This is a genomic window from Streptomyces sp. NPDC020884, assembly GCF_044333935.1.
Lineage (GTDB): Bacteria > Actinomycetota > Actinomycetes > Streptomycetales > Streptomycetaceae > Streptomyces.
Map to the genome: position 1 here is coordinate 399,348 of NZ_JBIRRY010000005.1, position 57,671 is coordinate 457,018.

At 71.9% G+C, this 57,671-nt stretch carries 45 protein-coding genes and 1 pseudogene (2 of these 46 cut by a window edge); 22 read left to right on the forward strand and 24 right to left on the reverse strand.

Annotated elements, in window-relative coordinates:
• The 3 genes from ACH4UK_RS18695 to ACH4UK_RS18705 form a co-directional block, all read right to left on the reverse strand.
• Positions 1–168, reverse strand: partial view of a D-alanyl-D-alanine carboxypeptidase family protein gene (locus ACH4UK_RS18695; protein ID WP_398357533.1) — the 5' portion only. 732 nt of this gene lie to the left of the window's left edge; the window shows 168 of its 900 coding nt (coding positions 1–168); the start codon lies at positions 166–168; its stop codon lies beyond the left edge, outside the window.
• Positions 169–252: 84 nt separating this feature from the next.
• On the reverse strand, positions 253–927 hold the full coding sequence (locus ACH4UK_RS18700) for a cation transporter (RefSeq protein ID WP_398357535.1): 675 nt from the start codon (positions 925–927) through the stop codon (positions 253–255).
• The gene (locus tag ACH4UK_RS18705) at positions 927–1,262 is read right to left on the reverse strand and encodes an ArsR/SmtB family transcription factor (RefSeq protein WP_398357537.1); all 336 of its coding nucleotides are present in this window, start codon (positions 1,260–1,262) and stop codon (positions 927–929) included. The genes ACH4UK_RS18700 and ACH4UK_RS18705 overlap by 1 nt, the downstream gene beginning before the upstream one ends.
• A 161-nt stretch (positions 1,263–1,423) precedes the next feature.
• On the opposite strand from ACH4UK_RS18705, the gene ACH4UK_RS18710 reads away from it, so the two are divergent.
• Together ACH4UK_RS18710 and ACH4UK_RS18715 are read left to right on the forward strand one after the other, a co-directional pair.
• Positions 1,424–2,107: a GntR family transcriptional regulator gene (locus tag ACH4UK_RS18710; protein ID WP_398357539.1), complete on the forward strand. Its 684-nt coding sequence runs from the start codon at positions 1,424–1,426 to the stop codon at positions 2,105–2,107.
• Positions 2,104–3,414 carry a nitrate/nitrite transporter gene (locus ACH4UK_RS18715; protein WP_398357540.1) on the forward strand — a complete coding sequence of 437 codons (1,311 nt, stop codon included), beginning with the start codon at positions 2,104–2,106 and terminating at the stop codon, positions 3,412–3,414. Before ACH4UK_RS18710 ends, ACH4UK_RS18715 begins: the two co-directional genes overlap by 4 nt.
• Before the next feature lie 86 nt (positions 3,415–3,500).
• On the opposite strand, the gene ACH4UK_RS18720 is transcribed toward ACH4UK_RS18715, so the two are convergent.
• Positions 3,501–4,325 carry a maleylpyruvate isomerase family mycothiol-dependent enzyme gene (locus ACH4UK_RS18720; RefSeq protein ID WP_398357542.1) on the reverse strand — a complete coding sequence of 275 codons (825 nt, stop codon included), beginning with the start codon at positions 4,323–4,325 and terminating at the stop codon, positions 3,501–3,503.
• A 199-nt stretch (positions 4,326–4,524) separates the two neighbouring features.
• On the opposite strand from ACH4UK_RS18720, the gene ACH4UK_RS18725 reads away from it, so the two are divergent.
• Positions 4,525–5,319, forward strand: coding sequence for a carbon-nitrogen family hydrolase (locus ACH4UK_RS18725; protein ID WP_398357544.1), 795 nt, complete (start codon positions 4,525–4,527; stop codon positions 5,317–5,319).
• Positions 5,320–5,370: 51 nt separating this feature from the next.
• Here the strand turns inward: ACH4UK_RS18725 and ACH4UK_RS18730 are convergent, their stop codons facing one another.
• A complete protein-coding gene (locus ACH4UK_RS18730) occupies positions 5,371–5,862 on the reverse strand; it encodes an LURP-one-related/scramblase family protein (protein WP_398357546.1) in 492 nt (163 codons plus the stop codon).
• 64 nt (positions 5,863–5,926) lie between these two features.
• On the opposite strand from ACH4UK_RS18730, the gene ACH4UK_RS18735 reads away from it, so the two are divergent.
• Positions 5,927–7,744: an NHL domain-containing thioredoxin family protein gene (locus tag ACH4UK_RS18735; protein WP_398357547.1), complete on the forward strand. Its 1,818-nt coding sequence runs from the start codon at positions 5,927–5,929 to the stop codon at positions 7,742–7,744.
• 51 nt (positions 7,745–7,795) lie between these two features.
• Here the strand turns inward: ACH4UK_RS18735 and ACH4UK_RS18740 are convergent, their stop codons facing one another.
• From ACH4UK_RS18740 to ACH4UK_RS18750, 3 genes are all read right to left on the reverse strand, one after another.
• Positions 7,796–8,017 (reverse strand): DUF6458 family protein, encoded by a 222-nt coding sequence (locus tag ACH4UK_RS18740; protein ID WP_398357549.1) that lies wholly within the window; start codon positions 8,015–8,017, stop codon positions 7,796–7,798.
• Between the two features lie 105 nt (positions 8,018–8,122).
• Positions 8,123–9,421 carry a M18 family aminopeptidase gene (locus ACH4UK_RS18745; protein ID WP_398357551.1) on the reverse strand — a complete coding sequence of 433 codons (1,299 nt, stop codon included), beginning with the start codon at positions 9,419–9,421 and terminating at the stop codon, positions 8,123–8,125.
• Positions 9,422–9,601: 180 nt separating this feature from the next.
• Positions 9,602–11,428, reverse strand: a complete 1,827-nt coding sequence (locus ACH4UK_RS18750; protein WP_398357553.1) for an acyl-CoA dehydrogenase — start codon at positions 11,426–11,428, stop codon at positions 9,602–9,604.
• Positions 11,429–11,595: 167 nt separating this feature from the next.
• Between ACH4UK_RS18750 and ACH4UK_RS18755 the strand changes: the two genes are divergently transcribed.
• The 3 genes from ACH4UK_RS18755 to ACH4UK_RS18765 all read left to right on the forward strand — a co-directional run bounded on the left by ACH4UK_RS18755 (position 11,596) and on the right by ACH4UK_RS18765 (position 14,454).
• Positions 11,596–12,054 (forward strand): SseB family protein, encoded by a 459-nt coding sequence (locus ACH4UK_RS18755; RefSeq protein ID WP_073822341.1) that lies wholly within the window; start codon positions 11,596–11,598, stop codon positions 12,052–12,054.
• 222 nt (positions 12,055–12,276) lie between these two features.
• Positions 12,277–13,233: a pirin family protein gene (locus tag ACH4UK_RS18760; protein ID WP_398357555.1), complete on the forward strand. Its 957-nt coding sequence runs from the start codon at positions 12,277–12,279 to the stop codon at positions 13,231–13,233.
• 138 nt (positions 13,234–13,371) lie between these two features.
• Positions 13,372–14,454 (forward strand): AI-2E family transporter, encoded by a 1,083-nt coding sequence (locus ACH4UK_RS18765; protein ID WP_398357557.1) that lies wholly within the window; start codon positions 13,372–13,374, stop codon positions 14,452–14,454.
• A 10-nt stretch (positions 14,455–14,464) separates the two neighbouring features.
• Here the strand turns inward: ACH4UK_RS18765 and ACH4UK_RS18770 are convergent, their stop codons facing one another.
• The gene (locus ACH4UK_RS18770) at positions 14,465–16,594 is read right to left on the reverse strand and encodes a SpoIIE family protein phosphatase (protein ID WP_398357559.1); all 2,130 of its coding nucleotides are present in this window, start codon (positions 16,592–16,594) and stop codon (positions 14,465–14,467) included.
• Positions 16,595–16,762: 168 nt separating this feature from the next.
• Here ACH4UK_RS18770 and aspS point away from each other — a divergent pair, with 168 nt between their 5' ends.
• Both aspS and ACH4UK_RS18780 read left to right on the forward strand, forming a co-directional pair.
• On the forward strand, positions 16,763–18,556 hold the full coding sequence (aspS, locus tag ACH4UK_RS18775; RefSeq protein ID WP_398357560.1) for an aspartate--tRNA ligase: 1,794 nt from the start codon (positions 16,763–16,765) through the stop codon (positions 18,554–18,556).
• A 298-nt stretch (positions 18,557–18,854) separates the two neighbouring features.
• Entirely contained in the window at positions 18,855–19,685 is an 831-nt protein-coding gene (locus ACH4UK_RS18780) for a L,D-transpeptidase family protein (RefSeq protein WP_398357561.1), read from the forward strand.
• A 72-nt stretch (positions 19,686–19,757) separates the two neighbouring features.
• Here the strand turns inward: ACH4UK_RS18780 and metG are convergent, their stop codons facing one another.
• Complete coding sequence (gene metG / locus ACH4UK_RS18785; RefSeq protein ID WP_398357563.1) at positions 19,758–21,371, reverse strand: methionine--tRNA ligase; 1,614 nt, start codon at positions 21,369–21,371, stop codon at positions 19,758–19,760.
• Positions 21,372–21,553: 182 nt separating this feature from the next.
• Between metG and ACH4UK_RS18790 the strand changes: the two genes are divergently transcribed.
• Complete coding sequence (locus ACH4UK_RS18790) at positions 21,554–22,207, forward strand: response regulator transcription factor (RefSeq protein ID WP_024263690.1); 654 nt, start codon at positions 21,554–21,556, stop codon at positions 22,205–22,207.
• Entirely contained in the window at positions 22,204–23,490 is a 1,287-nt protein-coding gene (locus ACH4UK_RS18795) for a sensor histidine kinase (protein ID WP_398357565.1), read from the forward strand. Before ACH4UK_RS18790 ends, ACH4UK_RS18795 begins: the two co-directional genes overlap by 4 nt.
• On the opposite strand, the gene ACH4UK_RS18800 is transcribed toward ACH4UK_RS18795, so the two are convergent.
• On the reverse strand, positions 23,424–24,896 hold the full coding sequence (locus ACH4UK_RS18800; RefSeq protein WP_398357566.1) for a VWA domain-containing protein: 1,473 nt from the start codon (positions 24,894–24,896) through the stop codon (positions 23,424–23,426). The genes ACH4UK_RS18795 and ACH4UK_RS18800 overlap by 67 nt on opposite strands.
• 293 nt (positions 24,897–25,189) lie before the next feature.
• On the opposite strand from ACH4UK_RS18800, the gene ACH4UK_RS18805 reads away from it, so the two are divergent.
• Both ACH4UK_RS18805 and ACH4UK_RS18810 read left to right on the forward strand, forming a co-directional pair.
• Positions 25,190–27,259 (forward strand): PhoX family protein, encoded by a 2,070-nt coding sequence (locus ACH4UK_RS18805; protein WP_398357568.1) that lies wholly within the window; start codon positions 25,190–25,192, stop codon positions 27,257–27,259.
• Positions 27,260–27,324: 65 nt separating this feature from the next.
• A complete protein-coding gene (locus ACH4UK_RS18810) occupies positions 27,325–27,726 on the forward strand; it encodes an RNA-binding S4 domain-containing protein (RefSeq protein ID WP_398357569.1) in 402 nt (133 codons plus the stop codon).
• A 206-nt stretch (positions 27,727–27,932) separates the two neighbouring features.
• Here the strand turns inward: ACH4UK_RS18810 and ACH4UK_RS18815 are convergent, their stop codons facing one another.
• Complete coding sequence (locus ACH4UK_RS18815; RefSeq protein WP_398357571.1) at positions 27,933–28,826, reverse strand: hypothetical protein; 894 nt, start codon at positions 28,824–28,826, stop codon at positions 27,933–27,935.
• A gap of 129 nt (positions 28,827–28,955) precedes the next feature.
• Here ACH4UK_RS18815 and ACH4UK_RS18820 point away from each other — a divergent pair, with 129 nt between their 5' ends.
• The 5 genes from ACH4UK_RS18820 (at position 28,956) to ACH4UK_RS18840 (ending at position 33,327) form a co-directional block, all read left to right on the forward strand.
• On the forward strand, positions 28,956–29,363 hold the full coding sequence (locus ACH4UK_RS18820) for a hypothetical protein (RefSeq protein ID WP_398357573.1): 408 nt from the start codon (positions 28,956–28,958) through the stop codon (positions 29,361–29,363).
• 156 nt (positions 29,364–29,519) lie between these two features.
• Positions 29,520–30,089, forward strand: a complete 570-nt coding sequence (locus ACH4UK_RS18825) for an NADPH-dependent FMN reductase (protein ID WP_398357575.1) — start codon at positions 29,520–29,522, stop codon at positions 30,087–30,089.
• Between the two features lie 58 nt (positions 30,090–30,147).
• Positions 30,148–31,119: an ATP-binding cassette domain-containing protein gene (locus ACH4UK_RS18830; RefSeq protein WP_398357576.1), complete on the forward strand. Its 972-nt coding sequence runs from the start codon at positions 30,148–30,150 to the stop codon at positions 31,117–31,119.
• On the forward strand, positions 31,116–31,973 hold the full coding sequence (locus ACH4UK_RS18835; RefSeq protein WP_398357578.1) for an ABC transporter permease: 858 nt from the start codon (positions 31,116–31,118) through the stop codon (positions 31,971–31,973). The genes ACH4UK_RS18830 and ACH4UK_RS18835 overlap by 4 nt, the downstream gene beginning before the upstream one ends.
• 109 nt (positions 31,974–32,082) lie before the next feature.
• Positions 32,083–33,327, forward strand: a complete 1,245-nt coding sequence (locus ACH4UK_RS18840; protein WP_398357580.1) for a MerR family DNA-binding transcriptional regulator — start codon at positions 32,083–32,085, stop codon at positions 33,325–33,327.
• 289 nt (positions 33,328–33,616) lie between these two features.
• Here ACH4UK_RS18840 and ACH4UK_RS18845 read toward each other — a convergent pair whose 3' ends face one another.
• From ACH4UK_RS18845 to ACH4UK_RS18860, 4 genes and pseudogenes are all read right to left on the reverse strand, one after another.
• Positions 33,617–37,408, reverse strand: coding sequence for an ATP-binding protein (locus tag ACH4UK_RS18845; protein ID WP_398357582.1), 3,792 nt, complete (start codon positions 37,406–37,408; stop codon positions 33,617–33,619).
• Between the two features lie 76 nt (positions 37,409–37,484).
• Positions 37,485–37,907 (reverse strand): universal stress protein, encoded by a 423-nt coding sequence (locus tag ACH4UK_RS18850; RefSeq protein ID WP_398357584.1) that lies wholly within the window; start codon positions 37,905–37,907, stop codon positions 37,485–37,487.
• Positions 37,908–38,007: 100 nt separating this feature from the next.
• Positions 38,008–38,653, reverse strand: a pseudogene (locus ACH4UK_RS18855) (FMN reductase).
• Between the two features lie 5 nt (positions 38,654–38,658).
• Positions 38,659–39,747 (reverse strand): LLM class flavin-dependent oxidoreductase, encoded by a 1,089-nt coding sequence (locus ACH4UK_RS18860; protein ID WP_398357586.1) that lies wholly within the window; start codon positions 39,745–39,747, stop codon positions 38,659–38,661.
• A gap of 145 nt (positions 39,748–39,892) precedes the next feature.
• Here ACH4UK_RS18860 and ACH4UK_RS18865 point away from each other — a divergent pair, with 145 nt between their 5' ends.
• The gene (locus ACH4UK_RS18865; protein WP_398357588.1) at positions 39,893–40,033 is read left to right on the forward strand and encodes a DUF6126 family protein; all 141 of its coding nucleotides are present in this window, start codon (positions 39,893–39,895) and stop codon (positions 40,031–40,033) included.
• 261 nt (positions 40,034–40,294) lie between these two features.
• Positions 40,295–41,401, forward strand: coding sequence for a tryptophan--tRNA ligase (gene trpS, locus ACH4UK_RS18870; protein ID WP_398357589.1), 1,107 nt, complete (start codon positions 40,295–40,297; stop codon positions 41,399–41,401).
• 129 nt (positions 41,402–41,530) lie between these two features.
• Here trpS and ACH4UK_RS18875 read toward each other — a convergent pair whose 3' ends face one another.
• The 4 genes from ACH4UK_RS18875 to ACH4UK_RS18890 all read right to left on the reverse strand — a co-directional run bounded on the left by ACH4UK_RS18875 (position 41,531) and on the right by ACH4UK_RS18890 (position 52,015).
• On the reverse strand, positions 41,531–43,531 hold the full coding sequence (locus tag ACH4UK_RS18875) for an NAD-binding protein (protein ID WP_398357591.1): 2,001 nt from the start codon (positions 43,529–43,531) through the stop codon (positions 41,531–41,533).
• Between the two features lie 30 nt (positions 43,532–43,561).
• On the reverse strand, positions 43,562–48,628 hold the full coding sequence (locus ACH4UK_RS18880) for a DNA repair ATPase (RefSeq protein ID WP_398357592.1): 5,067 nt from the start codon (positions 48,626–48,628) through the stop codon (positions 43,562–43,564).
• 344 nt (positions 48,629–48,972) lie between these two features.
• Entirely contained in the window at positions 48,973–51,129 is a 2,157-nt protein-coding gene (locus tag ACH4UK_RS18885; protein ID WP_398357594.1) for a flotillin family protein, read from the reverse strand.
• Between the two features lie 199 nt (positions 51,130–51,328).
• Positions 51,329–52,015, reverse strand: a complete 687-nt coding sequence (locus tag ACH4UK_RS18890) for a hypothetical protein (protein ID WP_398357595.1) — start codon at positions 52,013–52,015, stop codon at positions 51,329–51,331.
• A 388-nt stretch (positions 52,016–52,403) separates the two neighbouring features.
• Between ACH4UK_RS18890 and ACH4UK_RS18895 the strand changes: the two genes are divergently transcribed.
• Positions 52,404–53,477: a PucR family transcriptional regulator gene (locus ACH4UK_RS18895; protein WP_398357597.1), complete on the forward strand. Its 1,074-nt coding sequence runs from the start codon at positions 52,404–52,406 to the stop codon at positions 53,475–53,477.
• A gap of 66 nt (positions 53,478–53,543) precedes the next feature.
• Here the strand turns inward: ACH4UK_RS18895 and ACH4UK_RS18900 are convergent, their stop codons facing one another.
• Positions 53,544–53,999: a tellurite resistance TerB family protein gene (locus ACH4UK_RS18900; RefSeq protein WP_398357598.1), complete on the reverse strand. Its 456-nt coding sequence runs from the start codon at positions 53,997–53,999 to the stop codon at positions 53,544–53,546.
• Between the two features lie 209 nt (positions 54,000–54,208).
• On the opposite strand from ACH4UK_RS18900, the gene hemC reads away from it, so the two are divergent.
• Positions 54,209–55,141, forward strand: coding sequence for a hydroxymethylbilane synthase (hemC, locus tag ACH4UK_RS18905; protein WP_398357599.1), 933 nt, complete (start codon positions 54,209–54,211; stop codon positions 55,139–55,141).
• Between the two features lie 164 nt (positions 55,142–55,305).
• On the opposite strand, the gene ACH4UK_RS18910 is transcribed toward hemC, so the two are convergent.
• The 3 genes from ACH4UK_RS18910 to ACH4UK_RS18920 all read right to left on the reverse strand — a co-directional run.
• Positions 55,306–56,577 (reverse strand): cation:proton antiporter, encoded by a 1,272-nt coding sequence (locus ACH4UK_RS18910; RefSeq protein WP_398357600.1) that lies wholly within the window; start codon positions 56,575–56,577, stop codon positions 55,306–55,308.
• A 2-nt stretch (positions 56,578–56,579) separates the two neighbouring features.
• On the reverse strand, positions 56,580–57,050 hold the full coding sequence (locus ACH4UK_RS18915; protein WP_164619755.1) for a cation:proton antiporter regulatory subunit: 471 nt from the start codon (positions 57,048–57,050) through the stop codon (positions 56,580–56,582).
• Positions 57,051–57,301: 251 nt separating this feature from the next.
• A protein-coding gene (locus ACH4UK_RS18920; RefSeq protein WP_398357601.1) for a hypothetical protein crosses the window boundary here: on the reverse strand, positions 57,302–57,671 show its 3' portion. 14 nt of this gene lie beyond the right edge of the window; the window shows 370 of its 384 coding nt (coding positions 15–384); the start codon falls outside the window, past its right edge — the gene reads right to left on this strand; the stop codon is at positions 57,302–57,304.

The window sequence follows — 57,671 nt, forward strand, 5'->3', positions numbered from 1 at the left end:
CGTGCCGTTGTTCATCACGAAGCCGCCCTTGGCGACGATCTTCGGAGTCGGCGGCGTGGCGGCGTGCGCGGTGGAGGCGAAGGCGCTGCCCGCGAGCACCGCACCGGCGGTGAGGGTCACGGTGGCCGTGACGGTGACGCGATTGATGCGCTTGATGCCGATTTTCAACTGAACGCTCCAAATGCCCCTGATATGCGGCTACATAAGGGTGCCGCTCGGAGGGAAGACTCCTGGGGCGGGGCAATGGATGTGTTACCGAACGGGTGAATTTGCGCAGGCTTGACCTTGGGCAGTAGGGGCGCAGCAACCCTTGCCCCGCCAGGCCTCGCGGCCCTCCTTGACCGCGATGACGGCGATGGCGAGGGCGGCGACCGGGTCGGCCCAGGACCAGCCGAGGGTGGCGTTGAGGGCCAGTCCGACCAGCAGGACGGCGGACAGGTAGGTGCACAGCAGGGTCTGCTTCGAGTCCGCGACGGCGGAGGCGGACCCGATCTCGCGTCCCGCCCGTCGCTGGGCGGCCGACAGGAACGGCATGACCGCCAGGGAGAGCGCGGCGATGACGATGCCGAGGGGGGACGGTTCCGCCTCGCCGGTCCCGGCCAGCGCTCGGACGGCGTCGATCGCGACGTACGCGGCGAGCGCGAGGAACGACACCGCGATGATCCGCAGGGCGGTTCTCTCCCGGCTCTCGCGCACCGCGTGCTCGCGGGCGGAGAACTGCCAGGCGACCGCGGCGGCGGAGGAGACCTCGATGACGGAGTCCAGGCCGAAGCCGATCAGGGCGCTGGAGGAGGCGAGCGTTCCGGCGGTGAGGGCGACCGCCGCCTCGATGACGTTGTAGGCGATGGTGGCCGCGACCAGCAGTCGTATCCGGCGGGCGAGCGCATCCCGGCGGGCCGGGGAGGGGCCGATGCTGAGCGCGGTCATCAGCAGCAGCCCTTCGTCTCCGCGTCCGGGCAGGTGCGGTCGGTCTCGACGGCCACCACCGCGGAACGCAGGTCGTCCAGTGCGTTGCCGAGACGTTCGTCGGCCAGCTCGTAGCGCGTCCGGCGGCCGTCCGGCACCGTGACGACGAGGCCGCAGTCGCGCAGACAGGCCAGGTGGTTGGAGAGCCGGGTGCGCGAGATGCCGAGGGCCTCGGCGAGGTCGGAGGGGTACGCCGGAGCCTCGCGGAGCGCGAGCAGCAGGCGGCAGCGGATCGGGTCGGCGAGTGCGCGGCCGAACCGCGCGAGCACCTCGATGTCGGAAGCGACGGTCAGCATGGGGTGACAGTACAGAGATTCCTGAATTCAGGGAAGCCTGAATTGTTGGCGGAGTCCGATCGATCTGCGGACTCCGATCGATCCCTGGACTCCGGTCGATCCGGAGGTCCAGAATCCGGACGGCTGCCGACATGCGTGCATGTTGTATCTATGCTGTGCGCATGCCTGCCGCATCCTCCGCGTCCGTTCGGTCCGCGCCCTCCTCCCTCAAGCGCCCGCCCGCCGCCGAACGCGTCTACACGCACATCAAGGAAGCCGTCCTGGACCGCCGCTACGAGGGCGGGACGCTGCTCACCGAAGGGGACCTCGCGGACGCGGTCGGCGTCTCCCGGACGCCCGTGCGCGAGGCACTGCTGCGGCTGGAGGTCGAGGGGCTGATCAAGCTCTACCCGAAGAAGGGCGCGCTCGTCCTCGCCGTCTCCGCGCAGGAGATCAAGGACGTGGTGGAGACCCGGCTGCTGGTCGAGGAGTTCGCGGCCCGCAAGGCGGTGCCCGCCTCCGCGCAGTTGATCGCCCGGCTGGAACAGCTCCTGGAGGAGCAGCGGCAGTTGGCGGAGGACGGCGACCTGGCGGCGGTGGCCGTGAAGGACCGCTGTTTCCACGCCGAGATCGTCAAGCACGCGGGCAACGAGATCCTCTCGCGCCTCTACGACCAGCTGCGCGACCGTCAGCTGCGGATGGGCGTCGCGGTGATGGAGGCTCACCCGGGCAGGATCGAGGCCAACATCACCGAGCACGGTGAGCTGCTGGAGGCGATCCGGGCCGGGGATGCCGAGGGGGCCGCGCAGGTCGTGCGCCGCCATGTCGGCCGGGTGCGGGTGCTGGTGCGGGGTGAGGACCGGTGAGCTCGGCCGCCGCGTCCACCCTGTCGCTGCCCGGTGACCCGCCCGGCGGCCGGCGCGCCGCCTGGATCTGGGGCATCGGCGTCGCCGTCTACTTCGTCGCGATCATCTTCCGTACGAGCCTGGGCGTCGCCGGACTCGACGCCGCCGACCGGTTCGAGGTCAACGCCTCGGCGCTCTCCACCTTCTCCATCCTCCAGCTCCTGGTCTACGCGGGCATGCAGATACCCGTCGGGCTGATGGTCGACCGGCTCGGCACCAAGAAGGTCCTCACCATCGGGGTCGTCCTGTTCACCGTCGGGCAGCTCGGCTTCGCGCTCTCCCCCTCGTACGGGATGGCGCTGGCGGCCCGTGCGCTGCTCGGCTGCGGCGACGCGATGACGTTCATCAGCGTGCTGCGGCTCGGCAGCCGCTGGTTCCCGGCCCGGCGCGGACCGCTGATCGGCCAGGTCGCGGCGCTGTTCGGGATGGCGGGCAACCTCGTCTCGACGCTGTTCATCGCTCGGGCGCTGCACAGCTACGGCTGGACCACGACGTTCGTCGGGAGCGCGCTGGCGGGTGTCGTGGTGCTGGTGCCGCTCCTGCTGTTCCTCAAGGACCACCCCGAGGGCCACGAGCCGCCGCCCGCCGAGCACGCCGGCGCCGCATACGTCCGCCGGCAGATCGCCGCCGCCTGGCGGGAGCCCGGGACCCGGCTGGGGATGTGGGTGCACTTCACCACCCAGTTCCCGGCGATGGTGTTCCTGCTGCTGTGGGGGATGCCGTTCCTGGTCGAGGCGCAGGAGCTGAGTCCGGGCACGGCGGGCACGCTGCTGACGCTGGTGGTGCTGTCCAACATGGTGGTGGGGCTCGTCTACGGGCAGATCGTCGCCCGGCACCACGAGGCACGGGTGCCGATCGCGCTGGGCACGGTGGCGGCGACGGCCCTGCTCTGGGCGTCCGCGATCTTCTATCCGGCCGACCACACGCCGATGTGGCTGCTGGTCGTCCTGTGCGCGGTGCTCGGCACCTGCGGGCCGGCCTCGATGGTCGGCTTCGACTTCGCCCGGCCGGCCAATCCGCCCGAGCGCCAGGGCACCGCCTCGGGAATCGTCAACATGGGCGGGTTCGTCGCCTCGATGACCACGCTGTTCGCCGTCGGGGTCCTGCTGGACGCCACGGGAGACAACTACCGTGTCGCGTTCGCCTCGGTCTTCGTCCTGGAGGCGTTCGGCGTCACCCAGATCCTGCGGCTGCGCCGCCGGGCGGCGCTCAGGGAACGCGACCACCACGTGGTGAGCCGCGTCGAGGCCGTGCACGTGCCCGCCTGACCTCTTGTGTGACGCGCGCGGCGGCGCGCCCGCCCAGGGTCCGGGACGGGCGCCGCCGGGGCGCGGGACGGACGGTGCGGCGTGCCCTACGGCGTGACGGCGAAGTTCTCCAGGATCGTGGTGGCCAGCTCCTGGTCGCCCTCCACCTTGATCCGGTCGGCAACCGCCGCGTGGCGGACCCGGCCGCAGGCGAGACGGACGTACGTCTCCCAGTCCAGCGACAACGTCACCGCGGGGCCCAGCGACGGGGCGCCGTCTATCGAACCGCGGCCCTCCGCGTCGATCCGTACCGTCCGCAGGAACTCCACCGGCCCGTGCACGTCGAAGACGACCGCCGAATGGGCGGGTGCGCCCGCGCCCTTGGCGACCACCTTCGGCAGCGCGGAGAGCAGGGTGTCCCGGGTGATCAGGGCGCCGGGAGAGTCGAGGTTGCCCGGCTGTCCGAGCGTGGTGCGCAGGTCCTGCTCGTGCACCCAGACGTCGAAGGCCCGCCGGTTCAGCGCCACTTCGAGGGTCTGCTCGGTGCCCAGCGGGGCGCGGACCGTGGTCTCGGGGGTGCGCGACTCGTTGCGGAGCTGCCGGGCCCGGCGGATGAGGACGTACTCCAGCTCGGAGGTCATCTCCGGGGCGGTGTGGTGCCGCCGGACGTCGACCTGCATCTCCATGTAGCGGGCGAAGTCGCTCTGTACGTGGTAGAGGTCGCGCGGCAGGGTGTGGATCGGCCGGGGATCGCCGAGCATCTCGCATTCCATGCCGATGACGTGCGACACGATGTCGCGCACCGACCATCCCGGGCAGGGCGTACGGCGGTTCCACTCGCTCTCGGCGAGGGGCTTCACCAGCTCGGCTATCGCCTCGATGGAGTGGGTCGCGGCGTCGGCGTAGTTCTGGAGGCTGGGATGGACGGTCACGGGACCCCTCGTGCGGTTCTGCGGTGCATGGGCTGGAGAGAGCAGGGAGTGCTGGCAGGTGGGCTGGCACTGACGGCGCTGTCGGCGAGCTGCGTGGGAGGTTCGGTCCAAGTTACGCTGCGAGCAGGCACCCCGGCAGTGCTTTCGTGTGACGATCGTAGGCCCGTGTTGACGGCTTGAATGCCAGGACGGTGGTAGTGTGCGCCCCTCCCTCATCCAGATCGCAGTAGACCCGGACGAATCCGTCGAGGCCCGCAGGGCGCGTGCCGCCTCGCTGGTGGTCGCCCAACAGGGGTCCGACCTGGTGGTTCTCCCTGAACTCTGGCCGGTCGGGGCGTTCGCCTACACGGCGTTCGCGGAGGAGGCCGAGCCGCTCGAGGGCCCCACGCACGAGGTGATGGCGAAGGCGGCGGCCGAGGCCGGCGTCTGGCTGCACGCAGGCTCCTTCGTCGAACGCGCCGACGACGGCACCCTCTACAACACCAGCCTGGTCTTCTCGCCCGAGGGCGAGCGCTCGGGCGTCTACCGCAAGATCCACCGCTTCGGCTTCGACCAGGGCGAGGCGGTGATGATGGGAGCGGGCGAGGAGTTGGTGACGGTCGCCCTTCCGGACACCACGCTGGGCCTCGCCACCTGTTACGACCTGCGCTTCCCCGAGCAGTTCCGGGGGCTCGTCGACGCCGGAGCCGAGACGCTCGTCGTCGCGGCGGGCTGGCCCGAGCGCCGACGCTCCCACTGGACGCTCCTGGCGCAGGCCCGTGCCGTGGAGAACCAGGCGTACGTCCTGGCCGTCGGGACGGCGGGCACCCACGCCGGCGTCCAGCAGGCCGGGCACAGCATCGTCGTCGACCCCTGGGGCGAGGTGCTGGCGCAGGCGGGCGCGGACGAGGAGATCCTGACCGTCGAACTGGACCCGGCGAAGGTGCGGGCGACCCGGGAGCAGTTCCCGGCCCTGAAGGACCGCCGGCTGGGGCTCGCGCCGCCGCGCCTCTGAGACCCTCGCTGTTTCACGTGAAACAACGAACTCCCGCGCGGGGCCAGGCGCTCAGTCCTCGTTCTCCTTGTCCGCCAGCACGATCACGCACATCGCCACGGCGATGAGCAGCGCGGTGTCGGCGTCGTCCCGGACGACGTCGATGCCGTACGTGTCCCGGATGGTCAGCCAGCGGCGCGAGACCTGGGCCAGCAGTTCACCGTCGTACTCGACGGCGAACTCGCGGTCCAGGATCTTGCCGCTGACGTCCAGCTCCGTGCCGTCCACCAGCGTCACCCGGTAGTGGTTGCGGAGCAGCGAAAGCCGCTTGCGCTTGACCTTGGCCAGCTCCTCGCCGCCCCGCTCGATGAGCATCGTGTCGCGCAGGCTGATCAGCTTCTGCCGCAGCTCGACCAGGACCCGGCCGTCGGCGTCCTTCAGCTCGAAGGTGTCGCGCAGCCGCATCGCCTTGCCGTCGACCAGGAAGACCTTGCGGCCCCGGTCGTCCTCGATCCAGTAGTCGTCGCCGATGGCGAACAGCCGCTCACGTACGAGAAGTCTCATGCGTCACAGGTTCCCCCGACGCCCGGCGGAATGCGCGCAGGCGATCACGGTGTTGACTGGTGACATGGCAACACGTGCACGCGTCCGCGCCCCCGAACTCATCGGCAAGGGCGGCTGGCTCAATACAGGCGACCAGCAGTACACCCTCGCTGACCTGCGGGGACGCATCGTCATCCTCGACTTCTGGACGTTCTGCTGTGTGAACTGTCTGCATGTCCTGGACGAGCTGCGCGAGCTGGAGGAGAAGCACCGCGACACCGTGGTGATCATCGGCGTCCACTCGCCGAAGTTCGTCCACGAGGCCGAGCACCAGGCCGTCGTCGACGCCGTCGAGCGCTACGAGGTCCACCACCCCGTCCTCGACGATCCCGAGCTGGCCACCTGGAAGCAGTACGCGGTACGCGCCTGGCCGACGCTCGTCGTCATCGACCCCGAGGGCTATGTCGTCGCCCAGCACGCGGGCGAGGGCCACGCGCATGCCATCGAGAAGCTCGTCGAGGAGCTGGAGGCCGAGCACGCCGCCAAGGGCACGCTCCGCCGCGGGGACGGCCCCTACGTGGCGCCCGAGCCCGTCGCCACGCATCTGCGCTTCCCCGGCAAGGCACTCCTCCTGCCGGACGGCGGTTTCCTGGTCTCCGACACCACCCGTCACCGCCTCGTCGAGCTGGACGCCGACGGCGAGACCGTGCGACGCCACTTCGGCACGGGGGACCGCGGTCTGGCCGACGGCGGCCCGGAGGCGGCCCGGTTCAGCGAACCGCAGGGGCTCGCCGTGCTCCCGGACGGCCGTATCGCCGTCGCGGACACCGTCAACCACGCGATCCGCGCTCTGGATCTCACGACCGGGGTGACCAGCACCCTCGCCGGGACCGGCCGCCAGTGGTGGCAGGGGACCCCGACCAGCGGTCCGGCGCGCGAGGTGGACCTCTCCTCGCCGTGGGACGTGGCGTGGTTCGGCGACCGGCTGTGGATCGCCATGGCGGGCGTGCACCAGCTGTGGACGTACGACCCGCGGAGCGCGACCGTACGCGTCGCCGCCGGGACCACCAACGAGGGCCTGGTCGACGGGCCGGCCGCCGAGGCATGGTTCGCCCAGCCGTCCGGGCTCGCCGTGTCCGCCGACGGGGAGCGGCTCTGGGTCGCCGACTCGGAGACCTCCGCGCTGCGCTACCTCGACCGCGACGAGCAGGTGCACACCGCCGTCGGCACCGGCCTCTTCGACTTCGGCCACCGCGACGGGGCCGCCGACCAGGCGCTCCTGCAGCATCCGATCGGCGTGACCGCGCTGCCCGACGGGTCCGTGGCGATCAGCGACACGTACAACCACGCGCTGCGCCGGTACGACCCGGCCTCCGGCGAGGTCACCACGCTGGCCACCGACGTCCGGGAGCCCAGCGACGCGGTGCTGGTCGAGGGCGACCTGGTCGTCGTCGAGTCGGCCCGCCACCGGCTGACCCGCCTCCGGCTCCCCGAGGAGGCGGTCCGGGTCACCGACCGGGCGCACCGCACCCAGCGCGCCGCCACCGAGATCGCCCCGGGCACCCTGCGCCTGGACGTCGTCTTCCAGGCGCCCGCCGGACAGAAGCTGGACACCCGCTACGGGCCCTCGACCCGGCTGCTGATCTCCTCGACCCCGCCGGAGCTGCTGGCCGGGGGCTCCGGTGCGGGCACGGACCTCGGGCGCGACCTGGTCCTCGCGGACGGGGTCACCGAGGGCGTGCTGCACGTCTCCGCGATGGCGGCGTCCTGCGACGACGACCCGGCCAACGAGTACCCGGCCTGCCATGTGCACCAACAGGACTGGGGCGTCCCCGTCCGCGTGACCGCGGAGGGAACGCCCCGGCTGCCGCTGGTGCTCGCAGGCATGGACGAGCAGGGCTGAGAAGACCGGCCGGGTCGCCCCCTCACGGGGCGGCCCGGAGCGCGGTGGCCGTCAGCGGTAGCGCTGCTCGTCCTCCGGGACGACCGTGGTGGTGGGTGGCATGACCACCCGGCGGCGTCGCGCGATGCTCATGTAGACGAAGACCCCGACGAGGCCGACGAGCATCATGATCCAGCCGACCAGGTCGACATTGACGGTGTCCATCTTCCAGTCGGTGGCGAACGCCAGGATCGCGCCCCCACCGATCAGGAGAATGCATCCTCCGAGTCCCATGAATCCCGCCTCCTCGACCGCCCGGTGAATCCGGACCGGTGTACGCCTCGGGTACCCGGCCCGGCAACAACCATGTGCGCGAGGGCGGTTGGGTGACCGGCCGGGTCAGCCCGCCAGGAACGCGACGAGGGCGTTCGCCAGCAGATACGGGTCGTCCGCGCCGCACAGCTCACGCGCGCTGTGCATCGAGAGGATCGCGACGCCGATGTCCACGGTCTGGATGCCGTGCCGGGCAGCGGTGATCGGACCGATCGTGGTGCCGCAGGGCATCGCGTTGTTGGACACGAAGCTCTGCCACGGCACGCCCGCCTTCTCGCAGGCCGCGGCGAACACGGCGCGGCCGCTGCCGTCGGTGGCGTAGCGCATGTTGACGTTGACCTTGAGGATCGGCCCGCCGTTGGCGACCGGGTGGTGCGTAGGGTCGTGCCGCTCCGCGTAGTTGGGGTGCACGGCGTGGCCGGTGTCGGAGGAGAGACAGACCGTGCCGGCGAAGGCGCGGGCGCGGTCCTCGTACGTGCCGCCGCGTGCGAACACCGAGCGCTCCAGCACCGAGCCCAGCAGCGGTCCGTCGGCCCCGGTGTCGGACTGCGAGCCGTTCTCCTCGTGGTCGAAGGCCGCGAGCACCGGGATGTAGGGGATGTCGGCGTCCGGCTGCCCGGCGACGGCGGCCAGGGCGGCGGTCGCGGCGTGCACCGAGAGGAGGTTGTCCATCCGGGGCCCGGCCACCAGCTCCCGGTCCCGGCCCAGGTAGGAGGGCGGCTCGATGGCGTGCGGCATCAGGTCCCAGCCGGTGACGTCCGCCGCGTCGACGCCCGCCTCCTCGGCGACGAAGCGGATCAGGTCGCCCTCCTCGACGTCGCCGAGCCCCCAGATCGGCTGCATGTGCTTCTGCCGGTCGAGCTTGAGCCCTTCGGTGTTGGCCGACCGGTCCAGGTGCACGGCCAGCTGCGGCACCCGCAGCAGCGCCCGGTCGATGTTGACCAGCCGGTGGGTGCCGTCCCGCAGCGAGATCCGCCCGGCCAGCCCCAGGTCGCGGTCGAGCCAGGTGTTCAGCAGGGTGCCGCCGTACACCTCGACGGCGATCTGGCGCCAGCCGTGCGCCCCGCTGTCGGGCAGCGGCTTCACCCGCAGGTTCGGGGAGTCGGTGTGCGCCCCGGCGATCCGGAACGGCGTGTGCGGCTGCGCGCCCTCCGGCACGTACCAGGCGATGATCGCCCCGCCGCGCAGCACGTACTTCCCGCCGGCCGACGCGTCCCAGGCGGCGGTCTCCTCGACCTGCCGGAAGCCGGCCTCCTCCAGCCGAGCCGCCGCGTTGGCCACGGCGTGGTACGGGGACGGGCTGGCCGCCAGGAAGGACATCAGGTCATCGGTGTGCGCACGGTCGAACCGGAGAGGGGAACTCATGTTCTTCACTGTAACGAGGACCCAGGGTCCGGTATCCGGTGACCGGGAGATCCAGGGGGTCTGCCACGGCCCGTCGATCGAGGACGTGCTGTCGCGTCCCTGCTCCAGCGGGCGACAGTGCCGCCACCCGAACGAATTCCGGGTGGCGGCACTGGTTGACGTACGCAGCAGGCGCGAGGCCTAGAACGCGGCCTCGTCCAGCTCCATCAGGGAGTTGTCGATCGACTCCGCGAGCGCGCGCTCGGTGGAGACGTGCGGCAGGACGTTCGCGGCGAAGAACTGCGCGGCGGCGATCTTGCCCCGGTAGAAGGCGACGTCCTTGGCGCCGGCGTTCGGCAGCTTCTCGGCTGCCACGGTCGCGCCCTTGAGCAGCAGGTATCCGACGACGACATCGCCGGAGGCCATCAGCAGGCGGGTCGTGTTGAGGCCCACCTTGTAGATGTTCTTGACGTCCTCGCCGGTCGCCGTGAGGTCGGTGATCATCGTGCCGACGATCGCCTCCAGGTCGACGGCGGCCTTGGCGAGCGAGTCCAGCGCGGGGGCCAGCTCCTCGTTGCCGTGGGCGCCCGCGAGGAACTTCTTGATCTCCTCGGAGAGCGTGTTGAGCGAGGCGCCCTGGTCGCGGACGATCTTCCGGAAGAAGAAGTCCTGGCCCTGGATCGCCGTGGTGCCCTCGTAGAGGGTGTCGATCTTGGCGTCCCGGATGTACTGCTCGACCGGGTACTCCTGGAGGTAGCCGGAGCCGCCGAAGGTCTGGAGCGACTGCGCGAGCTGCTCGTAGGACTTCTCGGAGCCGTAGCCCTTCACGATCGGCAGCAGCAGGTCGTTGAGGCCGATCAGCGCCTTGGCGTCCTCGCCCGCGGCCTCCTTCTCCTGGATCGCGTCCTGGACGGAGGCGGTGTAGAGCACGAGGGAGCGCATGCCCTCGGCGTAGGCCTTCTGCGTCATGAGCGAGCGGCGCACGTCGGGGTGGTGCGTGATGGTGACCTTGGGCGCCGTCTTGTCCATGAAGTTCGCCAGGTCCGGACCCTGGACGCGCTCCTTGGCGTACTCCAGGGCGTTCAGGTAGCCCGTGGAGAGGGCGGCGATGGCCTTCGTGCCGACCATCATGCGGGCGAACTCGATGATGCGGAACATCTGGCGGATGCCGTCGTGCTTGTCGCCGATCAGCCAGCCCTTGGCGGGGTGCTGGTCGCCGAAGGTCATCTCGCAGGTGTTGGAGGCCTTGAGGCCCATCTTGTGCTCGACGTTCGTCGCGTACACGCCGTTGCGCTCGGCCAGCTCGCCGGTGGTCCAGTCGAAGTGGAACTTCGGGACCATGAAGAGCGAGAGGCCCTTGGTGCCGGGTCCGGCGCCCTCGGGGCGGGCCAGCACGTAGTGAATGATGTTCTCGGACATGTCGTGCTCGCCCGAGGTGATGAAGCGCTTCACACCCTCGATGTGCCAGGAGCCGTCGTCCTGCTGCACGGCCTTCGTCCGGCCGGCGCCGACGTCCGAGCCGGCGTCCGGCTCGGTCAGCACCATCGTCGAGCCCCACTGCTTCTCGACGGCGATCTCCGCGATCTTCTTCTGCTCCTCGTTGCCCTCCTCGTAGAGGATGCCGGCGAACGCCGGGCCGGAGGAATACATCCACACGGCCGGGTTCGCGCCGAGCAGCAGCTCCGCGTAGCCCCAGATCAGGGAGCGGGGGGAGGTGGTGCCGCCGATCTCCTCGGGGAGGCCCAGGCGCCAGTACTCGGAGTCCATGAAGGCCTGGTACGACTTCTTGAAACTCGCCGGGACCGGTGCGGTCTTCGTCTCCGGGTCGAAGACCGGCGGGTTGCGGTCGGCGTCGACGTAGGAGTCCGCGAGCTCGTTCTCCGCGAGGCGGGCGAGCTCGTCCAGGATGCTCTTCGCGGTGTCGACGTCCATCTCGCCGAACGGACCGGTGCCGTACACCTTGTCGCGCCCGAGTACCTCGAAGAGGTTGAACTCGATGTCGCGGAGATTCGACTTGTAGTGCCCCATGGGAAGGCTCCGTAATCAATAGCAGTGGCGCGCGGCGCCCCGGGGAGTGATGAGGGTCGGGCGACAGGCAGGCGTAGGTCTATCAGCTGACCTCTACGATGATGCTACCCGTCAGTAATAAGGCGCAACCCCTCAAGCCGTAGATGTGTCCGATTACTCTTTGCAGCATGTACGGCTACGACCAGAACCCTGGTGCTCAGCAGCAGATGGGTCAGATGGGCCAGATGGGTGGCGGCTACGGGGAGCAGCCCCTGTATCCCGAACCCTCGCCGCCCTCCCTGGCCGACGCGGTACGGGCCTTCACCACCGGCTCCCTCTCCGCCGAGGACTTCCAGCAGATCTTCGCCACGTCGAAGGTCTACTGCCCGCGCGGCGACAACCCCGGGTTCCTGGCGCTGCACAACACGCAGCAGCCGGTGATCCCGATGTTCACCACGCTCAAGGAGCTGCGGAGGTATGCGGGCAAGGAGTCCAAGTACTTCGTGATCACCGGGGCCGAGGTGATCGACCTGCTGCCCACGGGGTACGGCTTCGTCCTGGACATGGAGGGCGATCACCGGATGGTCTTCGACGCCAAGGCCGTCGAGCAGATGGTCGACTTCGCCATGCGCCGCATGTACGGGTAGGCGTTTCGTCGTAGTGGGTCGCTGACCTGCGATTTCATTGTTCGGGCGAGGGTCCGTGCCGGGAGTGGCGCGGGCCCTTCTCGCTGTCGCGGCCACCCCGCGTCCGCTGTCGGGGTCACCCCGGGCTCCCTGCCGGTGCCACCCCGGGAATGCGCGACACCTTGCGGGATGTTCACCATTCAACTAAATTGATTCCAGAACACTCGCCCGGAGGTGGCTTCCATGCCCGCAGTGACTGTCGACAACCCGCTGACCCTGCCCAAGGTGGCCGCTTCGAGTGACGCCGCGGCCCGTCCCGTACTCACCGTCACGACCGCGCCGACCGGATTCGAGGGCGAGGGCTTCCCGGTGCGCCGCGCGTTCGCCGGGATCAACTACCGGCACCTCGACCCGTTCATCATGATGGACCAGATGGGTGAGGTGGAGTACGCCGCCGGCGAGCCCAAGGGCACCCCCTGGCACCCGCACCGCGGCTTCGAGACGGTCACGTACCTGATCGACGGCACCTTCATCCACCAGGACTCCAACGGTGGCGGCGGCACCATCGAGAACGGCGACACCCAGTGGATGACCGCCGGCTCCGGCCTGCTGCACATCGAGGCCCCGCCGGAGTCGCTCGTCCAGTCCGGCGGGCTCTTCCACGGCCTCCAGCTCTGGGTGAACCTGCCCAAGGCCGACAAGATGATGAACCCGCGCTACCAGGACATCCGCGGCGGCGAGGTCCAGCTCCTCGCCTCCCCGGACGGCGGCGCGCTGCTGCGGGTCATCGCCGGTGAGCTGGACGGCCACCAGGGCCCCGGCATCACCCACACCCCGATCACGATGATCCACGCCACCGTCCGGCCCGGCGCCGAGGTCACCCTGCCCTGGCGCGAGGACTTCAACGGCCTCGCGTACGTCCTGGCCGGCCGCGGCACCGTCGGTGAGGAGCGCCGCCCCATCGCGATGGGCCAGACCGCGGTGTTCGGGGCAGGCGGCTCGCTGACCGTCCGCGCGGACGAGCGGCAGGACGGCCACACCCCGGACCTGGAGGTCGTCCTCCTCGGCGGCCGCCCGATCCGGGAGCCGATGGCGCACTACGGACCGTTCGTGATGAACAGTCAGGCCGAGCTGAAGCAGGCCTTCGAGGACTTCCAGGCCGGCCGCCTGGGCACCGTCCCCGCCGTCCACGGCATGTGACCCACCGGGCCGGGCCCCGCACTCCGCGCGATGCGGGGCGCGGGGCCCGGCCCGTGCCGCTCCCGCGAGATGACGCTCCGTCACTCGTACGGGGGCGGCGGACGGGACAGCCGTCGCGCACCGTGATCGGGTGGGAGGGTGCCCGCACCCAAGCCCCTCCTTCCCGAGAGCGCCCGCCGCGCGGCCGCCTGGTGCGGTGTCGTCCTGCTCGTCGTGGGCGTCGCCGCCGTCGCGATCTGGCTGGTCGTCGCCCTCAAGACCGCGGTCACCCCGGTGCTGCTCGCCCTGCTCGGCACCGCCCTGCTCGGCCCCGTGCACCGCTGGCTGATCGCGCGCAGGCTCAACCGTTCGCTGGCCGCGGGGCTGACCTGTGCGGCCCTCGTCGCGGTGGTCGGCGGCGCCGGGTACATCGTCGTCACCGCCCTCGTCGACTCCGGCGACCAGATCGTCGCCTCGCTGAAGGACGCGGGCCAGTGGGTCGTCGACCACCTGGACATCGCCGGGGCCACGGACGTCGACGACCTGGCCGACAACGCGAAGAACCTGGTCGAGAAGTTCGGGGCGAGCGCGGCGGGCGGTCTGCTCAGCGGCATCAGCCTGATCGGTTCGCTGGTGGCGACCAGCGTGCTGGCCCTGCTGCTGACCTTCTTCTTCCTGCGCGACTCGGACCGGGCCGTCAACCTGGCCCACTCGGTGGCCCCGCGCGGCGCCGGGGACCTGGTCGAAGCCATGGGCCGCCGGGCGTTCGAGGCCGTCGAGGGCTTCATGCGCGGCACCACGTTCATCGCCCTGATCGACGCCGTGTGCATCACGGTGGGCCTGCTGATCCTGGGCGTTCCGGGGGCTGTGGGGCTCGGCGCGCTGGTCTTCGTCGGCGCGTACATCCCCTACCTCGGGGCGTTCCTCTCCGGCGCGGTCGCGGTGCTGGTCGCGCTGGCCGACCGGGGGTTCGTGATCGCCCTGTGGGCCCTGGGGGTGGTGCTCGCGGTCCAGGTGCTGGAAGGCCATGTGCTCCAGCCGATGATCCAGAGCCGTACGGTCCAGATGCACCCCGCCATGATCATGATCGCGCTGACGGCCGGAGCGAGTGTGGCCGGCCTGCTCGGCATGCTGCTGGCCGTCCCCCTGTGCGCGGCGGCCTTCGGCGTCCTCGGCGAACTCCGCAAGGGCTACGGCCCGCCACCCGCGCCCGCCTCGCCGCCGCCCGCCCCCGCCCCGTAGCACTCCGGCCTCAGGACGCCGGGGCCTCCGCCAACTCCCCCGGCTCGTCCGACTCGTACAGCTCGAACCAGATCGACTTCCCCTCCCCGCGCGGATCCACCCCCCACGCGTCCGCCAGCATCTCCATCAGCACCAGACCCCGCCCGCTGGACGCCATCTCGCCCGGCCGCCGCTTGTGCGGCAGCTCGTCACTGGCGTCGGCGACCTCGACGCGGAGCCGCCGTTCTCCCTGCTCGCCGGAGACCTCCGCCATCATCAGCGCGTCCCCGTCCGTGTGGACGAGCACGTTGGTGGCCATCTCGGAGACCATCAGGACCGCCGAGTCGACCTGATCCGGATCGCCCCAGTCGTGCAGCAGCTCGCGCACGAGCTGCCGGCCGACCGAGACCCGCTCGGGCTCGGCCTGCGCGATGGTCAGGACGCTGCGGCGCGGTGGCGACTTCCGGGCCGGGGTGCTCTCGCGCCGCAGCACCAGGACCGCGATGTCGTCCTCCCGCCGGTCGGCGAGCGGTCCCGTCGTGTAGTGCGAGGTCGGCCCGTGCACGGCCTGGACCAGGGCGTCGGCCAGCTGTTCCAGGTCCTCGGCGGGCTCCTCCAGGACCGGGCGCAGCCGGGTCCAGCCGGTGGCCATGTCGTGTCCGCCGGTCTCGATGAGGCCGTCCGTGCACAGCATGATCGTCTCGCCGGGTTCCAGGACCACCCGGGTGGTGGGGTAGTCCGAGTCCGTCTCGATCCCGAGCGGCAGCCCGCCGGCCGTCTGCCGGATCACCGCGGTCCCGTCGGCGCTGATCACCACCGGGTCGGGGTGGCCCGCGCGGGCGATGTCCAGGGTCCCGGTCTCCGGGTCCACCTCCGCGTACAGGCAGGTCGCGAAGCGGGGCGCGGAGGGCTCCGCGTCGCCCTCGACGCTCTCGTACGCGTCGGTGAGCCCGGACAGGAAGCGCGAGGCCCGGGAGAGCACCGCGTCCGGGCGGTGGCCCTCGGAGGCGTAGGCGCGCAGCGCGATGCGGAGCTGGCCCATCAACCCGGCGGCCCGGACGTCGTGGCCCTGGACGTCGCCGATGACCAGGGCGATGCGGCCGTTGGGCAGCGGGATCATGTCGTACCAGTCGCCGCCCACCTGGAGCCCGCCGCCGGTCGGCACGTACCGCGCGGCCACGGTCATGCCGGGGATGTCCGGGCCCAGGGTCGGCATCATCGAGCGCTGGAGCCCCAGCGACAGCTCCCGTTCCGTCTCGGCCACCCCGGCGCGGGCCAGGGCCTGGGCGAGCATCCGGGCGACCGTCGACAGCACCGCGCGCTCATCCGGCGAGAAGCCCACCGGATGCCGGAACCCGGCCATCCAGGCGCCCATCGTGCGGCCGGAGGACACCAGCGGCAGGAAGGCCCAGGACTGCCGTCCGAAGCGCCGGGCGAGCGGCCAGGTGGCCGGGTAGCGGCGGCGGTACTCCTCGGGGGAGGGGAGGTAGATCGCCCGGCCGGTGCGCACGACCTCGGCGGCCGGGTAGTCCGTCTCCAGCGGCATGTCGGTGAAGGACTCCTCGTCGCCGACGTTGTGTCCGTGGTGCCCGACGATCGTCAGCCGCTCCCCGGCGGACCCGAAGACCGCCAGGCCGTCCGGGGAGAAGCCGGGCATGGACAGCGATCCGGCGACCCGCAGCACCTCCGCGGTGGACCGGGCCTCGGCCAGCGCGCGCCCGGCGTCCAACAGGAACGCCTCCCGGGACCGGCGCCAGTCCCCGGTGATCGGGGTGTGGGCGGCGTCGGTGGAGCCGGGCTGCGGCTCGGCGACTTCCTGGAGCGTGCCGTAGAGGACGTAATTCCCGACGTCCTCGTCCGGCGGGAGGATCGGCTTGGACCGGCTGCGCACGATACGGAGGACCTGCCCGCGCTCGTCCACGATCCGCAGCCGTGCCTCGGCGAGGGTGCCCTCGGTGACCGCGAGGTTCACGACTCCGTAGATCTCGTTCCAGTCGACCGGGTGGAAACGGGAGCGCACCGCCGACTCCCGATAGCTGCCGGGCTCGGGAGGCAGGCCGAGCAGCCGGGCCGCCTCTGCGTCGAGCGTGACCGTGCCGGCTGCGTTGTCCCAGCGCCACAGGCCCGTCGCGATCGCGGCCAGGACTTCCTCGGTGCGCATTGCCCCACTTTAGGAAGATGTGCTCGGTGGACGCCACCGAGGGGCCGCCACCTGCCCCGGCGGCCGGGCGGATGCGGGACCGTAAAGCGAAATGAAGCGTCGGCTCCCCGGGCGGTAGCCTGGGGAGGCTCCAATCCACCCCCAACCGCGAAGACTGGATGAACGACGATGCATCGGTACAGGTCCCACACCTGCGGCGAGCTCCGCGCCTCTGACGTCGGCACCGACGTCCGGCTGAGCGGCTGGCTGCACAATCGCCGAGACCTGGGTGGCATCCTCTTCATCGATCTGCGCGACCACTACGGTCTGGTGCAGCTCGTCGCCCGCCCCGGCACCCCCGGCAACGAGGCCCTGGCGAAGCTCACCAAGGAGACCGTCGTCCGGATCGACGGCAAGGTGTCCGCGCGCGGCGCCGACAACGTCAACCCGGAGCTGCCGACCGGTGAGATCGAGATCGAGGTCACCGAGGTCGAGGTGCTCGGCGAGGCCGGGCCGCTGCCCTTCACGATCAACACCGAGGACGGCGTCAACGAGGAGCGGCGCCTGGAGTACCGCTTCCTCGACCTGCGTCGCGAGCGCATGCACCGCAACATCCTGCTGCGCTCGGCCGTGATCGCCTCCATCCGCTCCAAGATGGTGGCCCTCGGCTTCAACGAGATGGCGACCCCGATCCTCACCGCGACCTCCCCCGAGGGCGCCCGTGACTTCGTCGTCCCGTCCCGGCTGAACCCCGGCAAGTTCTACGCCCTGCCGCAGGCTCCGCAGCAGTTCAAGCAGCTGCTGATGATCTCGGGCTTCGACCGCTACTTCCAGATCGCTCCGTGCTTCCGCGACGAGGACGCCCGCGCGGACCGTTCGCCGGGCGAGTTCTACCAGCTCGACGTCGAGATGTCCTTCGTCGAGCAGGAAGACGTCTTCCAGCCGATCGAGAAGCTGATGACCGAGCTCTTCACCGAGTTCGGCAACGGCCGCGAGGTCACCTCGCCCTTCCCGCGCATCCCGTTCCGTGAGTCGATGCTGAAGTACGGCAACGACAAGCCGGACCTGCGCGCCAAGCTGGAGCTCGTCGACATCTCGGACGTCTTCGCCGACTCCGGGTTCAAGGCGTTCGCCGGCAAGCACGTGCGCGCGCTCCCGGTCCCGGACACCGCCGGCCAGTCCCGGAAGTTCTTCGACGGCCTCGGTGAGTACGCCGTCGAGCACGGCGCCAAGGGCCTGGCCTGGGTGCGCGTGGGCGAGGACGGCACGCTGGCCGGCCCGATCGCCAAGTTCCTCACGGAGACCGACGTCAAGACGCTCACCGAGCGCCTCTCGCTGGTCCCGGGCCACGCGATCTTCTTCGGCGCGGGCGAGTTCGACGAGGTCTCCAAGATCATGTCGGCCGTCCGGGTCGAGACCGCCAAGCGCGCGGGCCACTTCGAGGAGGGCGTCTTCCGGTTCTGCTGGATCGTCGACTTCCCGATGTACGAGAAGGACGAGGAGACCGGGAAGATCGACTTCTCGCACAACCCCTTCTCGATGCCCCAGGGCGGCCTGGCCGACCTGGAGGAGAAGGACCCGCTGGACATCCTCGCCTGGCAGTACGACATCGTCTGCAACGGCATCGAGCTGTCCTCGGGCGCCATCCGTAACCACGAGCCCGAGCTGATGCTCAAGGCTTTCGAGATCGCCGGGTACGACCGCGAGACCGTCGAGCACGAGTTCGCGGGCATGCTCCGCGCGTTCCGCCTCGGCGCCCCGCCGCACGGTGGCATCGCCCCGGGCGTCGACCGCATCGTGATGCTGCTCGCCGACGAGCCCAACATCCGCGAGACCATCGCCTTCCCGCTCAATGGCAACGCCCAGGACCTGATGATGGGCGCCCCGACCGAGCTGGACGAGACCCGTCTGCGCGAACTGAACATCCAGCTCCGCAAGCCGGTCGCCGCGAAGGGCGCGTCGGAAAAGCCCGCGGAGAAGTAGTCCGCACGGCCCCGCTCTGCGGATGTTTCACGTGAAACAGCCCCCGATCACCCGATCGGGGGCTGTTTCGTTGCACGCGGGGGAGAGCCGGTGACAGCCGGGCGACGTGGTACAGCCGGATGGCCCCGATTCGGGTTCGGCCCGGCCGGGCCCGGCAAAGACTGGCACCGAGGCACCTCTGTCGAGGGTCGCGCATCGAGCGCCGAGCGCCGGGCTCCGGTCGTCGAGCGAGTCGCACACGGGCAGAGCCGAGTGTCGAGTGCCGAGTCGTCAGCCGGAACCCGAGGAGCGCGCCGCCGTGTCCGTCCCCCACCGCCCCCGCACACCGCGCACCGCCCCGGGCCCCCTGCCGCCCCTGCCGGCGTTCCCGGCCGTCCCATCCCTCTTGGCGCTCCTGGCCCTGCTGACGCTGCTCCTCACCGGCTGCGCGACGCAGCAGGACGCGCCCTCGGTGCCGCGCGGTGCGCCGGGCCCGCAGTCCGACGCCGCGTCCGCGCTCCGGGTCTCACCCAGCCCGACGCCCGCACCGCGCCCCGCCGAGATCCCGGAACTGGGACCGGAGACCCGCGCGGAGATCCCCGCCGAAGCCCGGCAGGCGTTCGTCGTGACCGGGGAGGAAGCCGACTCCAACCAGTCCAGCGCGGTCCTCTACAGCCGTGAGGACCCCGCGAAGGGCTGGCAGCCGGTCGCCGGACCCTGGCCGGCGCACAACGGCATGGAGGGCTGGACCGACCACCATGTGGCGGGCGACCTGCGGTCCCCCACGGGCGTCTACACCCTCACCGACGCGGGCGGCCGGCTCCCTGACCCGGGCGCGCTGCTGCCGTACGACGAGCACCCCCGGTTCGCGGTGGACGGCGAGGGCTTCTTCGGAGAGCCGCTGGAGGGCTCCTTCGACTACGTCGTCGCGATCAACTACAACCGCACGGAGGGCGTCAGCCCCCTGGACCGCACCCGCCCGCTCGGCCTCGAACGCGGCGGCGGCATCTGGGTCCACGTCGACCACGGCGGCCCCACGCAGGGCTGCGTCTCCGTCCCGGAAGAACGCATGGAGGAACTCCTGCGCACCCTGGACCCGAAGATGAACCCGGTGATCGTGATGGGGGACGCGGGGACGCTGGGGCGCTGACCCGGCGCCGTACGCCGGGAGCCCGGGACCGCACACGGCGGTTCCGGGCTCCCGGCGTACGGACGAAGGCGCCTAGGCCGGCTTCTCCTCCAGGCGCGGGAAGAGCACCGCGCCCTTCGTCACCGTCGCGCCGACGGGCAGCACGCCCCACGTGCCCGCGTCCTGGACCCGCTGGTCGGCCAGCGCGCCCAGGGACTCCTCGGCGCCCAGGGACTCCCAGAGCTTCTGCGAGGTCTCCGGCATCACGGAGTTCAGCAGGACCGCGACCCCGCGCAGCGCCTCGGCGGCCGTGTACAGGATGGTCGCCAGGCGGGCCTGGCCCTCCGGGGTGGTGTCCTTGGCCACCTTCCACGGCTCCTGCTCCGTGATGTAGCCGTTGACCTGCTTCACGAAGTCGAAGACCGCCAGGATGCCGGACTGGAAGTCCAGCTCCTCGCCGATCTTCCGGTCGGCGGTCGCGACGGCCTTCGCCAGGCCCTCCTGCACGGCCCGCTCGGCGTCCTCGACGGCTGTGGCCGCCGGCAGCGCGCCGCCGAAGTACTTGCCGACCATCGCCGCGACGCGCGAGGCGAGGTTGCCGTAGTCGTTGGCCAGCTCGGAGGTGTAGCGGGCGGAGAAGTCCTCCCAGGAGAACGACCCGTCGCTGCCGTACGCGATGGCCCGCAGGAAGTACCAGCGGTACGCGTCCACGCCGAAGTGCGAGGTCAGGTCCTGCGGCTTGATGCCGGTCAGGTTGGACTTGGACATCTTCTCGCCGCCGACCATCAGCCAGCCGTTGGCGACGACCTTGCCGGGAAGCGGCAGGCCCTGCGCCATCAGCATCGCCGGCCAGATCACCGAGTGGAAGCGGAGGATGTCCTTGCCGATCAGGTGCACGTTCGCCGGGAACGTACCGTCGAACTTCTCCTGGTTGGCGCCGTAGCCCACGGCCGTCGCGTAGTTGAGCAGCGCGTCGATCCAGACGTAGATGACGTGCTTGTCGTCCCACGGCACCGGGACGCCCCAGTCGAAGGTCGAGCGTGAGATCGACAGGTCCTGGAGGCCCTGCTCGACGAAGTTCACGACCTCGTTGCGCGCCGACTCGGGCTGGATGAAGCCGGGGTTCGCCGCGTAGAACTCCAGCAGCTTGGGGCCGTACTCGCTGAGCTTGAAGAAGTAGTTCTCCTCCTTGAGGAGCTCCACCGGCTTCTTGTGGATCGGGCACAGCTTCTGGCCGGCGAACTCGCCCTCGCCGTCGATCAGATCGCCGGGGAGCTTGTACTCCTCGCAGCCCACGCAGTACGGGCCTTCGTACCCGCCCTTGTAGATCTCACCCTTGTCGTGCAGGTCCTGCACGAACTCCTGCACCCGGTCGGTGTGCCGCTTCTCCGTCGTCCGGATGAAGTCGTCGTTCGCGATGTTCAGGTGCTCCCAGAGGGGCTTCCACGCCTCTTCGACGAGCTTGTCGCACCAGGCCTGCGGGGTGACGTCGTTCGCCTCGGCCGTGCGCATGATCTTCTGACCGTGCTCGTCCGTGCCGGTGAGGTACCACACCTTCTCGCCGCGCTGGCGGTGCCAGCGCGTGAGCACGTCGCCTGCGACGGTCGTGTAGGCGTGGCCCAGGTGAGGAGCGTCGTTGACGTAGTAAATGGGGGTCGAGACGTAGTACGCCGTCGCCCCCTGCTTCTCGGATCCAGTGGCCGCCATGGTCGAAATCCTAACGGCCCGACCAAGATCCACTCACATCGGTTATGCGGGCCCGCGTTCGGGGCGGAGGGACGGCGTCCGGCGGAGAGCTTTGCGAAACATCCGTTCCCGTAATGGTTCCCGAAGGAAAGTCGCATCCTGGGAGGGAGCGGACAAGCGTGCACGAGGCAGGGGACATCACCATGCGAGTACTGGTCGCCGAGGACGAGGAGATCCTCGCGGAGCTGGTCGCCACCGGACTGCGCCGGGCCGGATTCGCGGTCGACACCGTCTACAGCGGCGACGCGGCCCTCGCCTACCTCGGCCTGCACGACTACGACGTCGTCGTGCTCGACCGCGACCTCCCCCGGGTGCACGGCGACGATGTGGCCCGCAGGCTGGTCGCCTCCGGCTCCCGCACCCGGATCCTGATGCTCACCGCCTCCGGCGCCATGGAGGACCGGGTCGCCGGGCTCGACCTCGGGGCCGACGACTACGTCAGCAAACCGTTCGAGTTCCCCGAGCTGGTCTCCCGGGTACGCGCGCTGCGCCGGCGCAGCGCCAGACCCGTGCCGCCCCAGCTGGAGCGGCACGGCATCCGGCTCGACACCGTGCGGCGCTCCGCGCTGCGCGACGGCCGGGATCTGGACCTCTCACCGAAGGAGTTCACCGTGCTGCAACTGCTCCTGGAGGCCGACGGCGGCACGGTCAGCGCGGAGGAGCTGCTGGAGCGGGCCTGGGACGCCAACGCCGACCCGTTCACGGGAGCCGTGCGCGTCTGCATGAGTAAGCTCCGCGCCAAACTCGGCGAGCCCGCGCTGATCCGCACGGTGCAGGGCGTCGGGTACGCGCTGTGAAGCGGCCGGTCCTGCTGGTGCGGCGGCTGCTCGCCGCATCGAAGCTGCCGCACTCCACGATCCGGACCCGGATCGCCTTCGTGTACGGCGGTGTCTTCCTGGTGCTCGGCACCGCGCTGCTGGCCACCGTCAACCTCGCCTCCCGCGCCGGTACGGAGACCGATGCGCGGGCCATCGCCTCCTCCGCGGTCGTCGACCCGCCCGGATACACCGTGAACGGCCCCCTCATCACCCGCAGCTCCGCCGGATCGTCCACCGTCTACGAGATCACCGACCACGTCAGCGACGCGGCGGGCAAGCAGCTCATGAACTGGTCGTTCGCCGCGCTGCTCGTGATGACGGCGGGCGCGGTCGGCGTGGGCTGGTGGATAGCGGGACGTGTGCTGCGGCCCGTCCACGCGATGACCGCGAAGGCCCGCCGGCTCTCCGAGCGGACCCTGCACGAGCGGATCGCGTCCAGCGGCCCCGACGACGAGCTGAAGGAGCTGGGCGAGACGCTGGACGCGCTGCTGGGCCGCCTGGAGAAGGCGTTCGACAGTCAGCGGAGGTTCATCGCGAACGCCTCGCACGAGCTGCGGACCCCGCTGGCCACCCAGCGCGCCGCGATCCAGATCGGCCTGGACGACCCGTCCCCGGAGGATCTCGTACGCACCCGGCAGACGCTGCTGGACACCAACCGGCGCAGTGAGCGGCTCATCGAGGGGCTGCTCGTGCTGGCCCGCAGCGAACGGGGACTGGCCACGGACGAGCGTGAGGCGGTCCGTCTCGACCGGGTGGTCAGGGAGGAGGCGGCCCGGTATCCGGGGGTGCGGGCGGCGGGCGGCCCGGCGGGCCGGGGTGCGGGTGACGGCCCCGCCGTGAAGGTCGCGGTGGCCGCCTGCCCGGTGCGCGGCAACCGGCTGCTGCTCGCCCAGTTGGTGGCGAACCTGCTGGCCAACGCGGTCACGTACAACGTGCCGGGCGGCTCGGTGGAGGTCTCGCTGACCGGGGAGGGGGCCCTGCTGGTGCGCAACACCGGCCCGGTGGTCTGCGAGGCCGACATCGCGGGGTTCTTCGAGCCGTTCCGGCGCGGCGAGGGCCGGGACCGGATGGGCCAGGGGTCGGGACTCGGGCTGTCGATCGTGCGGTCGATCGCGGTGGCCCACGGCGGAACGGTCACGGCGCTACCGGGCCCGGAGGGCGGCGGTCTCGCCGTGACCGTACGGCTGCCGGTCGATCAGGCGTCGGAGCCGGCCGTGCGTGCGGCGGTCCAGGCCGGTAGTCCGGCGAGGATCTCCCGGTAGAGCTCGGCGTCCGCGATCTCGCGGGGCGCCGGGCCGGCGTGGAAGAAGCCGGTGTTCGGGGCGTCGAGCTTGCGCAGGAAGTCGAAGCCCTTCGCGTCCTGCTCGCCGAAGGCGACGAACTGGAAGAACAGCGGCAGCCGCGCGGCCTCGGTGAGGGCCTGCCGGGCGGCCTGCTTGGCGTCGGGCGGGCCGTCCGTCTGGAAGATCACGACAGCCGGACCGGTGGCCTCGGACTTCTCGTAGTGCGCGACGATCTCCTCGACCGCGCGGTGGTAGTGCGTCCGGCCCAGCCGGCCGAGGCCCGCGTGCAGCTCGTCGACGCGGCCCTCGTGGCCGGAGAGCTCGATGGATCCGGTGCCGTCGATGTCGGTCGAGAAGAAGACGACCGGCACGGTGGCGTCCTCGTCCAGGTGCGCGGCGAGCGCGAGCGCCCGGTCGCCCAGGTGCTGGGCGCTGCCGTCCTTGTAGAACGGCCGCATCGAGCCGGAGCGGTCGAGCACCAGGTAGACGCGGGCGCGGAGCCCGGTCAGCCCGTGCGCCTTGAGCGCTGCCTGCGCCGCCTTGTACGGGGCGACGAGCTGGGGAGCGCGCGTCTTGACCCGCGCGAGGGCGGTGGCGGGCTTGCCGGTGGCGGTCTCCGGGGTCTCGGTGGCCTCCGGGGTCGCTGCGGCCTCCGGGGTGGCCTCGGGTGCGGCCTCCGGAGTCTCGATGGTCGCGGCGGTGGGCTCGGCGGCGGGAGCGTCCGCGGGAGCCGCTTCTGCTGCCGCAGCCGGCGCCGGCTTCGACTCCTGCTTCGGCTCGGTGGCGGCCTCCGGGGCCTCGTCGAGATCGAAGTCGATCGTGATCGGCTCCGGAGCCGACGCGGGCTCTTCAGCCTTGAGGGGCTCCTCGGCCTCGACGGGCTCCTCGGCCTCGACGGGCTCCTCGGCCTTGGCGGGCTCCTCGGCGGCCACCGGCTCCGGCTCCGCGGGCTTCTCCGCCTTCGGGGCCTGCGCCGGGGTCTTCTCTGCGACCTTCTCGGCGACCTTCTCCGGGGTCGACTCCGGGGCCGACGCCTGCGCGGGGACGGTCGGCGACGGCTTGGCCGTGGCGGCCGCCTTGTCGAAGGCCTCCGCCACCAGGTCGGTGGCCGGCGAGCCGTCACGCTCCGTGGAGTCGGCGGCGGCGGAAGCCGTGGACGCGGACGTCGTGGACGGTGCGTCGGCGGAGGCCGGGACGGGGGACACGGGCGAGGCCGGCGCCGGAATCGACGCCTTCGGCTCCGCAGCGGGCTCGGCAGCCGAAGTGGTCTTCGACTCCGTCTCCTTGGGCTGGGTGCGCTCGGCCTGGGGCGGGACGGTGGCCGTGGTCGGCTCGTCCTGCTCCGTGCGGCCGAACACCTTACGCAGCAAGCTCCGAATGCCCATGGGCGAGGCCTTTCGCATGAGTTGGGTGCGGTGAATGTCCGACCTGGGCGAATTCATCCCTGGCCAGGACGGATACGTAAGGTTAGCGGCCGGATCCGGCCGTTCGCTGATGCGGCCCACCCCTGTGTCAACCGAGCCGAAACCGTTCCCGGACCGAGTCCGCGGCCGTGTCCACCGCCGGACCCCAAGAGAACAGCGGTGGCCCGGACTTCACCCGCCGTTCACCGGGAGTCCCTCGGACCGCGTGGAGCCACACATACCGTCACGCACGACACCAGACGGAGGGAATCCACGTGCGCAATCTGCTGCCGTTCATCAGCTCGCATCCGGGTGGGCGTTCCGCGCTGACCTGCCGCTTCCGCTGTGGGGACGCCTGCTTCAAGGAGACTCCCAACAACAGCGACAACGAGTACGCCGGCGACATCATCGCCGGTGCCGTGTCGCGCCGCTCGATGATGCGCGCGGCCGCCGTGGTCACCGTCGCCACCGCCGCCGGGACCGCCGCGCTGACCGGCCCGAGCGCCCCGCGGGCCGAGGCCGCCGCGCTCGCCGGGCACGGGCACCAACCGGGGCCGCCCCACAAACCGGCCCCGTCCGGGGCGCGTGGCCTGCGGTTCTCGCCGGTCGCGCCCAACAAGGACGACAAGGTCACCATCCCCGACGGGTACGCCCAGAACGTGGTGATCCGCTGGGGTGAGCCGATCCTGCGCGGCGCGCCCGCCTTCCACCCGGACCGGCAGACGGCGAAGGCACAGGCCGGCCAGTTCGGCTACAACAACGACTTCCTCTCCCTGCTCCCGCTGCGCGGCGAGCGCGGCCGGCAGGTCCTGGTCGCGAACCATGAGTACACGGACGAGATCCTCATGTTCCGCGGTTACGATCCGGCCAACCCGACCCGTGAGCAGGTGGAGATCGCCTGGGCGGCGCACGGACTCTCCGTGGTCGTCGTCCAGGAGGAGCACCGCACCGGCAAGCTGGGACCGGTCAACCGGCACCCGCTGAACCGCCGTCTGACCGCGACGAGCGAGTTCCGTGTGACCGGTCCGGCCGCGGGGAGCGCCCTGCTGCGCACGTCCGCCGACCGCACCGGCCGCAAGGTCCTCGGCACCCTCAACAACTGCGCGGGCGGCACCACGCCGTGGGGCACCACGCTGCACGGCGAGGAGAACTTCAACCAGTACTTCGCCAACGGCAACACCGACATGCACAAGCGGTACGGGATCGGCACGAGCGCCACCGAGCGCAAGTGGGAGCGGTTCGACCGTCGGTTCGACCTGGCGAAGGAGCCCAACGAGGCCAACCGCTTCGGCTGGGTCGTCGAACTCGACCCGTACGACCCGGACTCCACCCCGCGCAAGCGGACCGCGCTGGGCCGCTTCAAGCACGAGGCGGCACAGCCCCGGCTGACCTCCGACGGCCGCCCGGTCGTCTACATGGGCGACGACGAGAAGTTCGACTACCTCTACAAGTTCGTCTCCAGCAAGCGAATGAAGAAGGGCAACTCGCGGGCCGCCCGCGAGCACAACCTGACGCTGCTGGACGAGGGCACCCTGTACGTCGCCAAGCTGAGCGGCGACTCGCCGGTCACCGAGATCGACGGCACCGGGAAGCTTCCCGTGGACGGGGAGTTCGACGGCAGCGGCGTCTGGATCCCGCTGGCCACCGGCACCACCTCGCACGTGCCGGGCATGACGGCGGAAGAGGTGTACGTCTACACGCGGCTCGCCGGTGACAAGGTCGGCGCGACCAAGATGGACCGCCCCGAGGACGTCGAGCCCTCGCCGCGCACCGGCCGGGTGTACGTGGCGCTCACCAACAACTCGGACCGTGGCAAGGAGGGCAAGCCCGGCGCGGACGAGGCGAACCCGCGCAACGGCAACAAGCACGGGCAGATCCTGGAGCTCGCGGAGAACTGGGACGACCCGGCGGGCGACGGCTTCGCCTGGCGGCTGTTCCTCGTGGCGGGCGACCCGGAGGACCCGTCCACGTACTTCTCCGGCTTCCCCAAGGAGAACGTCAGCCCCATCTCCTGCCCGGACAACGTGGCCTTCGACGCCCACGGCAACCTGTGGATCTCCACGGACGGCAACCAACTCGGCTCGCACGACGGACTGTTCGGCGTGGCGACCCAGGGTGACCGGCGCGGCGAACTGAAGCAGTTCCTCACCGTCCCGGCCGGGGCCGAGACCTGCGGCCCGGTCATCCAGGACCGCCGCGTCCTGGTCGCGGTCCAGCACCCGGGCGAGATCGACGGAGCCTCCGTGGAGAAGCCCGCGAGCGTCTGGCCCGACGGGCCGGGGAAGATCGTCCGCCCCTCCGTCGTCGCCGTCTGGCGCAAGGACGGGCGCGACATCGGCGTGTGAGGTCCGGCCGGCGGGAGGCCTTATTGCCTCCCGCCGGCCGCCCGGTCCGCATTAGAGTCGACGGCATGGTTTCCGGTGACGCACCGCAGGCGGAAGGAAGCGTCCGGGTCGACGTGTGGATCTGGTCGGTCCGGCTGACGAAGACCCGTGCCCAGGCGGCCGCCGCCTGCCGAGCAGGACATGTGAAGGTCGGCGGCGAGCGGGCCAAGCCCGCACAGGCCGTACGCGTCGGCGACGAGGTGCGGCTCCGGCACGCGGGGCGGGACCGGGTGGTCGTCATCTCGAAGATCGTGAAGAAGCGGGTCGGCCCGCCGGTGGCCGCGGAGTGTTTCGTCGACAACAGTCCGCCCCCGCCGCCCCGCGACGTCGCGGTCCAGGTTCCCGTACGGGACCGGGGCGCGGGGCGTCCGACCAAGCGCGACCGCCGGGAGATGGAACGCCTTCAGGCGCACCCGCCGGAGCGCTGAGGCCCCGGCGCGTCCCCGGCACGGCTCGGGCGTGGGGCTGCCCGGCAGGGGGTCTCCGGGCGTGAGGCTCCTCGGCGTGGGGCTTCTCGCTCGCTGTTTCACGTGAAACAGCGAGCGAGAAGCCCCACGCATGTCGCGGTCGGCCATGACGCCTCTCTTCGGGTCGCTCGGTGGCGGTCACGGGCCCGCTCCCACCGGGCGCCGCCTCATCGCACGCCGGCCGGAGACCTCTTGCTCCGCAGGAGTACCCGGGCCGCCACCGCCCCCACGAGCAGGACCGCGCCGACCGCCAGCACCACCCACACCGTGGTCCGCAGCGAGGCGGTCAGAGCGTCGACCACCGCGGCGGCCGCGTCCCGGTCGCTGCCGGGCACCTCGTCCAGCACCCGGTTCCGGCCGATCGCGACCAGCACCCGGAGCACGATCGCGCCGAGCACCGACCCGGCGCCCACGGTCGCGGTGACCCACAGCCCGGCCCGCACCCCCCGCCGTACGGTCGCGATCCCCACCACCAGGACGAGGAACACCAGGGTGGCGACGGCCGGCCAGATGCTGCAGTAGCGCAGCCACCGGAACGAGCTCCTGAGCTCGTCGGCCTGACCGGGGCCGAGCACGGTGATCTCCGTCCGATCGATCGGGATCTGGTCGGCGAACGGCACTCCGTCGCGGACCAGGTCCTGTTTGACCTGGTCGATCACCGGGGCCAGGTCGATCGTCACGGCCTGTCCGCTGTCGCCGTCCAGGGCGGCTGTCACCGCCTTGTGGGCGGCCCGGTTCGCGGTGTCCCAGGCCCGCTGGAAGGCCTCGGTGGCGGTGAAGGACCGCACGGTCTCGTGCAGGAACTCCCGGACCGTGTCCTGGAGCGGACCGAGGTCGATCTGCCGCATCGCCTCCTCGGTCACCAGGTCCGCGACGGTGGTCTGCACCGCCGGGTCCGAGGCGAGCGGGGAGACGGCGGCGACGTACCGGTCGGTGTCGTCGATCTCCAGGTCGACCCAGGCGGAGAGTGCGCTCAACGGCACGAGGACAGCGAGCAGGACGAGCAGGACCGCCGAGAAGGCCGCCGAGGTCGCCGAGATCGCCGAGGGAGAGGTCCGCACTCCTCCAGGGAATCCCGTAGGGAGCCGGGCCGCTCCAGGCCGTACGCCATTCGAGTTGCCGGGCGGCGCGGTCGGGTGTGCTCTGGAGGAACGGGGGCGCGACGGGGGCGACGGAAGGAGCTGTCCGCGATGGCCACACACGCAGCCATGCCCGGCCGAGGGGGCACCCGCGCGCACGCGCGGACCCGCCACCGCACCCCGCTCGCCTGGGCACTGCCTCTGGTGCTCGGCGTGATCTACGGGTTCTACGCGGCGTTCATCCGCCGCGACGGCGGCGCCGGCACCGCCGGTCAGGTCCTGCTCGGACTCGTCTCCGGGGTCGCTCTGGCCGCCCTCTGCTTCGCGCTGGGCCGGATCCAGCGCTCGCTGCCGCGCGAGCTGCGGGCCGCCGCGTACGGCGCGCTGACCGCGTGTGCGATCGGCTTCCTGGTGAGCCTCACCGACACCAGTGTGCTGCGGTCGGCCGTTCTGGGTCTGGTGGTCGGCGCGGGCGTCCTCGTCGTCACGTTCTATCTCTTCTACACGCGGGAGACCTGAGGCTTCCGGGCTTCGGTCGAACCGTGCGCGCGGCCGCCAGATTCAATCTGGCGGCCGCGCCTCTCCGTCTGGCGCCCAAGAGGTGAGGGAGCGGAACGGGCCGGCCCGGACAGGAAGTCCGGGAGGCGGGACAGGAAGCGGGAGGAGGAGCGAGTGATGACGACGGACAGCGTTCCGCTGCGGGTCGCGGTGATCATCGGCAGCACCCGCGAGGGCCGCATCGGTGATGCCGTCGGCCGCTGGTTCATCGAGCGGGCCCAGGACCGGAGCGAGCTGGACCTCGCCGTGCTGGACCTCGCCGATTTCGACTTCCCCGTGCATTACCCGGGGCGGGCGACGGAGCAGATGACGGAGTTCACCGAGGAGATCGCCAGGGCCGAGGCCTTCGTCGTGGTCACCCCGGAGTACAACCGCTCGTTCCCCGCCTCCCTGAAACAGGCCATCGACTTCGCCTATGACGAGTGGCAGACCAAACCGGTCGCCTTCGTGAGCTACGGACACGGTTCCGCCGGGCTGTACGCCGTGGAGCAGCTGCGCTCGGTCTTCACCGAGCTGCACACGGTGACCCTGAGGAACGGGGTCGCGCTCGACTTCCTTCAGCAGCCGCTGGAGGGGCACCCCGGGGAGAACGGCCGGGACCGGTCCGTGGGCCTGATGCTCGACCAGCTCGGCTGGTGGGGCTGGGCCCTGCGCGAGGCGCGCGCCGTCCGCCCCTACGTCTCATGAGCTCCCGGCGCCCGGCGCAGATCGCAGACTCCCACCGACGACCCACAAGGAATGGATCATGAGCACTGAACTGGCCATCGAGACCACGGGGCTGGTGAAGGTCTTCGGCGACAACCGTGCGGTGGACGGCATCGACCTCGCTGTCCCCACCGGCACCGTCTACGGCGTCCTCGGACCCAACGGCGCCGGCAAGACCACCGCCGTCCGCATGCTCGCGACCCTGCTGCGCCCCGACGGCGGCACGGCCCGGGTGTTCGGCAAGGACGTCGTGAAGGACGCCGACGCGGTCCGCAGCCGGGTCAGCCTGACCGGGCAGTACGCCTCGGTGGACGAGGACCTGACCGGCGCGGAGAACCTCGTTCTGCTCGGCCGGCTGCTCGGACACTCCAAGCCGGCGGCCCGCGACCGGGCGGCCCAGCTGCTCGAAGGGTTCGGCCTGAGCGAGGCGGCGGGCAAGCAGGTGAAGAACTACTCGGGCGGCATGCGGCGGCGCATCGATATCGCCGCGTCCATCCTGAACACCCCGGACGTGCTGTTCCTGGACGAGCCGACCACCGGACTCGACCCCCGCAGCCGCAACCAGGTGTGGGACATCGTGCGGGCGGTCGTCGCCCACGGCACGACGGTCCTGCTGACCACCCAGTATCTGGACGAGGCCGACCAGCTGGCCTCCCGTATCGCGGTGATCGACCACGGCAAGGTCATCGCCGAGGGCACCAAGGGCGAGCTCAAGGCCTCCGTCGGTTCCGGCACCGTCCATCTGCGGCTGCGCGACGCCGACCAGCGGGACGAGGCCCAGAAAGTGCTGGCCCTCGCCCTGGACGTGCCGGTGCAGCTCGACGCGGACCCGGTGGCGCTGACCGCCCGGGTCGACGGGCAGAGCACCGAGCAGGGCGCCGCGGAGCAGGCCGGGCGTGCCCTGGCCGAGCTGGCCCGGTGCGGCATCACGGTCGACAACTTCTCGCTGGGACAGCCCAGCCTCGACGAGGTCTTCCTCGCACTCACGGACAAGAAGGGAGTGGCGGCATGAGCACCGCGACCGCCAAGACGGACCTGGAGGACGTCGCGCTCGTCGCGCCGGACAAGGAACGCCTCTCGGCGCTCCTGGTGGGCCACGAGCGCCCGCCGAGGCCGAGCGCCCTGTCGGCATCGTTGACCTTCGGCTGGCGCGCCATGCTGAAGATCAAGCATGTGCCGGAGCAGCTCTTCGATGTGACGGCTTTCCCGATCATGCTGGTCCTGATGTACACGTACCTCTTCGGAGGGGCGCTGGCCGGCTCCACGGAGGAGTACATCCAGTTCCTGCTGCCCGGCATCATGGTGATGAGCGTCGTGATGATCACGATGTACACGGGTGTCGCAGTGAACACGGACATCGCCAAGGGCGTCTTCGACCGGTTCCGCACGCTGCCGATCTGGCGGCCCGCGCCGATGGTCGGTTATCTGCTCGGCGACGTCCTGCGCTATCTGCTGGCTTCGGCGGTCATGCTCTCCATCGGCATGATCATCGGGTTCCGGCCGGACGGCGGTGTGCTCGGAGTGCTGGCGGGCGTCGCTCTGCTGATCCTGTTCTCGTTCGCGTTCTCCTGGATCTGGACCATGTTCGGTCTGCTCCTGCGCTCCGAGAAGTCGGTGATGGGCGTCAGCATGATGGTGATCTTCCCGCTGACCTTCCTCAGCAACGTCTTCGTCGACCCGAAGACGATGCCGGGCTGGCTCCAGGCCTTCGTGAACAACAGTCCGGTCACCCACCTCGCCACGGCGGTGCGTGAGTTGATGGCGGGCAACTGGCCGACCGCCGACATCGCCTGGACGCTGGGCTGGACCGGGGTGCTCATGGTGGTCTTCGGCGCGGTGACGATGCGGCTCTACAACCGGAAGTGACCGACGGCGGACTTGCGCGCCCGCCCCGTGCATCCTTGACCTTCCCCGCAGGGGAAGCCCCAGCATCGGTGGGGCCGGGCGGAAGGCGCCCGGTACGAGGAGGTACGGGGTGGAACGCGAAGGCAGCCGGCCGCCGGGCGCCGTGAGCGGGGAGCTGGTGACGATCGGGGAGTTCGCCCGGTTGTCCCGGCTCTCCGCCAAGGCGCTCCGGCGCTACGACGAACTGGGCCTGCTCCGGCCCGCCCTGGTCGACCCGGTGAACGGCTACCGGTACTACGACCCGGCGCAGGCGGAGGGGGCCCGGCTTGTGGCGTGGCTGCGCAGGATCGGCATGCCCTTGAGCCGGATCGGCCGGGTCGTGGCGCTCGACGTGGGCGCCGCGGCGGTGGAGATCCGGGCCTACTGGGCGCGGGTGGAGGCCGAGACGGCGGCCCGGCGCGATCTGGCGATGTACCTCGTCGACCATCTGTCAGCGGAGGGCAGGGCCATGTCGCAGATACCGGAGAACGCGGGCGGCGCGGGGAGCGTGGACGGGCCGCGGAGTTCGGGTCCGGGGGGGTCCGGAGGGCCCGGAAGGCCGGGGGGTCCGGGGGCGGGGGCGCTCGCGATCCGGTGCGCCGCGCTGACCGATACCGGGGCGGTGCGCACGGCGAACCAGGACGCGGCGTTCGCGGGGCCCCGGTTGCTGGCGGTCGCCGATGGTTTCGGGGAGAGCGGGGCCGAGGCGAGTGCTGCGGCGATCGAGGCGCTCAAGCCTTCCGCGCGGGGTGCCCGGGACGGTGCGCTGTCCGCCGCGGATCTGCTGAACGCCCTGGAGGACACGGCGGATTCCGCTGCGCGGGCGGTCCGGGACGCGGTCGCGCCGCGGGCCGCCCCGGACGGTTCGGGGACCACGCTCACCGCGATGCTGTGGACCGGATCGCGGCTCGGGCTCGTGCACATCGGGGACTCGCGGGCCTATCTGCTGCGGGGCGGCGAGCTGTTCCGGATCACGCACGACCACAGCCTGGTCCAGTCGATGATCGACGACGGTTCGCTGAGCCGGGAGGAGGCCGCTTCCCACCCGCAGCGCGCCCTGCTGCTCAAGGCCCTGGTCGGAGAGGCACGGTCCGCCCCGGTGGCCGTGGCCTGCCGCCCCGACGTTCGCTTGCAGGAGGTGCTGGCCGGGGACCGCTATCTGCTCTGCTCGGACGGCCTGTCGGCGGTGGTGGACGAGGCGGATCTGAGGGCGGCGGCCATCACGGCGGACGACCCGGAGGAGGCCGTTCGCCGGCTGGTCGGTCTGGCCCATGAGGCGGGGGGACCCGACAACGTGGCGTGTGTCGTCGCCGACGTCGTCGTCGCCGAGGCGTAGCTGCGCCGGACGGCGGGCCCGGGGGCGGCTGAGGGCTCGGGCCGGACCGGGGCGCGGGGGGGCCGCTGGCAGGACCGGGCGCGGGGGGCGCGGGCCGGACCAGTGCGCGGGGAGATGCGGCCGGACCGGGGCAGGGGGGCGGGCCGGACCGGGGCGTGGGGAGGCGCGGGTTGGACCGGGGCCCGGGGAGACGCGGCCGGACCAGTGCGCGCGGGGGCGCGGGCCGGACTGGTGTCCTCCGGGGCGTTTCGGGAGGCCGGGGTGGGTCGGCCGGCCGGGGTGGTGGGGGTCAGAGCCGCCAGTCGGGGGAGTGCTCGGGCCGGTAGGCGCAGGTGGTCCCGGTCGTCACGGAGGCCTTGAGATGGGCCGCCAGCGTGGGGTGCAGGGTGTCCAGCTTGCGCAGGGTGTCGCGGATCCGGGCGGTGACCGTCTTACGGGCCCGCTCGGTCTGGTCGCCCAGCCGGCGGGTCCGGCCGCCGAGCCCGGCCGCGGTGCGCAGTTCGTCGAGGAGGGCCTGCCGCTCCCGGTCGTACTTCTCGACCTGCCGGGAGTCGTCCCGGGCCGCGGCTCGGTCTATCTCGGCGTCCAGCCGGTCCAGGTGGTCCTTGTAGCGGCGCTTGGCCTCCTCGTCGAGCACCGGATCGCCGCCGAGCTGCCCGGCGGCGACGACGAGGTCCCCGCCCTCGGGCGCGAGGAGCTGGACGGCCGGGATGTCGGCGCCGGGCAGCCCCAGCAGGCTGTGCAGGTCCCGCAGGCCCTTGGCGTCCGGGACGTGCACGGTCACCCCGTCCCAGCGCAGCTGCCAGACCGGCCCGCTCCGCCGGAACTCGGCGGGCGCCACGGCCCGGGTCCCGGCCGACGTCCCGGTCGACGCCCCTGCCGACGTCCCGGGCGATGTTCCGGCCGAGGCCCCAGTCGACGTCCCGCCCGTGCCCGTGCCCGGGTCCGCAGCCGCAGCCGCAGCCGCAGCCGCAGCCGCAGCCGCAGCAGCCGCAGCCGCAGCCGGGTCCGCGTCCGGGGCCGATGAGTCGGCGGGTCCGGTGGTGGCGGGACCGGAGGTGGTGGGTTCGGTGGTGGTGGCGGGCCGGTGAGGGGTGAGGGTGTCGATCGCGGTGCCGGTGGTTGCGGGTGGGGCAGTGCGGAGGGCGGCGGCCTCGGACCTCACGTGGTCCAGGGCCAACTCGCCCGCTTCCCGGGCCACTTCGCCGAGCAGTCGACGAGCCTGCCCGACGTCACTGGCATCGGCACCGGCACGAGCACCCCCGGCACCGGTGTGGGCATCACCCGCACCAGCGCGGGCGAGCAGGGAGCGGGCCAGGCAGAGCCGGGACCGTACGGCCCAGGGGCGGGCGCCGAGGCGGTCCGATGAGGCGGCGGCCTCGGTGAGGGCGGCCACCGCCGCGTCCTGGTCGTCGCGGGCGGCGGCGAGCATCCCGAGCCAGAGGTCGACGGGGCCGCCGATGTCGCACCCGTACAGCGAGACGACCCACTGGCCCGTGTAGGGGGTCAGTTCGTCCTCCGCGCGGGCGATGAGACGCGGGTCGCCCGTCACCGCGGCCGCCTGGGCGAGGAGCCTGAGCCACAGCGGCATGAACGCCCGCGGGTAGGGGGCGGCGCGGTCCGCCTGTTCGGCGATCAGACGCAGGGCGGGTGTCGCGTCACCCTGCTCCACCGCCGTGATCGCCTCCAGCAGCCCGGGATAGGGATACCCGCTGCCCGGAAGCTCGGCGAGGACCTCCTCGGCCTCGGCGAAGTGCCCCTGGAGCAGGTGCAGCGCCCAGGACAGGTGACGCCCCATGAAGCCGAACGCCACGTGGTCGTTGCTCTCGGGGTCGAGCGAGTCGTCGTCGAGGGCGGCGGACGCCTCGGCGAAGCGGCCCTGCAGGGAGGCGATCAGGCTGGAGTCGACGGCGATCCCCAGCGCGAACCGGGGCAGCTCGGTCCGCTCGGCGAGCCGGACGAACGTACGGAACTGGTCGAGGAAGGCCGGGTCGCCCAGCTCCAGCAGCGCCACCCAGCGCATGGACGTCGCGTGCAGCTCCATGTCCTGGTGCTGGGTGCGGCGGCCGACGACGGTCATCTCGTCGGTCAGTCCGAGCCGCTCCACCGCCGAGCCCAGGCCCCACACGGAGTCGTGGCGCGCCCAGAGGGAGAAGGCGAGCGCCTCGTCGTCCGAGCCGCTCCGGGCCAGCGCCATGATGTGGATGGCCAGCTCCTGGGCGAGCCGGTCGTCGGAGAGGCCTTCCTGACCCTCCTTGCCGGTGATCCTGTGGTGCGCCTCGGCGAGGAGACCTCCCGTGGAGGCCTCGCGGCCGCCCAGGGCCCCTTCGCGGTAGAGGGTGATCGCCACCCGGGCCAGCAGCTCCGGTTCGTCCGTCTCCCGGGCGAGGGCGACCGCGCGGTCCAGGTGGCGCTCTGCCTCGGCCTCCTCCCCGACGTGCCGGAGCTGTCCGGCCAGGTCGAGGGAGATCAGCGCGGTACGCCGGTGGTCGGGGCCCTCGTCCGCCGCGCCCGCCCGGTCCGCCCCGCCTCCCCTGCCCGCCGAGCCCGTCCGGTCCGCAAGGGCTTCCCTGCCCGCCGGGGCTTCCCCTGGCTCCCCCGACGGCCTTCCGGAGGGCTCCCGCGGCTCCCCCGGTCTCTCTGATTCCTCCGGCTCCCCCGATGCGCCGGAGGCCACCGTGAGGGCGCGCCGGTAGTGGCCGAGGGCCTCCTCGTCGGCCAGGCGTCCCGATGCGTCCCGGGCGGCTGCCAGCAGCAGGTCGATCCGGCGGTCGCGCTCCAGCTCCCCGCCGGCGAGGTGGGCGTGCCGGGCGAGGGCGCCGGGCCGCACCGCGTCGCCGAGGCCGCCGTGTGCGTCCAGGGCCCGTACGGCGCCGGCATGGCGGTCGCGGGCCTCGGTGTCGTCCAGCGAGGCGTACAGCGTCTCGCGCAGCAGGTCGTGGGCGAACGCGTACTGCCCGGACGGGCGGGGGACGACGACACGGGCGGCGACGGCCGACTCCAGCAGCCGGTCCACGTGGGGGACCGGCGCGCCGTGCACGACGGCCAGGACCTGCCGGCGGAACTCCCGGCCGAGCACGGCGGCGCTGGTCAGCAGGGAGACGACCGGCTCGGGCAGCAGGGCGAGCCGCTGCCGGACCGCTTCCCGCACGCCGGGCGGAATGGTGGAGACCGGGCTTCCGCTGTGCCAGAGCCGGGCGGTCTGCTCGACGAAGAAGGGGTTGCCGCCGGTGCGCCGGTGGACCTCGTCGACCAGCGCGGGTGTGGGCTCGCGGCCCGTCGTCACCGTCATCAGCGCCCCCACCTCGTCCCGGCCGAGACCGGTCAGGGTGAGGGTCGTGGCGGCGCGCGAGACCAGCGGCAGGATCAGCTGCTGGAGCGGGTGTCCGGGGGCCTCCACCTCGACGTCCCGGTAGGTGCCGATCAGCAGCAGCCGTTCGAACCAGGCGTGCTGGGCGGCGAACTCGAGCAGGCGCAGCGAGGCCGGGTCCGAGCTGTGCAGATCGTCGAGGACGACCACCAGCGGCCGGCTCTGGGAAACCGTGACGAGGGCCGTGGTCACCGCGTCGAAGAGCCCGAAGGCCTCGGCTCCCTCCGGCGGACCGCCGCCCGGCGGGCCAGTCCCCGCTTCCGTGCCGAGCTCGCCGCCCTGCGCCCCGTCGGCGCCCGTGCCACCGGCGTTGCTCGGGGCCGCCCCCGGGGCCGGGAGCGTGCTGGGTCCCGGACCGTCCGCACCGCCCATGGCGACCCTGACCGGGTCGCCGAGGAGCACCGCGAGCCGGCCGTCCGAGGCCTCCTGGGCCGCCGCCCATTCCGCCGCCGTGGCGGACCGGCGCAGACCGCGCAGGACCTGCACCCAGGGCCAGTAACCGGGGGTGTTGTCGGAGTCCCAGCAGGAGCCGCCGACCACCAGCGCCCCGCGCCGCCGCGCCTCGTGCGCGGCGTCGGTGACGAGGGTGCTCTTGCCGATCCCGGCCTCGCCGGTGACCAGCACGAGACCGCCGTGGCTGTCCGTGGCCCGCGCGATCTCCGAGCGGAGGATGCCGGCGGGGTGGTCGCGCCCGAAGAGAGCAGGGGTCATGACCACACGATAGGAGCCCCCACTGACAACGGCCCCTCGTTTACTCGCGGGGCCGTCCGCCGCGGACTTCCGTCACTCAGTCGCGGACCACCGTCACCGGGCACGGCGCGTGCTGGGTGACGTGGAGGCTGACCGAGCCGAGCAGGGTGGCCTTGAAGCCGGTGTGGCCGCGGGCCCCCACGACGAGCAGGTCGGCGCCCCGGGCCCGGTCCAGCAGGGCCTGGGCCGGATTGCCGATGACCACGATCTTGCTGACCGCGGCGGCCCCCGCGGCGCCGAGGGCCTCCTCCAGCGCCTCGGTGAGGGAGACGGTGGCCAGGGCCTGCGGGTCGAAGTCCTCCGGCATGCCCGGCATCATCGACGCCCAGCTCGTGGCGGGGTACTCCCAGCTGTTCACGGCCTCCACCGTGGCGCCGGTCAGCTCGGCCTGACGTACGGCCCAGTGCAGTGCCTTGATCGAGGAGTCGGAGCCGTCGACGCCCACAACGATCCTGCCCATATCTGCCTCCCACTCGGTTCAGCCCGGTTCGGTCCGGCTTTCACCAGTTAAAACCGTTTCGGCCCGCCCCGCTCTGGCGGCCCGCCCCGCCCCCGCCGTCTCAGTCCAGCCGCAGATCCGCGAGCTGCTGCTCGAAGGGGACGACCGCGTCCTCCCCGTCGTCCAGGCCCGGTGCCCGCGAGGCCCCGGAGACCGCACGGCCCAGGACGGCGGAGGCCAGTTCGCCGCCCGCGCGCCGGATCCGGGACGGCAGGCCCTCGGTGTACTCGTCGCCCGAGGAGCCCCAGTCCTCCGACGCCGCGTAGACGGAGGTGGGCACGGTGACGGCCCGCAGGTAGGCGAAGAGCGGGCGCAGCGCGTGCTCCAGGACCAGCGAGTGCCGGGCCGTGCCGCCCGTCGCGGCGATCACGACGGGCTTGCCGGTCAGCGCGGTGTTGTCGATCAGGTCGAAGAACGACTTGAACAGTCCGCTGTACGAGGCGGTGAAGACCGGCGTCACGGCGATCAGACCGTCGGCCTCCGTCACCGCGTCGATGGCTTCCCGCAGTGCGGCTGAGCAGGTGGTGGGCGATGTCCACGGCGAGGTCGCGGACCTCGATGACCTGGACCTCGACGTTCCGGTCCTGCTCGGCCGCGAGGCGCTCGCGGGCGGCCGAGGCCAGCCGGTCGGCCAGCAGCCGGGTGGAGGACGGCTGGCTGAGCCCGGCCGAGACGGCGACGATGCGCAGGGGTGTGGTGGCGAACATCGGGGTCAGGCCTCCTTCGCAGCGGTGCGGGCGGCGACCGCCGGGTGGACGGGCGCGGACTCCGGCACTCCGGCCGGCCGCAGGTTGGCGAACTCCTTGCGCAGCACCGGCACGACCTCCTCGCCGAGGATGTCGAGCTGCTCCAGGACTGTCTTCAGCGGGAGCCCCGCGTGGTCCATCAGGAACAGCTGACGCTGGTAGTCGCCGACCTCGTCCCGGAACGTCAGCGTCCGCTCGATGACCTCCTGCGGGGAGCCGACCGTCAGCGGGGTCTCGCGGGTGAAGTCCTCCAGGGACGGGCCGTGGCCGTAGACCGGGGCGTTGTCGAAGTACGGACGGAACTCCCGGACGGCGTCCTGCGAGTTCTTGCGCATGAACACCTGGCCGCCGAGCCCGACGATGGCCTGCTCGGCGGTGCCGTGCCCGTAGTGGGCGTAGCGCCGCCGGTAGAGGTCGACCATCTTCCTGGTGTGCTCCATGGGCCAGAAGATGTTGTTGTGGAAGAAGCCGTCGCCGTAGTACGCGGCCTGCTCGGCGATCTCCGGGGAGCGGATGGAGCCGTGCCAGACGAACGGCGGGACGCCGTCCAGCGGGCGCGGGGTGGCGGTGAACGACTGGAGCGGCGTACGGAACCTGCCCTCCCAGTCCACGACGTCCTCGCGCCACAGCTTGTGCAGCAGGGCGTAGTTCTCGATGGCCATCGGGATGCCCTGGCGGATGTCCTTGCCGAACCAGGGGTAGACCGGTCCGGTGTTGCCCCGGCCCATCATCAGGTCGACGCGGCCGTCCGCGAGGTGCTGGAGGGTGGCGTAGTCCTCGGCGATCTTCACCGGGTCGTTGGTGGTGATCAGCGTGGTGGACGTGGACAGGATCAGGTTCTCGGTGCGGGCGGCGATGTAGCCGAGCGTGGTCGTCGGGGAGGACGGGACGAACGGCGGGTTGTGGTGCTCGCCGGTCGCGAAGACGTCCAGGCCGACTTCCTCGACCTTCTGCGCGATGGCCAGGGTCGCCTTGATCCGCTCGTTCTCGGTGGGGGTCCGGCCGGTGGTCGGGTCGGTCGTGACGTCCCCGACGGTGAAGATCCCGAACTGCATGGCGTCCGCCTTCCTGAGTCCCGGCCGGGGGTCCGGAGACCTCGACCGATTTGGTTGAACGTTGAACTACACCCTACAACGGGACCCCCCTCCGTCCTATTCCACGCGGCCGGGCGCCCGTCCTGGGCGCGCGTAATCTGGAACGGTGAGCGAGCGGGAGAGCAACAGCGAGGAGTGGAAAGCGCGCGGAGTGTTCCTGCGCGTCTTCGTCTATGTCTTCGCCACGCACCTGTTCGCCGGCTTCATCTGGCTCCTCTTCTACGTGGGCGGGCACGCCCCGAAGTAGGCACGTCCGGAAGTAGGCGCGCCCACAAATAGGCACGCCCCGAAGTGAGCCCCGTATGCTGAAGCCATGACCTCCGTCCCGTGCCGAAACTGGTGGCGCTCCTCATAGGAGCGGCCACAGCATCTGCACGGAACCAGGGCCGTTCGACATGGACGGCCCTTTTCGCTGCCCTCGTACGGCGCGGACACGGAGACGCGGCGCAGCGGCGCTCACCGGCGGGGCCGTCCTCCACGCATCCACCCACGCGAGGAGACCCACCCCATGACCACCTCAGCCGCCCCCGCCACCTCAGCCACCCTTCCGACCGCAGCCGCCCCGGCCCCCTCGGCCGCCGCCGTCCCCGCCGAGCGCCGCAGCGCCGAGCTGGAGCAGCAGCTGACCCAGGACCCCGCCCGCTTCCGGGTCCTCACCGGCGACCGTCCCACCGGCCCCCTGCACCTCGGCCACTACTTCGGCACCCTGCGTAACCGGGTCCGCCTCCAGGACCTCGGCGTCGACGTGTTCGTCCTGATCGCCGACTACCAGGTCCTCACCGACCGGGACACCGCCGAGCGGCTCCAGGAGCACACGGACGGGCTGCTCCTCGACTACCTGGCCCTCGGCATCGACCCGGCCCGCAGCACCGTCTTCAATCACAGCGCCGTCCCCGCGCTCAACCAGCTCCTGCTGCCCTTCCTGAGCCTCGTCTCCGTCGCGGAGCTGGGCCGCAACCCGACCGTCAAGGACGAGATCGCCCACTCCCGGCAGTCCTCGGTCAGCGGGCTGATGTTCACGTACCCGGCGCACCAGGCCGCCGACATCCTCTTCTGCAAGGGCAGCGTCGTCCCGGTCGGCCAGGACCAGCTGCCCCACCTCGAACTCACCCGGACGATCGCCCGCCGGTTCAACGAGCGGTACGGGAACGTCTTCCCGGAACCGGACGCGCTGCTCTCCGCCGCGCCCCTCCTGCTGGGTACCGACGGCACGAAGATGAGCAAGAGCCGCGGCAACTCCGTCCCGCTCGCCGCCACCGCCGACGAGACGGCCCGCCTGATCAAGGGCGCGACGACGGACGGCGACCGGCACATCACCTACGACCCCGAGCGCCGGCCCGGCGTCTCCTCGCTCGTGCTGCTGGCCGCCCTCTGCCTGGACCGGGACCCGCACGAGGTCGCCGAGGAGATCGGGAACGGCGGCTCGGCCGCGCTCAAGCGGACGGTGACCGAGGCGGTCAACGCCGACCTGGCCCCCGTACGCGCCCGCCGTGCGGAGTACGCGGCGGACCTGACGTACGTACGGTCCGTGCTGCGGGAGGGCAACGAACGGGCGAACGCGGTCGCGGAGCGCACCCTGGAGGAGGTGCGCGAGGCGATGGGCACCTTCCGGTAGCGGCCGGGGCGGGCGCGCCGTCGCCGTTGCACGTACCGGAAGCGGCCGGGACGGGCCTGCCGGGCGGGCCCTCGGGGCGGGCCCGGCAGGCCCTCCGGACAACCGCGCCGGACAAGCCCCGCGCCGGCCCTACACCCTCGGCATCACCGACCGCTGCCGCCGCAGCAGCTCCGCGAGTCCTCGGCGGGTGGCGGCGATGACCACCCGGTCCTGGGCGCGGAGCACGTAGCCGGGATGCAGGTCCCAGACCAGGCCGGAGGGCGGTGGCGCCTCGCCGTCCGGGTTGAACGGCGGGAGCGCGGCCAGGTCGGGGTTGCGGTCGCCGGGCGGGGTGGCGTCGATGGCCAGGACCCGCCAGGCACCCGCCCTGAACGCCTGGTCGACCGTCTGCCCCTCCAACTGCGGGTGCCCCGCGACCTCCAGGGCCGCGAACAGCATGACCTTCCGCTCGACGGGCACCGCGCCCAGGATCTGGCGGCCCATCATGGCGACCGCGAAGGACGGGGCGGCCAGGTGGGAGACCGAGCGGGAGCGGGTCAGGGCCCCGGGGTGCGCGGTGCGCAGGGTGCGGTAGACGGCGGTGGCGAACTCGTCGTCGTACAGCCGCAGCGCCACCCTCAGGTCCGGCTTCACCGAGCGGGCGTACAGCGCCGCTTCCAGGTTCGTCGTGTCGATGCTGGTGAGCGCGAGGAGGGCGCGGGCGCGGCGGATCTTGGCCGCTTCGAGGACACCTTCCTGGGTGACGTCGCCGATGACGGTCGGCACATGCATGGAGCGGGCCAGCGGGATGCCCCGCGCGTCGGGGTCCTCCTCGACGACGACCACGGGGATGTCGAGCTCGCGGAGGCGTACGAGGACGCGCGTACCGATCTTGCCGAGTCCCAGCAGCACCACGTGCCCCGACAGGCCGCGCGGCGGGCGGCGCAGCGAGGAGGCGGTGCGCAGGGTGCCGAACGCCTCCAGGACGGCGGCGAGCAGCAGCGGGAGCAGGAGCAGCCCGGCGACGCCGGAGAGGAGCTGGATGATCTTCCGGGCCGGAGAGCCGTCCTCCGAGGGGTCGTTCATGCCCAGCAGGTCGAGCAGGGTCAGGTAGGTGGAGTGCAGCAGGCCGTCCCCGGTGGTCAGGAGCGAGGCGACCACCAGGGCGAGCGCCGCGACCGCGATGCCGAGGGCCGACCAGCGCAGCCTGCGGGAGAAGACCTGGGAGAGCGGGGCGCCCCTGCCGCCCATGCGGGTGGCCGGGCGGTCCGGGTCGGCCCGGCTGACCGCCTCGAGGACCACCGTGCCCCGGCCGGTCGCGGCGGCGACGGCGCTTTCGTCGGGCAGCAGTTGCGGGGCCTCGTCGCCGCTGCTGTCCGAACCCTCCGCGCCCGCCGGGTCGTTGGTGGTGGAGGAGAGCAGGGCGAGGGTGCACAGGCCGGGATCGGCCGTCTCGCCGGGGCGGGGCGGCGGGCGTTCGGCGGCGCGCAGGAGCAGCCCCTCGGCCTGGATGATCTTGCTGCTGCCGGCGAGGGCGGTGGCGGCGAGGGCCGGCGCTGCGGTGTCGGCGTCGGACAGGACGGTGGTGGAGGCGTCCAGCAACGCCGGGTCGATGCCGGGCATGGCGACGGCCGCCGCCTGGTCGAGCAGCTCCTCCAGATGCTGTCCGAGCTTGCGGTTGTAGAGCCGGATCACCAGCCGCAGACGGGGGTTGAGGCGGCGGGCGGTCAGGGCGGCGCGGATGTTGCGTTCGTCGTCGTCGTAGACGAGCGCGAGCGCGGCGGCCCGGTCGACGCCCGCCTCCTCCAGCACGTCGTCGGAGGGCTCGGGCGCCTCCATGATCCGGACGGCCTCGACCCCGGCGTTGGTGTCGCCGCTGCCGCCGGTGGTCCCGCCGCCGTTGCCCGCGCGGTTCATCGCCGCCGACATGCGGCCGAACAGGGCTGCCGCCCGCCCCCGTTGGGTCAGCGGCGTCTCGGGGCTGTTCGCGTCCCGGCCCGGTGGCAGGAGCAGGGTGACCCGTTCCCCGTAGACGAAGCGCAGCTCCACGGCGAGTCGGCGCGCCAGGGCGTCGTCACCGCAGACGATCATGTGGCCGGTGGACGGCGGGCGTCCCGGTTGCTGAGGAAGTGGAGGCACGAAACCCAGCATGCCGTGATCCTTCCGGCTCGGTCGTCGCGATCAGTGTGGAGTGTTGGTGATCTTCGCATGGCGGTTCGGCACCGCCCGGTCGTTGATCGCTCCCTGAGCGCCCGCCAGCAGGTGCCGGGGGTCCGCCGCCCGCTGGATCGCCGTCTCGACCGCCGCGATCCGGTCCGCGAGCAGCCCGAGGGCGGCCACCGCCCGGGTCATCGGATCGCCGTCCGGCCCGCCGAGTGCCTGGGTGCGGACGTAGGAGGCGGTGATCGCCGCCCACCGCTCCGCCTGGGCGGCGGTGAGCGTGCCGCGCAGGACGGCCAGCTTGAGGAGGTTCGCCTCGGCCCCGGTGGTGAGCGTCTGGGCCTCGCCCGCGTAGTGGTCGCCGATCACGGCGGACAGCTCCTCGTCGTTCATGACGGGCACGATCCGCTCGGCGATCTTGTTCATGTTGCGGTACGAGCCCTGGAGCCGGAACGGCGGCTCCGTGCGCGTGGCGTCCGTCTGCGCGGCCGATGCGATGTAGGCCGCGTTCACCGCGAGGACGGTGTCGCGGGCCGCGAGCAGATGGCGCAGCACGGCCAGGATCCGGTCCAACTCGGGCGCGGAGTAGGCGTGTTCCAGGTGCTCCGCACGGGCGGCCGGGTCGCTGCCGCCGGCCAGCCGGACCAGCAGCGCCAGGTCGTCCCGCGAGCGGGCGGCCAGCGGGGCGAGGACCGGGTTGGCGGTCAGCGCGTTCTCCACGAAGCTCAGCGCGAAGACGTCCTCGCGACCGCTGAGCACCTCGCCCAGGTTCCAGACGTCGGCCCGGTTGGCGAGCATGTCGGGGATCCGGAACTGCTCGCCGGACTCGGTGTACGGGTTGCCCGCCATGCAGACCGCGAACCGCTTGCCCCGCAGGTCGTAGCTGCGCGGCTCGCCGTCCCGCACGCCCTCGATACGACGGGTGGCGTCGCACAACGGGATGAACTTCTGGAGCAGTTCGGGCGAGGTGTGCTGGATGTCGTCGAGGTAGAGGAGTGTGTTGTTGCCCGCCTCCAGCGCGAAGTTGATCTTCTCGATCTCCTGCCGGGCGGTGGCGCTCGGGGCCTGGGCCGGGTCGAGGGAGGTCACGTCGTGGCCCAGGTTGGGCCCGCTGATCTTGACGAGCACCATCCCGAGCCGGTCCGCGACGTACTCCATCAGCGTCGTCTTGCCGTAGCCGGGCGGCGAGACGAGCAGCAGCAGCCCCTGCGAGTCGGTGCGCCGGTCGGCGTCCGCGGTGCCGAGCTGCTTGGCCAGGCTGTCGCCGATCAGCGGCAGATACACCTCGTCGAGCAGCCGGTTGCGGACGAACGCCGACATCACGCGCGGCCGGTGGTCGTCCAGCCGCAGCCGCCCGCGCTCGGCGGTCACCAGGGAGGTGCGCAGCCGCTGGTAGGCGCGGAACCCGGGCACGGTGGAGGTGCGGAACTCGGCGGTGCGGGCCAGGAGTTCGTCGATCCGTACGGTGAGGGCCCCGCCGCTGCCGATGCGCGGGTGGTCGCCGAGCAGGCCCTCCAGCGGCTCGGCGAGGGGCGCGTCGCACGCGTACCGCTCCAGCTCCGGGCAGAGCTCCACCGCCACGGCCTCCGCCAGGTCGCCGTCGCCGAGGTCCGCCCCCGTGGCCTCGGCGTACGGGGCGAGCCAGCCCTCCACGAGCTGCCGGCGGGCGGCCAGGTCCTCGCCGAGGGCCGCGAGGTCGTCCCCGTACGCGTCGGGGCCCACCGCCCGGTGGAAGGCCTCCAGGAACGCGCGGATCGAGGAGCCCACGACGAACCCGGCGGGACCGCTCGTCAGCTCCTCGAAGAGGTACCCGGCGACGGCGTGACCCGGCGCGGCCGGGGACGGGGAGCCGATCGCCGCCGCCCACTCCTGCTGGAGCACCGCGATGGCCGGGGCGAGCCCGAAGGTGTCGCGGGCGCGGGCCAGCGAGACCGCGCGCCTGGTCCAGGAGGTGCGCCGGTCCTCGTCGGTGCCGTACGTCCAGAAGAGCTGGGCCGCCGCCCGGACGGCGGGCTCGTGACGCAGCAGCCCGGCGTCCGCGTGCAGCCGCAGCAGAGCGGCCAGGATCGCGGTGGCGTCCTCGTCGTGGACGCCCCGCGTGTACCCCTCGTCGTAGGCCTCGGCGGCCGACTCCCGTACCAGACGGCCCAGTTCGGTCTCGGCCAGCGAGGCGAGGTGGCTCGCCCCGTGCTCGTCGAGGAGGCGGGCGGCGAGGTGCTCGGCACGGTAGACGGAGGCGTTCTCCGAGGGGAGCAGCTGCTCCCAGTACGGGCGGGCCGCCGCGAACGCCGGGTCGGTGACCGGGGCCCGGTAGTCCGTCCCGGTCAGCGCGAAGGCGAGGCGCTCCCCGGCCGGCACCAGCGTCAGGTCGAACGGCTGGGTGTTCACCGCGAACCGGTGGCGGCCCAGCTTGATCACGGACCCGCCGTCCGCGTACAGCTCGGTGCGGTCGCGCAGGGCGCGGCCCGCCTCCTGACGGGCCGCCTTCAGCCGCCCGTCCAGCTCCTCGGCGCGCACCGGGTCGCCCAGCCCGCGCAGCTCCTCGGCGGTACGGCGGACCTTGGCGACCATCGGGTCGGAGGCGAAGTAGGTGTGGACGGCGTCGAGGTCCTCCAGCGCGGCCACCCGCCGGGTGATGGTGTCCAGCACCCGGTCCGCCGACCCGGCCAGCCGCTCCGCGCGCCGCGCCCGGTCGTCCTGGAGGGTCTGCTTGCGCGCCGAGAACGCCTCGTACACCTCGGTGCGGCGCTCGGCCAGCTCGGCGAGGAAGTCGTCGAACTCCGCGAACCGCGACTCCAGGTTCTCCAACTGAAGCAGCAGCCGCGCCAGTTGGTCGTCGCACGCCTCCGGCGAGTCGGCGGCGGCCAGGGCGCCCGCGACCGCCTGCCCGAGCAGCGCGAACTCGGCGGCGAACTCGGCCCGCCCCTCCTTCGACAGCAGCTCCCGGCGGCGCGCGTCCAGCGTGGCGCGGGCCCGGTTCGCCCCGCCCAGCACCTCGGCGATCCGCTCCAGGATCGACGTGCGCACGGTGGCGTCGCCGATCTCCAGACCGGCGACCACGTTCGTGACGGTGGCCAGCCCCTCCGTCATCGCGGACAGCCGGTCCGTCACCGTCGAGGCGTCCCGGACGGTCTCCAGCGCCCCCGCGTCGGCCACGAGACCCGCGATGTCCTCGTGGTACCCGTCGAAGGCGTCCTCGCGGGCGAGGAAGGAGACGGCCCGCTGGGCGGCGGACGCGATGTCGTCCTCGGTGCGCGCGGAAAGCTCCGCGATCCGCTCGACATCGGCGTACCGCAGGTCGCTGATGGTCGACAAGTGCCCGTGCGCCTGCCGGAGTTCGGTCAGCCGCTCCACCCACGCGGACGCCGACCCCGGCACCTCGCCGCGCACCCGCCGCACCAGCGCGGTGATGCGGGCGGTGGTCTCCTCCAGCGCCTCGGCGGCCCGCCGGGTCAGATCCTGTACGGCGGTGAACTCGGCCAGCACCTGCTGTGCGGTGGCCCGCAGCTCGCTCAACGGCTCGTCGAGCGAACCCAGTTCGGGATCCGACAACCAGTGGTACCGGTCCTGGGCGCGCGCGCAGTCGGCGGCGAGCTGCCCGTACACGGCGGTCGTCGGCGTCATGTCCCGTACGCCGTGGGCGAGGGCGAGGCAGTCGGAGATCCCGCGCACCAGGTCGGCGTTGCCGGTCCGGGCGAGCGCCCCGGTCCCGGCGGGGCGGGCGGCGGCGTAGGTGTCGGAGACGTACGGGGTCTGCCAGCGCTGCAACGGGTGCACGCGGGCGGGACCGTCCGGGTTGTCCCGGAGCAGGATCAGCGTCCCGTCGTCCAGCAGCGCGTGCCCGCGCCCGGTGAGCGGGGTGGCGACCTCCTGGCGGATCAGGTTGTAGGGGAGGAGGAGGCTGCGGAGGCCGTCGCGGGAGCGGAAGACGTAGAGCATGTCCTCGCCGTTGGGCGAGCGGACCGCGCCCTCGAAGACCGGCTCGGTCAGCTCCTCGGCGGTGTCGAAAGTCTTCGCGGTGCCGGTGGTGAGGTAGTAGCCGCCGGGGAAGATGATCCCCTGGTCCTCGGGGAGCCGGTGGCAGGACGGCCCGATCGCGTCGAGCCGTCGCACGGTCGCGAGCAGCGAGTTGAAGACCAGGTGCCGCCAGGCGTCCTCCTTGTACGGGCGCACCCGCAGCAGCACCAGCGGCCCGACCTCCGCGTACTCGACGTCGGCGTCCGCCAGCGACTGCAACGGCTCGTCGACCGGCTCCTCGTAGATGCCGTCCGGCGACTCGGTGTCGTCGGTGACCTTGACGGTCAGCGTGCCGCCGAGCGTGTCGACGAAGAGCCCGCCGCTCTTGCCGACGGCGATGTGCGGATGCCGGCCGGGGATGTGGGACTCCCGTCCGGCCGCGGTCCACTCGAAGTCGTGGGAGGGCGGGAAGACATGGTCGCGCTCGCCCTGCGCGTCGAGGAACGCCCCGGGCGACCCGTCCGGGGCGAGGGCCCAGCGCAGCACCCGGATGTCCTCGGCGTTCTCGCCGGTACGGAAGACGGCGAGGAGCTTGCCGTCGACCCGGCGCAGCCGCAGGAGGCGGGCGTCGCGGAAGTAGCGGTGGAGGGAGGAGAACGCGCGCCGGAACCCCTCACCGTCGAGGAGGGACCCGTCCGCCCCGGCCCCGGGGACGTCGCCCTCCGCCTTGGCCCCGGGGACGTCGCCCTCCGTCCCGGTGCTCTCCGGTCCGGTGCCCTTAGCCCGGGTGCCCTCCGGTCCGGAGCCGCGGACGAGGAGGACGTCCTCGACCCCGGCTTCCCCGCGCGCCCCCGGCCCCCGCTCGAAGCCGAACAGCAGCCTGCCGCCCACCGCGACGAGGTCCCGCGGCACGGAGGCCCGCTCGGTGTGCACCTGCTCGGTGGCCAGGAGCCGCAGCCCGGTCGACCCGAACTCCTCGGTCCGTCGCGCGTTGAGCCCCTCGGCCCGCCGCACGAGCTCCCCTGCCTGCGCCGAGAGCCGACGCCGCAGCACCTCGTAGGCACCGGCATCCACATCGCCCTCCCCGCCCGGTGGCGGCGCGGCGACGGTGGTGGTGATGTCGCTGTCCATGCGTACGGCTCCCTACGTGTTTCTTCCGACGACAGCCAAACCAGCCCACTGACTCACACCGAGCCAGCAACCCAGCCCGTCCGGCCCACACCCAGCCCGTCCGGCTCAACCCAGCCCGTCCGGCGTTTGAGGACGGAACCCTCGGGCCGTTGGGCCCGCTTCCTGACGCGCGGGCCGGACCCGGAAACCCAGCCCGTCCGGCGCTTGAGGACGGAACCCCCGGCCCGGGGCCCCCGCCCCGACGGCAGGCCGGCCCCGGTGCGCCCACCCCCGTGGGACGCACCCGCAGACCCCGGCCCCGGCCAAGGGCTCCGCCCTCGAACGCCGGACGGACAGGCTTCGCGCTACCCGAGCGCCCCGGCCCCGGCCCCCGCCCCGGCCCCATTCCGGGACGCGGCACCCGCCGGAGCCACCGGCGTACCACCCACCGCCCCGGTCAGCGACGACACCGGCAGATCCGCCAGCCCCAGCTCCTTCGCCGCCGCCAGCAACTCCCGCACCTGCCCCGACGCCGCACCCGACGACCCCGGCCCCATCAGCCGCATCAGCAGCGCCGACACCGTCAGGTTCTGCACATCGCCGGTGCCGAACGAGCCCAGCACCCGGCTGAGGTCGTCCGTGAACGAGGACGACCCGTCCAGCCACGGCCCCGCCAGCGCCTGCGCGGTCTGCGAGTTGTCCACGAACCCGTCCACGGCCTTGCCGAGCGAGATCGACGAGACGAGCCGGTCGAAGAAGACCGAGTCGCCGCCGACGATGTCGATGTCGGCGTTCTCCAGCCCCGTCGCCAGGACCGTCGCCTGCGCCTCGGCGACCTGCCGCTGCACCTCGAGACCGGCCAGCCGGATCTCCTTCTCCGCGTCGAGCCGCAGGCGGTACTCCTCGTGCCCGCGCGACGCCTCGTCCAGCGCCGACATCGCGGCCGCCTTCTCCGTGAGCCCCGCGGCCTCCGCCTTCAGCTTCTCGCCGATGGCCGCCGCGTCGGCGGTCGCCTGGGCCTGCGTGCCCTCCGCCGTGGCGAGCGCCTTGAGCCGCGCGCCCTCGGCCTCGGCCTTGAGCCGGGCCGCCGTCGCCTCGGCCTCCGCGAGACCGGCCTTCTCGGTGACGTCCGCCTCCGCGTCGCGCACCTGTACGGCGGCGAGACCGGGCGCTGCCGTCTCGGCCTGGATGCCCTCCGCCAGCCGCAGCTTGGCCTGCGAGTCGAGGTCCGCGGTCTTCAGCCGCGCCTCGGCGAGCGTGAGCTGCTCGGCCGCCAGGTGCGTGGACGCCGCCTCGGCCGCCTCGGCCGCCTTGATGTCCTTGACCAGCTTCTCCTGGGCCTCCGCCTCGGCCGCGATGATGACCGACTTGCGGGACCGCTCGGCGTCCTCGACGGCGCGCAGGGTGAGGATCGACTCCTCCTGCTCGGCGACCGTGCGGTCCACCGCGATCCGCTCCCGGATGACGTCGGCGACCTCGCGGCGCTCGGCCTCGACCTCCTTGGTGGCGGCGATCCGGTTCAGCTCGGTCTCGCGCTCGCGCCCGATGACCTCCAGCATCCGGTCCTTCTCGATCCGCTCGCTCTCGACGGCGATGACGCGCTCACGGTTCTTCTGCGCGACGGCGATCTCCCGCGCCTGGTTCTCGCGCTGGATGCCGAGCTGCTCCTCGGTCTTGATGAACGCGCTCTGCGAACCGAGCCGCTCCTCCTCCTGCACCCGGGCGGTGGCCGCCTCCTCGCGGGCCCGCAGGGTCTCGACCTCGCGGCGCTGCTTGATCTCCGCCTCGGCCTGCCGGCGCTCCAGCTCCAGGATCGTCTCGCGGGCGTCGACGTCCTGCCGGGTGATCTCCTTCTGCTCGGTGCGCTGGAACTCGTTGGTGCGCACGTGCTCGATCGCGGTCAGCTCGGTGATCTTCCGGATGCCCTGGGCGTCCAGGATGTTGGCCCCGTCGAGCTGCGCCATCGGGGTCTGCTCGAGGAAGTCGATCGCGGCGTCGTCGAGGTGGTAGCCGTTCAGGTCGGTCCCGATGACCTGGATGATCCGGTCCCGGAACTCCTCGCGCTTGGTGTACAGGTCGACGAAGTCGAGCTGCTTGCCGACGGTCTTGAGCGCCTCGGAGAACTTCGCGGCGAAGAACTCCTGGATGGCGACCCTGTCGCTGGCCCGTCCCGTACCGATGGCCTGCGCGACCTTGATGACGTCCTCGACGGTCTTGTTGACCCGGACGAAGAAGGTGATCTGGATGTCGGCGCGGATGTTGTCCTGGCAGATCAGGCCCTCGCGCCCGGCCCGGTGGATCTCGATCTTCTTCACCGATATGTCCATCGTCTCGGCCTTGTGGAGCACGGGCAGGACGACGGCGCCGGTGAAGGTGACGTCGACCTTCTTGGTCTTGGAGATGATCAGCGCCTTGCCCTGCTCGACCTTGCGGAACAGCCGGGTGACGACGAAGGCGATGGCGATGACGATGAGCAGGACAACGGCGATGAGCACGCCGATGCCCAAGGAGATGGCATCCATAGAAGAGTCCTTGGCGGCTTGTTGGTACGGAAGTGGCACAAGCGAAGAAGAGAGGTGGCCTGCCGTTACGGGGACGGGGAACGGGACGGGTGCCGGCCACCGACAGGCAGCGGCCGGGCTCCGCCGGCGGCCGCACCCCGGTATCCCGCCGGCGTGACCGGCAGGGGGAGTCCGCGGGGCCCTTGGAGCCCCGACCCGGTCAGCCGTTCGCCCCGCCCGGCAGCTCGTGCGGTCGGGCGTTCGGACCCGGATCGAGCGCCGCGTCGTAGGGCGAGACCCAGAAGAACTCGCCCTCCTCGTCGTACGCGTAGAGGAGTCCGGAGCTGCCCATGACGAGCGGAGCTTCCTCGGGGCTCGGACCGGAGCGCCGGGAGAGCGGCTGGAAGGGGTCGGCCAGGCGGACCTGCACCAGGGCCGTCGACCCGTCGTGCGACGCGACCTCGGCCTGGCCGAAGTTCGCGGTGACGGAGCCGGTGCGGACCGTGCAGACGCTCCCGACGAAGTCCAGCCGGGATGGCGGAGGTTCCGCCGGGAAATGCCGGCGGAAGCGGTGGAGAAGAAGGTGGACGGCCGACCAGGCGAGGAGCAGCGACCCGGCGAGCACCGCGACGGCGAGTGCGGCGCGGGTGGTGCTGCCGGTCTCGCTCCGGTGCAGCAGGACCGTGCCGGTCAGGCTGCCGAACCAGGAGAAGACGACCAGCAGGGAGACGGAGACGGAGACCGGGACGCCGCCGAGACCGGCGGTGCCGGTGTCGAGGTCCGCGTCGAAGGAGTCGTGGCCGACGGCCCCGGCCAGCACCAGCAGCCAGAAGCAGACGACGACGATCAGCGCGGCGCCGAAGACGACGGCGGGGAATCCGAGTGCCGCGCTCAGGAACTCGTCCATCGGTCCCACCCTCCCCCTGCGGTTCTGCGCACGGGCCCTGAGGCGGTGCGCTTCCGTGATCCGGTACGGGGGCGGCGAGCGGCAGGTCGGCGGGGCCCGGCGCCGCGGCGTTGTTGGAACATGCCGCGACGGCCGGGTCGTTCCCCCCGGGGCGCCCTCTCGTCGGATCTCGCTCCACCCTCGAATCCCCCGTGGATGGTGCGAGACCAGAGATCCGAGAGGGGCTCCCCTTCCCCCGTGTTGTTGCTGACCTGATCGTGTCATCCGGGACCCGCGAAGCGCATTGCCGGATCCCGGCAATCTTTACGCTTTGCTAATGCCGGGCACCGGCACCGGCCTGTGCGCGTTGGGGTAATGACAGAACTGTTGCAAGGCTGAAGGAGCATGCGTGGCCGAGCCAAGGATTCCCGAGGAAATGCTGGGCGATTATGCCCATATTCTGGGTGAAGTCGCCCTCACCGGCCGCCGTCTGACGCGTAACGAGCTGGAGACACGACGCGCTCTGGGCCGTGCGGCGGCGGACGCCGGGCATCAGCTCCGCGCCTTGGTGACGATGCATCTGGTGCGGACACGTGAGGTCTGGCCCCGCGCCGCTGCCGGAAACTCCCCTGCCGTGGCAGACGCCGTCCTGGCCGCGGTGGAACAGGCGGTCGACGCGTTCGCCGAGGGCTTCGAGCGTGCCCAGCGGCTCACCGTGCGCCGGGAGGAGGCGGCGCGCCGGGAGTTCATCGACGACCTGCTCTACGGGCGCAGCGATCTGGTCCGGCTCGCGGAGCGGGCGACCCGCTTCGGCCTGCGGCTTTCCCGGGCGCACGCGGTCGCGGTGGCGTCGGGGCCGGAGGCGTACACGGAGACGGACGCGGTTCCGCGCAGTGTGGAGGCGGCGCTGCTGGCGCGGTTCAGCGGCCGCAAGATCCTGCTGACGACGAAGGACGGCCGGATCGTCTGCATCGCGCCGGGCAGCCAGCCCGACGTGCTGCGCTACTTCGCCAAGCAGGCGCACGCGGCGACCGACGGCGGCCGGGTCGCGGTCGGCCGCCCGCACAAGGGTCCGGGCGGGGTGGTCCACTCGTACGACGAGGCGTTGGAAGCTCTGGATCTGGCGGACCGGATGGGGATGGACGACCCCGTGCTGTACGCATCGGACCTCATGGTCTACCCGGTGCTGACCCGGGACCGGCAGGCGATGGCCGATCTGGTGCGCAGTGAACTGGGTCCGCTCCAGAAGGCCAGGGGCGGCGCGGAACCGCTGCTGAACACGCTGGCGGTCTACTTCGACGCGGGCTGCGTCGCCGCCGAGACCGCCCGCAGGCTCGCGCTGAGCGTCCGGGCGCTGACGTACCGCCTGGAGCGCATCCACCAGTTGACCGGGTCCGATCCCTCGGACCCGATGCACCGCTACAGCCTGCAGACGGCGGTCATCGGCGCCCGGCTGCTGGACTGGCCGGCCAAGGAGCTGTGACGCCGCCCTGACCGGCCACCGGATCCCGGGGCTCCTCGCGGGCGGTACCGCCGGGCCGCAGCGGTCCTACAGGTCGAACTCGTGCGGCGGCAGGTCGAGCGCGAAGCACGCCTCGCGCACGACGGCCTGCTCGGACTGGTCGAAGTCGCCGTCGGCGCCGCCGATGACGATGCCGATCTGAATCACGGCGCGGGCCTCGGCAGGCTTCTTCTTCGCCTTGGCGATCTCCTGGAGCACGCTGACCTTGCCGAGGGCGAAGTCCGCGACGAGCTTGTCGGCGTATGCGTTGAAGCGCCGCTGAAGGTCGTCCGCGGGGAAGTTCTGCAGGACGTCGTTGGTGGCGATGAGCGTCGCGACGCGCTGGCGCTCGGCCGGGTCGATGGAACCGTCGGCGGCGGCGACCAGGGCGCACATGGCCATGCTCGCGTCCCGGAACGAACCCGACTTCAGCTCGTTCTTCTTCGCCTCCAACTGCGTCTGCATCGACGAAGCGGATTCCTTGATGCGATCCCACAGAGCCATGACATCTCCCTACGTTGCGTGCGAAGCCGGGACGGGAGACAACTCTACAGACATGTAGAGATGGATGATCAGGGTGTCCCGGACGGACGCCGCCTCGCACGGATGTCGTCTCGCACGGCTGAGCGATACCCAACACCCTTGACGTGAACCGGAGATGAGCGCCGAGTCCGGTCGGCGAGACCCGGGTCCGACCCTCTATCGTGGGCGCCATGTCCGTCGATCTGATCCGCATCGTGTCCCGTGACTCCCCCATGGCGCTCGCCCAGGTGGAGCGGGTGCGCGCCGAGTTGGCCGAACTCCGCCCCGGCATCCGTACCGAGGTCGTCCCGGTGAGGACCACCGGCGACAAGTGGATGGGCGATCTCAGCGCGGTCGAGGGCAAGGGCGCGTTCACCAAGGAGGTCGACCAGGCGCTCCTCGCGGGGGAGGCGGACCTGGCGGTGCACTGCGTCAAGGACATCCCGGCGGACCGGCCCCTGCCCGCCGGCACGGTCTTCGCCGCCTTCCTCCGGCGCGACGACATCCGCGACGCGCTGATCCACCCGGGCGGCCTGACCCTCGACGAGCTGCCCGCCGGGACCCGGATCGGAACCTCGTCCGTACGCCGCTCCGCGCAGCTCGCCGCGTCGCACCCGGACCTCGCCTGCGTACCGATGCGCGGCAACGCCAACCGCCGCCTGGAGAAGCTCGCGGCCGGCGAGGCCGACGCGCTGCTGCTGGCCGTGTCCGGCCTGGAGCGCATCGACCGTACGGACGTGATCACCGAGATCCTGTCGCCCGAGGTGATGTGCCCGCCGATCGGCGCGGGGGTCCTGGCCCTCCAGTGCCGCGAGGGCGACGACGCCGTCATCGACCTCGTGAGCGGACTCGGCGACCCGGCGGCGTACCGCGAGACGACCGCCGAGCGGATGTTCCTCCATGTGCTCCAGGGCCATTGCAACAGCCCGATCGCCGGGTACGCGCAGGTCGAGCGGTCCGGCGACCTCTCGCTGCGGGCGAAGGTGTTCACGCCCGACGGCAAGACCGTGCTGAACGCGCACGAGTGGGCGGGCCCGCTCGACCCCGCCACGCTGGGCACGTCCGTGGCGGTGGCGCTGCTCCGGCAGGGAGCGCGGGAGCTGATCGACGGCATCGCGCACTGAGGCGTGACGACGGCGAAGCCCCCGGACACGAGGTGAGTGTCCGGGGGCTTCGCCACGATCCGCGAGCCGGGCCGACAGCTACGGCGACACCGGCAACGCCAGCGGCAGTGCAAGCGGCAGATCCGAAGCCGGATCCGAAGCCGGAGCCGGATCAGGCGGCACGCCTACTCGTGCTTCTCGCCCGCCGGTTCCGGGGTGAGGTCGTCGTGCGTGGGAAGACGGCGCTCGGGGGCGGACTTCGCGACGGGCTCCGCCTCCGCGCCGCTCGTGCCCTTGCCGCCGCCGCGTCGGGCCTCGATCTTCGCCGCGATGGGCTGCGTCCACCGGGCGGTGAGCGGGCCGACGATGACGAGGATCAGGACGTACGCGGTGGCGATGGGGCCGATGCGCGGCTCGGTGGCCACGGCCAGACCGGCGATGACGATGGAGAACTCACCGCGCGCCACGAGGGTGCCGCCGGCCCGCCAGCGACCGCGCGAGCCGACTCCGGCGCGGCGGGCCGCGTAGTAGCCGGTGGCGATCTTGGTGAAGGTGGTGATGATGGCCAGCAGGGCCGCGGGCAGCAGCACCGGCGGGATGTCGGCCGGGTTCGTGGAGAGCCCGAAGAAGACGAAGAACACGGCGGCGAACAGGTCCCGCAGCGGGGTGAGCAGCTTGCGGGCGCCCTCGGCGACCTCGCCGGAGAGCGCGATGCCGACGAGGAACGCGCCGACGGCCGCGGACACCTGGAGCTGCTGGGCGACCCCGGCGACCAGGACGGTGAGGCCGAGGACGACCAGGAGCAGCATCTCCGGGTTGTCGGAGGAGACCGCGCGGCTGATCAGGCGTCCGTGGCGGAGCGCCAGGTAGAGGACGAGTCCGACGGCCCCGAGCGCGATCACGAGCGCGAGGCTGCCGCCGGCCAGGCTGACTCCGGCGAGCATGGCGGTGAGCAGCGGCAGGTACACCGCCATCGCCAGGTCCTCCATGACGAGGACGCCGAGGATGACGGGGGTCTCGCGGTTGCCGAGCCGGCCGAGGTCGGTCATCACCTTCGCGATCACCCCGGACGAGGAGATCCAGGTGACCCCGGCGAGCGCGACGGCGCCGACGGGTCCCCAGCCGAGGATCAGCGCGGCGACGGCGCCGGGCGTGGCGTTGAGCACGAAGTCCACGGCGCCGGACGGGTATTGCGTCTTCAGGCTGGTGACCAACTCGGACGCGCTGTATTCGAGCCCCAGCAGCAGGAGGAGCAGGATGACGCCGATCTCGGCGCCCACCATGGTGAACTCCTCGCTCGCGTCGAGCGGGATCAGCCCTCCGTGGCCGAACGCCAGCCCGGCGAGGAGGTAGAGCGGGATGGGGGAGAGCCCTATCCGCCCGGCGAACCGTCCCACGAGCCCCAGCCCGAGGATGACGGCGCCCAGCTCCACCAGCAATGCAGTCGTGTCATGCACGGTCAGCCCTCCGCAATGATCTCGGAGAGCGCGTCGACGCCCTCACGCGTACCGACGGCGACGAGCGTGTCCCCGATGGCCAGTCGAAAATCCGGTTCCGGCGACGGGTGCGCGCTGTGCGTGCGCAGCACCGCCACGATGGACGCACCGGTCCGCGTCCGCGCCCGCGTCTCCCCCAACAGCCGCCCGCCGTACGGGGAGCGGGACCCGAGCGGGATGTGCTCGGTGACGAGGTCGATGCCCTCGGTCCGTACGGCGTCGATGGGCGCCGGGTCGATGAGGTGGGCGAGGGCGGTGGCCTCCGCCGTCGTGAGGGGGACCGAGAGTTGGCACGAATCAGGGTCGTCCTGTTCGTAGAACCCGATGAACCGGCGTCCGTCGTGGTGGACGACGACCGAGATGTGCTGGCCTGTCTCGGTCGTGAAGTCGTACTGAGCACCCACTCCGGGCAGTGACGTGCGGCGGGTTCCCATGGCTTCCTCCCGAGACGTGCGGCGATGCGCGCGCACTTGGCGATCTCTTTATTCAGCCATTACCTTATCGGGCGACGAAAATCCGTCGAGGGGCCGCAGGCAGGAGCCGTACGCCGTAGCCATCACGCACTTCCCGCCCTGACCGCCGTGATCGCCGTGGCCCGCCTGGCCGGAAATCGCTCCTGGTCGTCCACGTACGGGGAGGGCGGCGGAGTCACGCGCCCGCCGCGCGGCGGGCCGGCTTCCTGGCTTCACCAGAGGTGCAGGAAGTCCCGGACGTCGTCGAGGCCGTCGAGCGCCCGGCCGTCCACATCCGAGGGATCCGCCTCGGCGCGAGCCGCCAACGCATGTGTCAGCGCGAGGGCTTCATCGCTGAGCTGCCCGAACCGTCGAGCTGTGTGCCCGAGGCACAGACCGGCCAGCCCGAGCAGCGGGCTGCCGGGCACGGCCCGCGTCCCGACCCGCACACACCAGGACTCGACGAACTCCCGGTCGTCGTCGTTCAACGCGCTGCCGACGAGTACCCCTGCCGCCTCGTACTCGTGGGACCGGTCCCGGAGCGCCCGTTCGAGGACCTCGACGACCTCGTCGTGCGGCAGGGCAGGAGGGTTCTGGAAACTA

Coding starts and splice junctions, on each gene's coding strand:
- ACH4UK_RS18770 (WP_398357559.1), bottom strand. CDS start 16,594: ATGCGCACCGAGGAAGTCCTGGCCGCGATCGCGACGGGCCTGTGGCGC.
- ACH4UK_RS18790 (WP_024263690.1), top strand. CDS start 21,554: ATGCGAGTACTGGTCGCCGAGGACGAGGAGATCCTCGCGGAGCTGGTC.
- ACH4UK_RS18830 (WP_398357576.1), top strand. CDS start 30,148: ATGAGCACTGAACTGGCCATCGAGACCACGGGGCTGGTGAAGGTCTTC.
- ACH4UK_RS18825 (WP_398357575.1), top strand. CDS start 29,520: ATGACGACGGACAGCGTTCCGCTGCGGGTCGCGGTGATCATCGGCAGC.
- metG (WP_398357563.1), bottom strand. CDS start 21,371: ATGGCGGCCACTGGATCCGAGAAGCAGGGGGCGACGGCGTACTACGTC.
- ACH4UK_RS18835 (WP_398357578.1), top strand. CDS start 31,116: ATGAGCACCGCGACCGCCAAGACGGACCTGGAGGACGTCGCGCTCGTC.
- ACH4UK_RS18885 (WP_398357594.1), bottom strand. CDS start 51,129: ATGGATGCCATCTCCTTGGGCATCGGCGTGCTCATCGCCGTTGTCCTG.
- hemC (WP_398357599.1), top strand. CDS start 54,209: ATGTCCGTCGATCTGATCCGCATCGTGTCCCGTGACTCCCCCATGGCG.
- ACH4UK_RS18700 (WP_398357535.1), bottom strand. CDS start 927: ATGACCGCGCTCAGCATCGGCCCCTCCCCGGCCCGCCGGGATGCGCTC.
- ACH4UK_RS18810 (WP_398357569.1), top strand. CDS start 27,325: ATGGTTTCCGGTGACGCACCGCAGGCGGAAGGAAGCGTCCGGGTCGAC.
- ACH4UK_RS18800 (WP_398357566.1), bottom strand. CDS start 24,896: ATGGGCATTCGGAGCTTGCTGCGTAAGGTGTTCGGCCGCACGGAGCAG.
- ACH4UK_RS18710 (WP_398357539.1), top strand. CDS start 1,424: ATGCCTGCCGCATCCTCCGCGTCCGTTCGGTCCGCGCCCTCCTCCCTC.
- ACH4UK_RS18880 (WP_398357592.1), bottom strand. CDS start 48,628: ATGGACAGCGACATCACCACCACCGTCGCCGCGCCGCCACCGGGCGGG.
- ACH4UK_RS18730 (WP_398357546.1), bottom strand. CDS start 5,862: ATGAGACTTCTCGTACGTGAGCGGCTGTTCGCCATCGGCGACGACTAC.
- ACH4UK_RS18740 (WP_398357549.1), bottom strand. CDS start 8,017: ATGGGACTCGGAGGATGCATTCTCCTGATCGGTGGGGGCGCGATCCTG.
- ACH4UK_RS18745 (WP_398357551.1), bottom strand. CDS start 9,421: ATGAGTTCCCCTCTCCGGTTCGACCGTGCGCACACCGATGACCTGATG.
- ACH4UK_RS18900 (WP_398357598.1), bottom strand. CDS start 53,999: ATGGCTCTGTGGGATCGCATCAAGGAATCCGCTTCGTCGATGCAGACG.
- ACH4UK_RS18860 (WP_398357586.1), bottom strand. CDS start 39,747: ATGCAGTTCGGGATCTTCACCGTCGGGGACGTCACGACCGACCCGACC.
- ACH4UK_RS18755 (WP_073822341.1), top strand. CDS start 11,596: ATGTACGGCTACGACCAGAACCCTGGTGCTCAGCAGCAGATGGGTCAG.
- ACH4UK_RS18705 (WP_398357537.1), bottom strand. CDS start 1,262: ATGCTGACCGTCGCTTCCGACATCGAGGTGCTCGCGCGGTTCGGCCGC.
- aspS (WP_398357560.1), top strand. CDS start 16,763: ATGCATCGGTACAGGTCCCACACCTGCGGCGAGCTCCGCGCCTCTGAC.
- ACH4UK_RS18890 (WP_398357595.1), bottom strand. CDS start 52,015: ATGGACGAGTTCCTGAGCGCGGCACTCGGATTCCCCGCCGTCGTCTTC.
- ACH4UK_RS18750 (WP_398357553.1), bottom strand. CDS start 11,428: ATGGGGCACTACAAGTCGAATCTCCGCGACATCGAGTTCAACCTCTTC.
- ACH4UK_RS18915 (WP_164619755.1), bottom strand. CDS start 57,050: ATGGGAACCCGCCGCACGTCACTGCCCGGAGTGGGTGCTCAGTACGAC.
- ACH4UK_RS18820 (WP_398357573.1), top strand. CDS start 28,956: ATGGCCACACACGCAGCCATGCCCGGCCGAGGGGGCACCCGCGCGCAC.
- ACH4UK_RS18845 (WP_398357582.1), bottom strand. CDS start 37,408: ATGACCCCTGCTCTCTTCGGGCGCGACCACCCCGCCGGCATCCTCCGC.
- ACH4UK_RS18760 (WP_398357555.1), top strand. CDS start 12,277: ATGCCCGCAGTGACTGTCGACAACCCGCTGACCCTGCCCAAGGTGGCC.
- ACH4UK_RS18735 (WP_398357547.1), top strand. CDS start 5,927: ATGGCAACACGTGCACGCGTCCGCGCCCCCGAACTCATCGGCAAGGGC.
- ACH4UK_RS18850 (WP_398357584.1), bottom strand. CDS start 37,907: ATGGGCAGGATCGTTGTGGGCGTCGACGGCTCCGACTCCTCGATCAAG.
- ACH4UK_RS18875 (WP_398357591.1), bottom strand. CDS start 43,531: ATGCTGGGTTTCGTGCCTCCACTTCCTCAGCAACCGGGACGCCCGCCG.
- trpS (WP_398357589.1), top strand. CDS start 40,295: ATGACCACCTCAGCCGCCCCCGCCACCTCAGCCACCCTTCCGACCGCA.